Annotated in this window: 46 protein-coding genes, 1 tRNA gene, 13 pseudogenes and 1 riboswitch (2 of these 61 only partly in view); of the genes and pseudogenes, 23 read left to right on the forward strand and 37 right to left on the reverse strand. The window is 46.9% G+C overall.

Annotation, left to right across the window (positions count from 1 at the left end; translation table 11 throughout):
* Positions 1–459: the 3' portion of a TatD family hydrolase gene (locus BQ1619_RS02220; protein WP_114663474.1), read on the forward strand. 354 nt of this gene lie to the left of the window's left edge; 459 of the gene's 813 nt are visible here — the last part of the coding sequence; its start codon lies beyond the left edge, outside the window; its stop codon occupies positions 457–459.
* A 798-nt stretch (positions 460–1,257) separates the two neighbouring features.
* Here BQ1619_RS02220 and BQ1619_RS10400 read toward each other — a convergent pair.
* A complete protein-coding gene (locus tag BQ1619_RS10400; protein ID WP_331851881.1) occupies positions 1,258–1,401 on the reverse strand; it encodes a hypothetical protein in 144 nt (47 codons plus the stop codon).
* The gene (locus tag BQ1619_RS02225; RefSeq protein WP_331851882.1) at positions 1,391–1,834 is read right to left on the reverse strand and encodes a glutamate--tRNA ligase family protein; all 444 of its coding nucleotides are present in this window, start codon (positions 1,832–1,834) and stop codon (positions 1,391–1,393) included. Before BQ1619_RS02225 ends, BQ1619_RS10400 begins: the two co-directional genes overlap by 11 nt.
* 3 nt (positions 1,835–1,837) lie before the next feature.
* Between BQ1619_RS02225 and dnaE the strand changes: the two genes are divergently transcribed.
* A complete protein-coding gene (gene dnaE, locus BQ1619_RS02230) occupies positions 1,838–5,446 on the forward strand; it encodes a DNA polymerase III subunit alpha (protein WP_114662014.1) in 3,609 nt (1,202 codons plus the stop codon).
* Positions 5,447–5,449: 3 nt separating this feature from the next.
* Here dnaE and BQ1619_RS02235 read toward each other — a convergent pair whose 3' ends face one another.
* Genes BQ1619_RS02235 through BQ1619_RS02245 form a run of 3 tightly spaced genes read right to left on the reverse strand, consistent with a single transcriptional unit; the run spans position 5,450 to position 8,147 of the window.
* The gene (locus tag BQ1619_RS02235) at positions 5,450–6,598 is read right to left on the reverse strand and encodes a glycosyltransferase family 9 protein (protein WP_114662016.1); all 1,149 of its coding nucleotides are present in this window, start codon (positions 6,596–6,598) and stop codon (positions 5,450–5,452) included.
* A gap of 11 nt (positions 6,599–6,609) precedes the next feature.
* Positions 6,610–7,389: a glycosyltransferase family 2 protein gene (locus BQ1619_RS02240; protein WP_114662018.1), complete on the reverse strand. Its 780-nt coding sequence runs from the start codon at positions 7,387–7,389 to the stop codon at positions 6,610–6,612.
* A complete protein-coding gene (locus tag BQ1619_RS02245; protein WP_114662020.1) occupies positions 7,386–8,147 on the reverse strand; it encodes a glycosyltransferase family 2 protein in 762 nt (253 codons plus the stop codon). The genes BQ1619_RS02240 and BQ1619_RS02245 overlap by 4 nt, the downstream gene beginning before the upstream one ends.
* 10 nt (positions 8,148–8,157) lie before the next feature.
* Between BQ1619_RS02245 and msbA the strand changes: the two genes are divergently transcribed.
* The gene (msbA, locus tag BQ1619_RS02250) at positions 8,158–9,921 is read left to right on the forward strand and encodes a lipid A export permease/ATP-binding protein MsbA (RefSeq protein ID WP_114662021.1); all 1,764 of its coding nucleotides are present in this window, start codon (positions 8,158–8,160) and stop codon (positions 9,919–9,921) included.
* Between the two features lie 16 nt (positions 9,922–9,937).
* Here the strand turns inward: msbA and rng are convergent, their stop codons facing one another.
* The 8 genes and pseudogenes from rng to BQ1619_RS02290 all read right to left on the reverse strand — a co-directional run bounded on the left by rng (position 9,938) and on the right by BQ1619_RS02290 (position 16,617).
* Entirely contained in the window at positions 9,938–11,401 is a 1,464-nt protein-coding gene (gene rng / locus BQ1619_RS02255) for a ribonuclease G (protein ID WP_114662023.1), read from the reverse strand.
* A pseudogene (locus tag BQ1619_RS02260) lies at positions 11,398–12,037 on the reverse strand (Maf family protein). Before BQ1619_RS02260 ends, rng begins: the two are co-directional and overlap by 4 nt.
* A pseudogene (rlmH, locus tag BQ1619_RS02265) lies at positions 12,024–12,467 on the reverse strand (23S rRNA (pseudouridine(1915)-N(3))-methyltransferase RlmH). Before rlmH ends, BQ1619_RS02260 begins: the two co-directional pseudogenes overlap by 14 nt.
* Before the next feature lie 17 nt (positions 12,468–12,484).
* Positions 12,485–12,868, reverse strand: a pseudogene (rsfS, locus tag BQ1619_RS02270) (ribosome silencing factor); the annotation flags it as partial.
* A 55-nt stretch (positions 12,869–12,923) separates the two neighbouring features.
* Positions 12,924–13,661: a nicotinate-nucleotide adenylyltransferase gene (locus BQ1619_RS02275; RefSeq protein WP_114662027.1), complete on the reverse strand. Its 738-nt coding sequence runs from the start codon at positions 13,659–13,661 to the stop codon at positions 12,924–12,926.
* The gene (gene hemF, locus BQ1619_RS02280; RefSeq protein ID WP_114663475.1) at positions 13,624–14,535 is read right to left on the reverse strand and encodes an oxygen-dependent coproporphyrinogen oxidase; all 912 of its coding nucleotides are present in this window, start codon (positions 14,533–14,535) and stop codon (positions 13,624–13,626) included. Before hemF ends, BQ1619_RS02275 begins: the two co-directional genes overlap by 38 nt.
* Positions 14,536–14,576: 41 nt before the next feature.
* Complete coding sequence (purD, locus tag BQ1619_RS02285; RefSeq protein ID WP_114662029.1) at positions 14,577–15,854, reverse strand: phosphoribosylamine--glycine ligase; 1,278 nt, start codon at positions 15,852–15,854, stop codon at positions 14,577–14,579.
* 46 nt (positions 15,855–15,900) lie between these two features.
* Positions 15,901–16,617, reverse strand: a pseudogene (locus tag BQ1619_RS02290) (YebC/PmpR family DNA-binding transcriptional regulator).
* A 150-nt stretch (positions 16,618–16,767) separates the two neighbouring features.
* Between BQ1619_RS02290 and BQ1619_RS02295 the strand changes: the two are divergent.
* A tRNA-Leu gene (locus BQ1619_RS02295) sits at positions 16,768–16,852 on the forward strand.
* A 69-nt stretch (positions 16,853–16,921) separates the two neighbouring features.
* Here BQ1619_RS02295 and BQ1619_RS02300 read toward each other — a convergent pair.
* From BQ1619_RS02300 to lptF, 8 genes and pseudogenes are all read right to left on the reverse strand, one after another.
* On the reverse strand, positions 16,922–17,299 hold the full coding sequence (locus BQ1619_RS02300) for a CobW C-terminal domain-containing protein (protein ID WP_114662031.1): 378 nt from the start codon (positions 17,297–17,299) through the stop codon (positions 16,922–16,924).
* Positions 17,300–17,341: 42 nt separating this feature from the next.
* Positions 17,342–17,935 (reverse strand): CobW family GTP-binding protein, encoded by a 594-nt coding sequence (locus BQ1619_RS02305; protein WP_114662033.1) that lies wholly within the window; start codon positions 17,933–17,935, stop codon positions 17,342–17,344.
* 126 nt (positions 17,936–18,061) lie between these two features.
* Entirely contained in the window at positions 18,062–18,679 is a 618-nt protein-coding gene (locus tag BQ1619_RS08935; RefSeq protein WP_197711824.1) for an LVIVD repeat-containing protein, read from the reverse strand.
* Positions 18,624–19,169, reverse strand: coding sequence for an LVIVD repeat-containing protein (locus BQ1619_RS08940; protein ID WP_197711825.1), 546 nt, complete (start codon positions 19,167–19,169; stop codon positions 18,624–18,626). The genes BQ1619_RS08935 and BQ1619_RS08940 overlap by 56 nt, the downstream gene beginning before the upstream one ends.
* 109 nt (positions 19,170–19,278) lie before the next feature.
* Positions 19,279–19,440 carry a hypothetical protein gene (locus BQ1619_RS08590; protein ID WP_162784579.1) on the reverse strand — a complete coding sequence of 54 codons (162 nt, stop codon included), beginning with the start codon at positions 19,438–19,440 and terminating at the stop codon, positions 19,279–19,281.
* A gap of 212 nt (positions 19,441–19,652) precedes the next feature.
* Positions 19,653–20,183: pseudogene (locus tag BQ1619_RS02315) on the reverse strand (LysR substrate-binding domain-containing protein); the annotation flags it as partial.
* A gap of 25 nt (positions 20,184–20,208) precedes the next feature.
* Positions 20,209–21,363 carry an LPS export ABC transporter permease LptG gene (gene lptG / locus BQ1619_RS02320; RefSeq protein WP_114662035.1) on the reverse strand — a complete coding sequence of 385 codons (1,155 nt, stop codon included), beginning with the start codon at positions 21,361–21,363 and terminating at the stop codon, positions 20,209–20,211.
* Entirely contained in the window at positions 21,360–22,475 is a 1,116-nt protein-coding gene (gene lptF / locus BQ1619_RS02325) for an LPS export ABC transporter permease LptF (protein ID WP_114662037.1), read from the reverse strand. The genes lptG and lptF overlap by 4 nt, the downstream gene beginning before the upstream one ends.
* 149 nt (positions 22,476–22,624) lie before the next feature.
* On the opposite strand from lptF, the gene BQ1619_RS02330 reads away from it, so the two are divergent.
* The 5 genes from BQ1619_RS02330 (at position 22,625) to BQ1619_RS02350 (ending at position 26,924) form a co-directional block, all read left to right on the forward strand.
* Complete coding sequence (locus BQ1619_RS02330; protein ID WP_114662039.1) at positions 22,625–24,235, forward strand: leucyl aminopeptidase; 1,611 nt, start codon at positions 22,625–22,627, stop codon at positions 24,233–24,235.
* A gap of 36 nt (positions 24,236–24,271) precedes the next feature.
* The gene (locus tag BQ1619_RS02335) at positions 24,272–24,736 is read left to right on the forward strand and encodes a DNA polymerase III subunit chi (protein ID WP_114662040.1); all 465 of its coding nucleotides are present in this window, start codon (positions 24,272–24,274) and stop codon (positions 24,734–24,736) included.
* A gap of 9 nt (positions 24,737–24,745) precedes the next feature.
* Positions 24,746–25,537 (forward strand): prolipoprotein diacylglyceryl transferase, encoded by a 792-nt coding sequence (gene lgt / locus BQ1619_RS02340; protein WP_114662041.1) that lies wholly within the window; start codon positions 24,746–24,748, stop codon positions 25,535–25,537.
* 158 nt (positions 25,538–25,695) lie between these two features.
* Positions 25,696–26,247, forward strand: coding sequence for a LysR substrate-binding domain-containing protein (locus tag BQ1619_RS02345; RefSeq protein WP_114662042.1), 552 nt, complete (start codon positions 25,696–25,698; stop codon positions 26,245–26,247).
* Positions 26,248–26,576: 329 nt separating this feature from the next.
* Positions 26,577–26,924 carry a malonyl-CoA decarboxylase N-terminal domain-containing protein gene (locus BQ1619_RS02350; protein WP_231968439.1) on the forward strand — a complete coding sequence of 116 codons (348 nt, stop codon included), beginning with the start codon at positions 26,577–26,579 and terminating at the stop codon, positions 26,922–26,924.
* Between the two features lie 97 nt (positions 26,925–27,021).
* Here BQ1619_RS02350 and BQ1619_RS02355 read toward each other — a convergent pair whose 3' ends face one another.
* Entirely contained in the window at positions 27,022–27,267 is a 246-nt protein-coding gene (locus BQ1619_RS02355) for a hypothetical protein (RefSeq protein ID WP_114662043.1), read from the reverse strand.
* Between the two features lie 137 nt (positions 27,268–27,404).
* Positions 27,405–27,618, reverse strand: a riboswitch (cobalamin riboswitch).
* 356 nt (positions 27,619–27,974) lie between these two features.
* On the opposite strand from BQ1619_RS02355, the pseudogene BQ1619_RS02365 reads away from it, so the two are divergent.
* Positions 27,975–28,645 (forward strand): annotated as a pseudogene (locus BQ1619_RS02365) (oxalyl-CoA decarboxylase); the annotation flags it as partial.
* Here BQ1619_RS02365 and BQ1619_RS02370 read toward each other — a convergent pair.
* From BQ1619_RS02370 to metG, 4 genes and pseudogenes are all read right to left on the reverse strand, one after another.
* A pseudogene (locus BQ1619_RS02370) lies at positions 28,633–29,046 on the reverse strand (pantoate--beta-alanine ligase); the annotation flags it as partial. The pseudogenes BQ1619_RS02365 and BQ1619_RS02370 overlap by 13 nt on opposite strands.
* Positions 29,043–29,906, reverse strand: coding sequence for a segregation and condensation protein A (locus tag BQ1619_RS02375; RefSeq protein WP_114662044.1), 864 nt, complete (start codon positions 29,904–29,906; stop codon positions 29,043–29,045). The gene BQ1619_RS02375 and the pseudogene BQ1619_RS02370, both read right to left, overlap by 4 nt.
* On the reverse strand, positions 29,899–30,087 hold the full coding sequence (locus BQ1619_RS02380) for a DUF3460 family protein (RefSeq protein WP_114662045.1): 189 nt from the start codon (positions 30,085–30,087) through the stop codon (positions 29,899–29,901). The genes BQ1619_RS02375 and BQ1619_RS02380 overlap by 8 nt, the downstream gene beginning before the upstream one ends.
* Positions 30,088–30,190: 103 nt before the next feature.
* Positions 30,191–31,861: a methionine--tRNA ligase gene (gene metG / locus BQ1619_RS02385; RefSeq protein ID WP_114662046.1), complete on the reverse strand. Its 1,671-nt coding sequence runs from the start codon at positions 31,859–31,861 to the stop codon at positions 30,191–30,193.
* A gap of 114 nt (positions 31,862–31,975) precedes the next feature.
* On the opposite strand from metG, the gene BQ1619_RS02390 reads away from it, so the two are divergent.
* The 3 genes from BQ1619_RS02390 to BQ1619_RS02405 all read left to right on the forward strand — a co-directional run bounded on the left by BQ1619_RS02390 (position 31,976) and on the right by BQ1619_RS02405 (position 36,082).
* Positions 31,976–32,788: a formate dehydrogenase accessory sulfurtransferase FdhD gene (locus BQ1619_RS02390; RefSeq protein ID WP_415066241.1), complete on the forward strand. Its 813-nt coding sequence runs from the start codon at positions 31,976–31,978 to the stop codon at positions 32,786–32,788.
* 40 nt (positions 32,789–32,828) lie between these two features.
* The gene (dcd, locus tag BQ1619_RS02395; protein ID WP_114662047.1) at positions 32,829–33,395 is read left to right on the forward strand and encodes a dCTP deaminase; all 567 of its coding nucleotides are present in this window, start codon (positions 32,829–32,831) and stop codon (positions 33,393–33,395) included.
* A 437-nt stretch (positions 33,396–33,832) separates the two neighbouring features.
* A complete protein-coding gene (locus BQ1619_RS02405) occupies positions 33,833–36,082 on the forward strand; it encodes an arginine/lysine/ornithine decarboxylase (RefSeq protein ID WP_114662049.1) in 2,250 nt (749 codons plus the stop codon).
* 56 nt (positions 36,083–36,138) lie between these two features.
* Here BQ1619_RS02405 and BQ1619_RS02410 read toward each other — a convergent pair whose 3' ends face one another.
* Genes BQ1619_RS02410 through argH form a run of 3 tightly spaced genes read right to left on the reverse strand, consistent with a single transcriptional unit; the run spans position 36,139 to position 39,636 of the window.
* A complete protein-coding gene (locus BQ1619_RS02410; RefSeq protein WP_114662050.1) occupies positions 36,139–37,668 on the reverse strand; it encodes a TRAP transporter large permease in 1,530 nt (509 codons plus the stop codon).
* Positions 37,665–38,216, reverse strand: coding sequence for a TRAP transporter small permease subunit (locus tag BQ1619_RS02415; RefSeq protein ID WP_114662051.1), 552 nt, complete (start codon positions 38,214–38,216; stop codon positions 37,665–37,667). The genes BQ1619_RS02410 and BQ1619_RS02415 overlap by 4 nt, the downstream gene beginning before the upstream one ends.
* A gap of 1 nt (position 38,217) precedes the next feature.
* Positions 38,218–39,636, reverse strand: a complete 1,419-nt coding sequence (argH, locus tag BQ1619_RS02420) for an argininosuccinate lyase (protein WP_114662052.1) — start codon at positions 39,634–39,636, stop codon at positions 38,218–38,220.
* Between the two features lie 43 nt (positions 39,637–39,679).
* Here argH and hemC point away from each other — a divergent pair, with 43 nt between their 5' ends.
* Both hemC and BQ1619_RS02430 read left to right on the forward strand, forming a co-directional pair.
* On the forward strand, positions 39,680–40,657 hold the full coding sequence (hemC, locus tag BQ1619_RS02425; protein ID WP_114662053.1) for a hydroxymethylbilane synthase: 978 nt from the start codon (positions 39,680–39,682) through the stop codon (positions 40,655–40,657).
* A 12-nt stretch (positions 40,658–40,669) separates the two neighbouring features.
* Positions 40,670–41,494, forward strand: a complete 825-nt coding sequence (locus tag BQ1619_RS02430) for a uroporphyrinogen-III synthase (protein WP_114662054.1) — start codon at positions 40,670–40,672, stop codon at positions 41,492–41,494.
* Positions 41,495–41,813: 319 nt separating this feature from the next.
* Here the strand turns inward: BQ1619_RS02430 and BQ1619_RS08945 are convergent, their stop codons facing one another.
* Together BQ1619_RS08945 and BQ1619_RS02440 are read right to left on the reverse strand one after the other, a co-directional pair.
* On the reverse strand, positions 41,814–42,080 hold the full coding sequence (locus BQ1619_RS08945) for a chorismate--pyruvate lyase family protein (RefSeq protein ID WP_197711826.1): 267 nt from the start codon (positions 42,078–42,080) through the stop codon (positions 41,814–41,816).
* Between the two features lie 2 nt (positions 42,081–42,082).
* Positions 42,083–43,537 carry a DEAD/DEAH box helicase gene (locus BQ1619_RS02440; protein ID WP_114663477.1) on the reverse strand — a complete coding sequence of 485 codons (1,455 nt, stop codon included), beginning with the start codon at positions 43,535–43,537 and terminating at the stop codon, positions 42,083–42,085.
* A 253-nt stretch (positions 43,538–43,790) separates the two neighbouring features.
* On the opposite strand from BQ1619_RS02440, the pseudogene leuE reads away from it, so the two are divergent.
* Positions 43,791–44,423 (forward strand): annotated as a pseudogene (gene leuE / locus BQ1619_RS09550) (leucine efflux protein LeuE).
* Positions 44,424–44,465: 42 nt separating this feature from the next.
* On the opposite strand, the pseudogene BQ1619_RS02455 reads toward leuE, so the two are convergent.
* Positions 44,466–45,652 (reverse strand): annotated as a pseudogene (locus BQ1619_RS02455) (aldehyde dehydrogenase family protein).
* Between the two features lie 72 nt (positions 45,653–45,724).
* Complete coding sequence (locus BQ1619_RS08600; RefSeq protein ID WP_162784549.1) at positions 45,725–45,985, reverse strand: hypothetical protein; 261 nt, start codon at positions 45,983–45,985, stop codon at positions 45,725–45,727.
* Positions 45,986–46,034: 49 nt separating this feature from the next.
* On the opposite strand from BQ1619_RS08600, the gene msrA reads away from it, so the two are divergent.
* A complete protein-coding gene (msrA, locus tag BQ1619_RS02460; RefSeq protein WP_114662057.1) occupies positions 46,035–46,607 on the forward strand; it encodes a peptide-methionine (S)-S-oxide reductase MsrA in 573 nt (190 codons plus the stop codon).
* A gap of 7 nt (positions 46,608–46,614) precedes the next feature.
* Here msrA and pdxH read toward each other — a convergent pair whose 3' ends face one another.
* Complete coding sequence (gene pdxH / locus BQ1619_RS02465; RefSeq protein ID WP_114662058.1) at positions 46,615–47,250, reverse strand: pyridoxamine 5'-phosphate oxidase; 636 nt, start codon at positions 47,248–47,250, stop codon at positions 46,615–46,617.
* Positions 47,251–47,272: 22 nt separating this feature from the next.
* Between pdxH and BQ1619_RS02470 the strand changes: the two genes are divergently transcribed.
* The 5 genes and pseudogenes from BQ1619_RS02470 (at position 47,273) to pepN (ending at position 54,113) form a co-directional block, all read left to right on the forward strand.
* Positions 47,273–48,037, forward strand: coding sequence for a tRNA threonylcarbamoyladenosine dehydratase (locus BQ1619_RS02470; protein ID WP_114662059.1), 765 nt, complete (start codon positions 47,273–47,275; stop codon positions 48,035–48,037).
* Between the two features lie 321 nt (positions 48,038–48,358).
* Positions 48,359–49,685: pseudogene (locus tag BQ1619_RS02475) on the forward strand (amino acid permease).
* 9 nt (positions 49,686–49,694) lie between these two features.
* On the forward strand, positions 49,695–50,813 hold the full coding sequence (ald, locus tag BQ1619_RS02480) for an alanine dehydrogenase (protein WP_114662060.1): 1,119 nt from the start codon (positions 49,695–49,697) through the stop codon (positions 50,811–50,813).
* Between the two features lie 72 nt (positions 50,814–50,885).
* A complete protein-coding gene (locus BQ1619_RS02485; RefSeq protein ID WP_114662061.1) occupies positions 50,886–51,461 on the forward strand; it encodes a TMEM165/GDT1 family protein in 576 nt (191 codons plus the stop codon).
* A 42-nt stretch (positions 51,462–51,503) separates the two neighbouring features.
* The gene (gene pepN / locus BQ1619_RS02490; protein ID WP_114662062.1) at positions 51,504–54,113 is read left to right on the forward strand and encodes an aminopeptidase N; all 2,610 of its coding nucleotides are present in this window, start codon (positions 51,504–51,506) and stop codon (positions 54,111–54,113) included.
* Positions 54,114–54,487: 374 nt separating this feature from the next.
* On the opposite strand, the pseudogene BQ1619_RS02500 reads toward pepN, so the two are convergent.
* Positions 54,488–54,696, reverse strand: a pseudogene (locus tag BQ1619_RS02500) (type II toxin-antitoxin system VapB family antitoxin).
* Between the two features lie 120 nt (positions 54,697–54,816).
* Between BQ1619_RS02500 and BQ1619_RS02505 the strand changes: the two are divergent.
* Positions 54,817–55,872: a class 1 fructose-bisphosphatase gene (locus tag BQ1619_RS02505; protein WP_231968441.1), complete on the forward strand. Its 1,056-nt coding sequence runs from the start codon at positions 54,817–54,819 to the stop codon at positions 55,870–55,872.
* A gap of 78 nt (positions 55,873–55,950) precedes the next feature.
* Here BQ1619_RS02505 and BQ1619_RS02510 read toward each other — a convergent pair.
* Both BQ1619_RS02510 and BQ1619_RS10565 read right to left on the reverse strand, forming a co-directional pair.
* Positions 55,951–57,415, reverse strand: a pseudogene (locus BQ1619_RS02510) (glutamate ligase domain-containing protein).
* Positions 57,416–57,671 (reverse strand): annotated as a pseudogene (locus BQ1619_RS10565) (cyanophycin synthetase) (it continues 1,940 nt past the right edge of the window).

The following is a 57,671-nucleotide window of genomic DNA, read 5'->3' on the forward strand; positions in this document are numbered from 1 at the left end:
TTTCAAGCGCAATTGGATCTTGCTCAGCAATACCAACTACCTGTGATATTGCATGTTCGTCGCTCGCAGAATGCCATCCTGAAGGCGCTCAGGCGACGTAATATTGCTGGCGGAATTACTCATGCATTTAATGGGAGTTTTCAGCAAGCAGAGCAATTTATAGATCTTGGCTTTAAGTTGGGATTTGGTGGTGCTGCGACGTATGAGCGAGCCTTGCAAATTCGAAGACTATTAACCGAGTTTTCGCTAGAGAGCATTGTGACGGAGACGGATTCTCCTGATATCCCGCCGGCTTGGTTAAAGCAAGAGGGAATTCTATGTAATGAGCCTGCCTTTATTGCCAGAATAGCGAATGCCCTGGCTGCCATTCGGGGTGTTGGTGAAGAGGAATTTGCATCGACAGTCTGGCAAAACGCTATGAAAGTTCTGCCTCGCTGGGCAACTGCTTGTGCTCTTTAATTATTAAAGTTGGCTGGGCTAGTAGACTCATAATCCTTTGGTCCCAGGTTCAAGTCCTGGTGGGCCCACCAGGACGCTATTAGGTAGCAGTTACCTAAATTTATAAATCAATAACTTAGCGAACCACAATGCCCTCTTAATTGAGGGCATTTATTTAATCTTTACTGTAAGCCTTGCAGTCATTTCCCTTAAATTCATAGCTCACAACAACTTTATTCTCAATCTTAAAGATTGTCGTACAGGCGTTTGTATATCCTATTGCAGGGCTGCCGCCCACCATGTTTGTATATGGTTTTCTGGAATCATCACTGTATTAGCTCTTGCGGGTTGACCAGGTATTACGCCTGATTCAGAGCGGGAATAAGTAAGGTATCTTACGCCTTCATTTTCATATGAGCCCTGAGGAATTCCCCGGGCGGCCACCAAGTCTTTTTCAGGCTTTCCTATCGTTGTCTGTGGGATTTTTTCGTAATTCGCTGTAGTTGCGCATCCAGCTAATAGAAGTCCAAGGATGGGTAGAGATTTTTTTCATTTGTATGGTTTTAGTCATATGGTGAACATAGCCTATTGGGTAGCAAGCGTTGCTTTAAGTAACGCTTATAGTATTTTCTTGTTCTCAAGATTCGTGCTTGCGTTAACAGCTGCCAAAAGCCATTCTGCAATAGTGAGATTTGTTCTATCGGGTAGATCCGTTAGACCGAGATGAGAGGCTGCTTTACGAAGTTCGCCCAGCGTATGTGTTTCATCTTTGGTGTTGATTTGAGTGGCAAGCGTTTGTTTACTTAATTTCTCACCATTCTAATCTAAAACTAAGGGCGGGTGCTTGTAGCTCGGGGTTGAGTATCCTAATATTTGTTGAGGATAAATTTGTCTATCGGTGTTGCTCAAAAGGTCTGATCCACGAACGATATGGGTAATGCCCTGCGAGGTGTCATCGACCACAACCGCAAGTTGATGGGTGAAGAGACCATCGATTGCGAGGAGTTTGAATGTTCTGAGCGGCTAGTCTGCTAGCAATCATTTGTCTTGAGCAGGCGCATGGGTAAAGTACTTTTTGGCCATTTAGCGTCTCAAGAGCTTCCCAATAGTATTTTTGTCGGCTAGATTGATATAGGGGTTCCTCATCCCAAAAAAGACCACAGGCCTGTAATTGGGACCGAATAATTTGATCTACACCAGGCACGCACCTTGGGGTATCTAAATCCTCAATTCTGAGTAGCCATTTCCCTGCATTTTTTCGGGCATTTAGCCAGTTTCCTGGGGCGGCAACTAATGAGCCAGCATGCAGTGGCCCAGTTGGCGAGGGGGCAAATCGCCCGCGATAGCCGTCGGCAAGGGTTGGAGGGTTTTGGGGGGTAGACACAGCTAAAATCATCTCATGGCTTCACCCCGTTTTGTACATCTTCGCATTCATTCCGAGTTTTCGATTACGGATGGAGTCGTGCGCATTGATGATGCGGTGGCAGCTGCCGTTAAGGATGAGATGGGTGCCTTGGCCATTACTGATTTAAGTAATTTATTTGGTTTGGTGCGGTTTTACACTGCCGCACGATCCAGTGGGGTTAAACCCATCGCCGGTGCGGATGTTTGGGTATCTAACTCCCAAGATCCTGACCAGCCCCACCGACTTTTGCTGTTGGTCCAAAACCATTCTGGTTATCTCAATCTTTGTGAGTTGCTTAGTAGAGCCTCGCTTGATAATCAATCGCGTGGTCGAGCTGAAGTGGATTCCGCGTGGTTTAGTGAGCCTGCTGCCAAATCTGAGGATAAGAAAGCGAAGCGAACTTTGGCATATGGACTCATTGCCCTCTCTGGAGGGCGCATGGGGGAGGTTGGGAGTGCACTATTGGCTGGCCAAGAGGATCAGGCCAAGATTATTGCCAAGCGGTATGAAAAGCTGTTTCCGAAATCGTTTTATATTGAAGTGCAGCGTGGTGGGCGCCCTCAAGACGAGAGGCAATTACAGCTTGCGTGCCATCTAGCTAGTGAGCTCGATTTACCCGTAGTGGCAACCCACCCTGTGCAGTTCATGCAAAAGAGCGATTTTACTGCGCATGAGGCACGTGTTTGTATTGCTGCAGGTGAATTACTAGGTAACCCGCGCCGCCAAAAGAAATTTAATGAAGAGCAATACTTTTTAACGCAAGCGGAGATGGAGCAGCGGTTTGCTGATTTGCCTGCAGCATTAGCAAACTCTGTAGAGATCGCAAAACGTTGCAACTTATCCTTAGTGTTGGGTCAACCGCGTTTGCCAGATTTCCCAATTCCTCCAGGCATTACGCTTGATGAATTCTTGCTAGCCCAATCAGAGGCAGGTCTTGAGCGTCATATGGAGCGCAATTTTCCTGATCCAGAAGAGCGCGCAAAAGAAATGCCGCGGTATCGCGAACGCCTTTTATTTGAAGCCAAGACCATTTCTCAAATGGGCTTCCCTGGCTACTTCCTGATCGTTGCTGACTTCATCAACTGGGCTAAAAATAATGGAGTGCCAGTGGGTCCCGGACGCGGGTCTGGCGCTGGCTCTTTAGTAGCGTATTCATTACGCATTACCGATCTGGATCCATTGCGGTACAACTTGCTTTTTGAGCGTTTCTTGAATCCTGAGCGGGTATCTATGCCTGACTTTGATATCGACTTTTGCCAACATGGCCGTGATCGAGTCATTCAGTACGTCAAAGATAAGTATGGCAAAGACGCGGTCAGTCAAATTGCAACCTTTGGCACGATGGCGGCAAGAGCGGCGATTCGCGACGTGGGCCGTGTTTTGGAGCAAGGTTATAACTTCGTTGATGGCATCGCAAAATTAGTGCCGAATAAGCCGGGTCAATACATGACCATTGAAATGGCTAAAAAAGAAGAAAAGCAATTAGCCGAGCGAGAAAAAAATGAGGATGAAGTTCGACAATTACTTTCCTTGGCAGAGCAGCTCGAGGGAATGACGCGTAACGTGGGTATGCATGCTGGTGGCGTACTGATTGCACCAGGTCGACTCACCGATTTTTGCCCGCTTTATACCCAGGAAACAAAGGATCAAGACAGCTGTTCAGTCATTAGTCAGTTCGATAAGGATGATGTCGAAGCAATTGGGCTCGTTAAGTTTGACTTTTTGGGGTTAACTACCCTTACGATTTTGGCTGCCGCAGAGCGTTGGATTAAAGCGCTTCATGCTGATCGCAAAGATTGGAGTATTAGTGATATTCCGCTTGATGATGAAAAGGCGTTTGATGTTTTAAAGCGAGCCAATACGGTTGCCGTTTTCCAGCTGGAAAGCCGGGGCATGCAAGGCATGCTTCGGGAAGCTAAGCCAGACCGTTTTGAGGACATTATTGCGCTGGTGGCACTCTATCGCCCAGGTCCAATGGATCTAATTCCAGATTTCATTGAGCGTAAACACGGTCGACAAAAGGTTGAGTATCCCGATCCACGTATTGAGCCCGTTCTGCGTGAAACCTACGGCATCATGGTCTACCAAGAGCAGGTGATGCAGATGGCCCAAATGATTGGTGGGTATTCATTAGGCGGCGCCGATATGTTGCGTCGTGCTATGGGTAAGAAAAAGCCAGAAGAGATGGCGCAACATCGCAAGATCTTCAGTGATGGTGCTAAAGCAGGCGGAATTTCAGAGGCCAAAGCGAATGAAATCTATGACTTGATGGAGCGTTTCGCTGGATATGGATTCAATAAATCGCATGCGGCAGCATACGCACTCTTGGCCTACCAAACCGCTTGGCTGAAGGCGTATTACCCCGCTGAATTCATGGCGGCCAACTTATCGCTTGCTATGGACGACACCGACAAGGTGAAGATTCTCTATGACGATTGCTTGGCTAACAAAATTCGAGCGTTCTCTCCCGATATCAACACTGGGGTTTATGAGTTCACACCATTGCGTGCGCCAGATGCTCCGCCAGATGCCCCCGTAAGCCATATCCGCTATGGATTGGGAGCGGTGCGGGGTACCGGTGAGGCTGCGATTGAGGCAATTGTCAACGCTCGCCAAGCTGGTGGCCCATTTAAGGATTTATTTGATTTTTGTGCTCGAGTAGATCGTCGTCAGGTAAATCGTCGTGCGATTGAGGCGCTTATGCGTGCTGGTGCATTCGATAGTCTCTATAAAGACGCGTTAGCAGTCGGGGGCAATCTTTACGATATTCGATCAACACTATTAGCATCGTTAGCGAGAGCGATTGAGGCAGCAGAGCAGGCAGAAGCATCGATTCATCAAGTTAGCTTGTTTGAAGTTGCAGGCGAAGATCATGCACATCAACCTGAGCTCGTTCGCGAACCTGTATGGTCTGAGAAAAAACGTCTTCAAGAAGAGAAGGCCGCTCTTGGACTTTGCCTGACCGGCCATATGTTTGATGCCTATCGAGATGAGACAGCACACTTTATTCGACAACCGCTAGTAAAAATAACTGAGGGTAAGGATCAGTTAATAGCAGGTATTGTGACTTCTGCTCGCATGCTTACTGGTCAGCGAGGTCGCATGATGATCGCAACCATTGATGACGGTGCTGCTGCTCTTGAGGTAACGCTGTATAGTGAAGTTTATGAACCTAATCGCTCTTGGTTGAAAGAGGATGAGTTGCTCATAGCTAAAGTGAATGTGACGCCCGATAAATTTTCGGGTGGTATGCGTATCGTGGCTGAAGCAGTAATGGATATCACTGGCGCAAGAATGCGTTTTGCCCGCAATATCCATGTGTGTCTTGATGCAGCGGTAGATATTCGAATGTTGCGAAGTCAAATTGGGCCCTATCTCATGGCTAATAGGCAGCGGGATCCTAAAATAAGCACTAATACTGCCGCTACCAATGATGGCGTTAAGGGATTGATGTTGACTGCCGCCGTTACAACTAGTGGTGGTGCATGCTTAATACAATTTCCAGAGGAGATGCGGATTTATCCCGACAACGCCTGCTTGCATAGTTTGACTCAACTGCTGGCCTCCAAGCAAAAAGACTCCGTTCAGATTCAATATCACTAGGGTTTATTGGGCTAAAAGCTTTTCGATAGCCTGAATGACTTGGTCAACCTCCAGCAGATCCAAGCACTCACTATTACTATCGGGGTGATCTATGCACCCTGCCTTGCGACACGGAACGCATTCGCCAGGGCCTTGGAGAATAGTGATATTGCCTATAGTTTGACTGCGAGCGCGTAATTGATATGGTTGCTTACCGATAAAGCCATTAGGCCATGGGCCAAAGTTGGTAGGGGGCGTAGCGCCAAATAAAGTGATGGTAGGAGTGTTGCATGCGGCGGCCAGGTGAGTAATAGAAGTATCCACCCCAATATAAAGCTTGGCACCTCGAAGTAACGAGCCTGCCTGGGGGATGGAAAGTCTGCCTGCGGTATCAATGACGCGTGAACGCGTATCGTTATCTAGTAAAGACAAGATATCCTCATTTAAGAGTAAGTCTTGTTTTGCGGGTGAAGCGCTCAGGACTACTTTTAGACCGTGACCTACAAGGTATTGAATGAGCTTTTGCCAATGCGCTAGAGGCCAGCGTTTATATGCAGTTAGTGGTCCAGGGTGAATAACAACATACGGCTGTGTGAGCGCATTCGTAATGGCAGGTGTTAACGCCTCTCCAATCGGGGGTGTGACATTAATGGGTTCAGAAAAGAGATTGCTAGGATTTTTAACAAAAATCTCTAACAAGCGAAGTTTTTCCGTAATGACGTGTTGTGAAAAATAATCCACGTTTACAGTGTGCATAGAAATAAATTTTTTCCAGGCGTTTTGACGATTGGATTTTTCTGTAGCACTGCTTTGAATGCCTTGGGGGTGTCCACCCAAGACTCCCACGCGATGAAATGCCGCCACTAACCCATAAATGTATGCTCGATCGCTTGGTTGCGTCACAAACGCCAGGTCATAGCGTTGAAATAGTTTATTAAATAGGGATAAATATTCTCGAATACCAGGGCGATCCGAGGTTTCAATTACTTGGTCGATATCAGGATTGCCCTTGAGCATGTCAAGCTTGCTCTTATATCCCAGGAAATGAAACTCGGCATCTGGCCAAAGCTGGCGCGCTTTGCTTATTAGTGGCGTAGTAACGAGTACATCACCAATCTGACGAGTAGCGATGAATAAAACTTTTTTAGGTTGCAGGGTAGAAACTGGACTCATGTGGAAATTACTTATAGCGCCTTGGGTAATATTTTCTCGCGAACACGTCGCGCATTTTTAGCGGCGTTGCTTTGATCATGTATTTTATGGAAGAGATGAAATACTTCCGTTGCCCAAGAGCCTGATTTTCGTTTGATCTGATTGTGTTGAAGGCGAAAAACAAAGTCGGCATCTTCATGCCCCCAACCGGTCATGCTTTCATCAAATCCATGAATTGCTATTGCATCTGTTTTCCAGCATGCCATATTGCAGCCCTTGATGCGACGCCAAACAAATTTTTTATAGTTCCGCCAGGTGCCATCACCAAATTTCAGAACGATCGGTAGGTATTTATTGATGCCACCTTGAAGGCGTGCGCTAAGTAGTTTGGCTCGAAAATGTGCAAAATCCCAAGTGTCCCAATTTAGTAATTCTTGGGATAGTGATGCGCTTAGTAAGACTCGACTTCCGGTAACTAGATAGCCCTTTTGCGCTAGCTCACGATGACGTTCGACAAAATCAGGCTGTGTAATGCAATCTCCGTCTAAAAAAATTAGATAGTCGCCCTGTGCTGCGGCGATTGCTTGGTTCAGAATTTTAGTTTTACGAAAACCACGATCCTCTTGCCAGAGATGGGTGATCGAAATGGTGTGATTTATCTTGAAGGTATCAATAACTTTCTTGGTGCTTTTTGTTGAGCCATCATCGGCGATGATGATTTCAAAATTCTGATCGGACTGGGTGGCGAGAGATTCGAGGCAAAGCTTCAGTGCTTGCGGCCAGTTGTAGGTAGCCAGCAAAATCGAAATCATTTACGAGCTTCCTGATTTAAGTGCCAAAGCTTGATATAGCGATAATACGTTCCTTGCGCGTTGGAGATTGCCAATGCAAATCCTTGACCTCCATCCAAAAAGCCTGTGCGAATGATGTACGTTCGAATGAATGCCCAAGCACCATGAAAAACTGCTTTAAGCGGGCTGCTAGTTTTTCCTTTGGCAAATGCTTGTTCTGCCGATACTGTGGAGTAGCGATCCAGTTTTTGGAGTACTTGGGAGTAATTCATAAAACTGTAGTGCAACATCGGATTCTTCAATCTGGCAACAGAGCCGCTTGGAATTAGTCGCTCATGTACTAAATCATCAGAAAAGCGTGCGGTACCCCGTTTAAAAAGACGGTCTACATAGTCAGGACTCCACCCAGAATGTCGGATAAAGCGGCCGCAATACCAAGAAAGTCTTGGGATGGCAAAACAATTAACACGAGCGCTATGGTGAATGGCCGTCAGAATCTCTGACCTGAGGGCTGGGGTGAGTCTTTCATCTGCATCTATTGATAAAACCCATTCACTTGAGGCTAGATCTAGGGCACGGTTCTTTTGGGGGCCAAATCCCGGCCAATCCAGGGGCTGGGCAATAACCGCTCCATGGCTGCGGGCAATCTCGAGGGTACGATCAGAGCTATTCGTGTCGACCACGACAATCTGCTGGGCAATGCCTTCTAGCGAGGCTAGACAGTCGCCTAAATTGGCCTCTTCATTGCGAGTGATGAGTATGACGGATAAGGTGGGCATAATTCATTATATGAATGCTCAAGACCGTACCGCCCTAAATCGCTTGATTACCTATCTAAAGCCCCATATTGGGCTGATTATCGGCTCTCTGGTTGCCATGACTTTTGTGGCTGCAGCCGAGACCTCTATTCCTGCGTTAATGAGGCCCTTATTGGACCGCGGCTTTACGGGCCAGCTGAACAGCAAGCTTTGGCAAGTGCCCGTATTTTTGGTTGGTCTCGCGCTGGTACGAAGTTTGGCCCAATTTTTGTCTAACTATTTATTAACGCGAGTCATCAACGCTGTACTTCTCAAATTACGTGAGCAAATGTTTCAAACGCTGCTTCACGCAAGCACTGCTTTTTTTCAAAAGAATTCCGCTTCGAATTTAATTAATGCAGTTGCGTTTGAGGTTAATAATGTTCTCACCATTATGGGCGGGATGTTAATTAGCTTGGTACGTGATTCGTTGACTGTAGTGGGATTGATGGGTTACCTAATCTATCTGAATTGGAAGTTAACGCTCGTTGTTTTAATTATCTTTCCAATCATTGCGTTCATCATGACGAAGATTAATCGACGACTCAGATCCTTAAATCGTGAGCAACAAAGTCTGACAAGTGATTTGGCTTACATTGTTGAAGAATCTGCGGCGGGTTACAAAATTGTGAAGGTGCATGGCGCCCAAGAATATGAGATGAACCGCTTTAGGCAGAAGGCAGAGCGCTTACGCCAGTTCGCCTTAAAGTCAGCCGTTGCTGGAGGCCTTAATCAACCGATAACTCAGCTAATCGCGTCAATGGCGTTGTCGATCGTACTGATAATTGCCTTAATGCAACCGGCTACCGAAGGCACCACGGTTGGTGGCTTTGCCGCTTTTATTACCGCAATGATGCTGGTGATTTCCCCTCTGAAACGCCTTGCCGATATTAATCAACCCTTGCAGCGTGGTTTGACGGCCGCAGAAATGATTTTTGGTTTGATGGATCAACCCCTAGAGGAGGATGAAGACCGCCGCTTAAATATGAAATCTCTGATAAAAGCCAAAGGTGCAATTCGTTTTGAAAATGTAGGATTCTCATACGAACAAGAGGTTGGCCGTAATGATGCCTTAACTGATATCAATCTCTCGATCATGCCAGGCGAAGTAGTTGCCTTCGTTGGCCCATCCGGGAGCGGCAAATCTACTTTGGTGAACCTGCTTCCCAGATTTTTTAAACCTTCAGGTGGGCAGATCTATTTAGACGGAGTTTCCCTTGAAGAAATTGTGCTTGCAGATGTTCGTAGGCAAATTGCCTTCGTAAGCCAGGATGTCATTCTTTTTAATGACACCATTGCCGCAAACGTCGCATATGGCGCAGTGGATCATGATGGAATTGATTGTGGCAGGGTCATGGAGGCCTTAGAGGTAGCAAATCTCAGTAATTTGATCCATGAGCTACCAGAGGGCATCGATACAGTTGTTGGGGATAACGGCAATCGCTTATCTGGAGGTCAGCGTCAACGCCTAGCAATTGCCCGAGCAATCTACAAAAATGCGCCTATTCTGATTTTGGATGAAGCGACGTCAGCCTTAGATTCGGAATCCGAGCGTCAGGTTCAAGATGCTTTGGAGCGTCTCATGGTGGGCAGAACTACTCTAGTTATTGCACATCGCTTATCGACGATTGAACATGCTGATCGGATTGTTGTTTTGGAGAATGGCAAGATTGTTGAAAATGGATCCCATGGGGAGTTAATTAAGCAAGATGGGCTATATGCCAATTTGCACCGCATTCAATTTTCAAACGCGTGATATCAGATAAAAAAATTTAGCTTAAAACGATATCGTATTGCTCTTGGCGAAATCTACCCTCTGCTTGTAGGGTAATGGGTTTCTTTATAAAGTCACCAAGCTGCGCTAAAAATTGATTTTCTTCTTCCAGAAGCAAATCAATGACATCTAGCGCAGCTATGATACGAAATTCTCGTGGATTAAATTGGCGGTGCTCTCGCACAATCTCGCGCAAGATTTCATAGCAAATAGTTTGGGCTGTTTTGACTTCCCCTTTGCCCATGCAGGTAGAGCAAGGCTCGCAGGTGATGTGAGCGAGCGACTCGCGGGTACGCTTACGGGTCATTTCTACAAGACCTAATGACGAAAAATCATTCACCGAGGTTCGGGCATGATCCCGCTCTAAATTGCGCTTCAGTTCATGCAAGACCGATTCTTGATGATCTTTGCTAATCATGTCTATGAAATCAATGATGATGATGCCGCCTAAATTGCGTAAGCGAAGTTGGCGAGCGATTGCCTGAGCAGCCTCTAAATTAGTCTTAAATACAGTGTCATCTAAATTGCGTGCACCAACATAGCTACCAGTATTGACGTCGATAGTTGTCATGGACTCGGTCTGATCAATCATGAGGTAGCCGCCAGACTTGAGATCCACTCGACGACCTAATGCTTTATTTATCTCAGCGTCGACATCAAACAAATCAAAAAGTGCGCGTTCGCCACGGTGCAGGGTAAGTTTGCCCAATTGGTTTGGCATGTATAAATTGGCAAAGTTTTTCAGCTTCTCAAAATTTTCCGCGGAGTCCACGCATATTTGCGTAGTTTCCTCACCTGCTACATCGCGTAAGACTCTTTCAGCCAGGCTTAGATCTTGATATAACAGGCTAGGTGCAGCTTTATGCCACATTCCTTCCCGAATCTTCTCCCAGGTAGTTCTGAGGTAAAGCATGTCGTGCTGTAATTCACTGTCAGACGCATTTTGGGCACTCGTGCGCACAATGATGCCGCCTTTTTCATCATCTGCCATAAGGCTTGCGAGCCTAGCTTTAATGGCCTCACGGTCTTCCGGCTGATCTATTCGCTGAGAAACGCCAATATATTTTTCTGTTGCTGTATCGGTACCAGCAGGTGGCAAATACACTAAATTTCTGCCAGCAATACTGAGTTGAGTTGTGAGGCGCGCACCTTTAGTACCAAGTGGATCTTTTAAGACTTGAGCTAATAGCGTTTGGCCTTCGAATAATAGTTTTTCGATTTGCGGTTGTGGACTACTTTGCGTAATATCGGCAACGTGCATAAACGCGGTTCGCTCTAAACCAATTTCAATAAAAGCGGATTGCATGCCTGGTAATACGCGAACTACTTTTGCCAGGTAAATGTTGCCAACAGTACCACGTTGGCGAGTTCTCTCAATCTGTATCTCTTGTACCGCACCTTGCTGAATTAATGCAACCCGCGTTTCTTGAGGGGTGATATTGATTAATATTTCTTCGTTCATAGGGTAGGAAATTGAGCGCGTTTTAGTAGCTGAGTAGCTTCATACAAAGGCAAGCCCATGATACCACTATAACTCCCTTGAATTTGCGGGATAAAAGCACTGGCACGCCCTTGGATGCCATAGGCCCCCGCCTTGCCGAAAGGTTCGCCACTATCGATATAGGATTGTATTTGCTCATCGGAAAGGGTGGCAAATCGTACCTCGGAAATTTGCATCAAAAAGAGGGGGCTTTCTCGGGCGTGCTAGTGACTGCTACCCCAGTGATTACCTCGTGGGTTTTTCCACTCAGCATTCTTAAAATACGAGCGGCATCATGGGCATCCGTAGACTTTCCTAAAATTTCTCCGCTTGGATGATTGGGCAGGGTGACAGTAGTGTCTGCACACAGTATGGGTGCCCATATCAAATCTCTTTCTGCCAACGTTCAAATGCCACTCTGCTCTTCGCTAAAGTGACTCTTTCAACATAGGCTCGCGCACTTTCATCTGGGAGTGGTTGCTCAAGACTTTCTGTATCCTCGCTATCTAGTGGTAACAGCACTTCAAAGTGCACACCAATTTGTTTTAAAAGTTCCTGGCGGCGCGGACTTTGAGAGGCAAGATAGATAAATGGGCTCAGGGCATTACTCGCGATGATAGGGGTGACCTTGCAGCATTGTCCATGCGCGATAGAGTTGCTCTACCAGCAGCACTCTAGCCATTGCATGCGGCAATGTTAAGCTGGAGAGACGCCACATCATTTGGGCGCTCGTTTTCGGTGAGGTATCTAGGCCATCGGCACCACCAATTAAAAAGGTGATATCGAATCCTTCTTGACGCCAATTGGCTAACTAGGTAGCGAGATTCTGAGTGGTTTGATCTTTGCCGCGTTCATCTAATGCAATGACTCGTGAACCTTTGGGGATGGCTGCCAAAATTTTGGCCGCTTCTTTCGCGGGAGTGCGATCGGGTTTGATCTCTTTAATCTCGATACTGCAATCTGCGGGCATGCGCTCTATATAATCTTGGGTTGCTGTTGCAACCCAATCCGGCATCTTATGACCAACAGAGATAATGGTTAAACGCATGGTGCGAGGATAGATTACTCTTCTTCTGGCTCGCTAGCTTTGACGAGACCTTTATCATCAGCCAACTTGACGCGTACGGGCTTTGTTCCCCACATACCTTCAAGTTGATAGTAAGAGCGCAACATGGGCTGCAAAATGTGCACAACGATATCACCGCAATCCACCAGCACCCACTCACCGGTTTCTAATCCTTCAATAGAAATAACTTCGCCCCCTTTAGCATTGACCTCTTCCTTAACAGACATGGCTAGGGAACGTGTCTGGCGATTGCTAGAACCTGTTGCAATAATGACGCGATCAAAGAGCTCGCTGAGTTTTCTGGTGTCATACATGCGAATATCCTGCGCTTTGACATCTTCTAAAGCATCAATGATGACGCGTTGTAATTTACGTAAATCCATAGTGTTGAGGTAATTTCTGTGAAGGATGGTTAATCTTAGCTGGGTTATTGCTCAATTACTGATATAGACCCAAATTAAGGATGATTTCTAGGGTGTGTGAGGGTATTTGCTCTGATGCAATTGAGCTTCGAGCGGTTGATTGCCAGCGTTTTCTGAGATCGGTTGAGGAGAGATCTACCGAAAAGCTTTCATCGATATAAATCAGCCCCGCAGGATGGCTAGTTAAATCATTGAGATCTTTAGTCTGGTTGGTTTCAAGCAGCATCTGAATTTCAGGGCTCATTTCTGTAGATAAATCGTAATTTGGCCTGCTGGCCACAGCGAAATGCAGATAGCGAAACAAATCTTGCCAAGCAATCCAGCTGGGAAGGTGAATGAGAGAATCTGCACCCGTTAACCAAATTAAACTGACGTCAGATCCGTAACGCTCACGCAGTGATTTTGCAGTATCAATGCTGTAGCTTGGACCCTCCCGTTCAATTTCGATTCGATCAACACCAATTTTGGTTGGAATTTTTAGATAAAGAAATACTCTGGCCAAATCAATCACTGCTGCTTCAGTAAGTTGATAGCGAATCTCAGCGGATGTGATGTTTGAGCCTTTTTGCCATGGCTGCCCACTGGGCACTAAGAGAAGTTCATCTAGCTGCAACTTTTTTGCAAAATAACTCGCAAGACGAAGGTGTCCTATGTGCGGTGGATCAAATGTGCCACCAAGAATGCCGATTTTTTTAGGATATTCAATGAGCGGGTAATTAAGCAAGCCAATCGCGAGGCTTAAGATAGTAATCATAAAGTTTAGCTTCGGGGGTGCCTGGCTCTGGATGCCAGCTATAGCGCCATTGCACTACGGGTGGCATCGACATAAGTATGGATTCAGTTCGTCCCCCAGAATGTAGTCCGAAGATAGTCCCGCGGTCAAAGATGAGGTTGTATTCCACATAGCGTCCACGACGATATTCTTGAAACGATTTTTCAGCGGCGGTGAAAGATTCTTGATGGCGTCGTTTTACGATTGGAAGATAGGCACTAATAAACGCATCACCCACAGCGCGGGTCATCGCAAGACTTTTTTCAAACCCAAGCTCATTAAAGTCATCGAAAAATACACCACCGATGCCACGAGGTTCTTCGCGATGTTTCAAGTAAAAATATTCATCACACCATTTTTTAAAGCGTGGGTAAAGTTCTGATCCGAAAGGATCTAAAGCATTTTTTGCAGTCTGGTGAAAGTGTTTGCAATCCTCATCAACACCATAGTAGGGCGTTAAATCAAAGCCGCCCCCAAACCACCAGACGGGCTCCTTATCAGGCGCTTGCGCAATAAAGCACCGAACATTCATGTGGGTAGTCGGCACTTTAGGATTGTTTGGATGAAATACCAGTGATACCCCCATTGCTTCAAAGCTACGACCAGCTACCTCTGGACGGTGATGAGATGCCGAAGGGGGCATCTGGTCTCCGCGCACATGGGAGAAGCCAACCCCACCTTTTTCAAGGATGTTTCCATTATCCAAAATGCAGGTGCGACCATACCCTTTCAGTTTGCTGTCTTCTGGTTTATGCCACTCATCGGCAAAAAACGATTTGCCATCGAGCGTACCCATGGCAGAAGTAATGCGTTCTTGTAAGTCTAAGAAGTATTCTCTTAGAGCGTTGATATCGATGGATGTGGCAGATGTTGACAAGGGGTGCAAGCTTAAGATGGTTATTTGATCGCGCGATAGCCGATATCTTTGCGATATTGCATGCCATCAAATTGAATTTGACTGATTGCCTCGTAGGCCTTTTGCTGTGCGCCACGAACCGCATCTGCTAAACCCACTACACAGAGTACGCGCCCACCGGATGTAACCACATGACCATCCTGTAACTTGGTGCCAGCATGGAAGGTAATTTGATCTTCGGTATCTTGAGGAATTCCAGTAATAACGTCACCACCGCGAGGTGTGTCAGGGTAATTGTGTGCCGCTAGGACAACCCCTAGCGCTGTTCGGCGATCCCATTCGAGTTCTACTTCATTCAGTCTGCCATCGACAGCATGGTCTAGAGTATTGATGAGGTCGCTTCGCAAGCGCGCCATGATGGGTTGTGTTTCTGGATCACCCATTCGGCAGTTGAACTCTAACGTTTTGATCTTGCCATCAGGGGTAATCATCAAGCCTGCATACAGGAATCCTGTGTAGGGTAGACCATCAGCTGCCATGCCTTTGACGGTTGGCAGGATCACCTCCCGCAATGCTCGAGCATGAATTTCTGGAGTTACTACAGGGGCTGGGGAATACGCACCCATGCCGCCAGTATTTGGACCTTGGTCAGCATCCAATAGGCGTTTGTGATCTTGACTGGTGGCCAAGGCGAGAACATTTTTTCCATCTACGAGCACAATAAAGCTCGCCTCTTCTCCTGTGAGGAACTCTTCGATAACCACCCTTGCGCCAGCATTACCTAATTTGTTGTCAGCCAGCATCATGTCAACAGCAGCATGCGCCTCATCAAGGCTCATTGCTACCACGACACCCTTGCCAGCCGCTAATCCATCTGCCTTAATCACAATTGGAGCACCCTTGGCATCAATGTATGCATGGGCCTCTAGCGCATTCGAGAAGGTTTGGTAGTCCGCTGTCGGAATGCCGTGACGTTTCATGAATGCCTTCGAAAAGTCTTTCGAGGATTCCAGCTGGGCCGCCAATTGAGTGGGGCCAAAAATCCGTAAACCGTTATTTCGAAATACATCCACAATGCCTGCAGCAAGAGGTGCTTCTGGCCCTACCACGGTAAGGTGAATTTTCTCACGTTTAGCAAAGTCAGCAAGTTCTTGCGGTCCAGTGATAGGTAAATTTTCAATGCCAGCAGCACTCTGTTTTGCTGTTGCGGTACCGCCGTTACCAGGTGCTACATAAACCTTTTGAACTTGCGGAGATTGCGCCAGTTTCCAAGCCAGTGCATGCTCGCGCCCGCCAGATCCAACAAGAAGAATTTTCATAATAAAAGTCTAATAAAAAGAATGAATACGGTTTATCGGAATATCTCTAAAGAGCGGCATTCGTAAAAACCTCTTGCACATCGTCCAGATTTTCAAGTGCATCTAACAATTTCTGCATACTATCTGCCGGATCGCCTTCCAGCGCAATTTCGGTTTCAGGGCGCATTGCCACCGTTGCCAGCTCGGCTTTTAAACCCGCTTTTGCAATTGCATCTTGAACTTTTGGGAATTCAGGAACGGGGGTTAATACTTCAAGCGATCCGTCATCATGCGTAATCACATCGTCAGCGCCGACATCTAATGCCACTTCCATGAGTTGATCTTCGTTGGTACCTGGAGCAAACAGAATTTGACCGCAATGCTTAAATAAGAATGCCACTGATCCCTCTGTGCCCATATTGCCACCGTTTTTATTAAACGCATGACGCACTTCAGCAACGGTGCGGGAGGTTATCAGTAAGGCAATCCACAATCACAGCAGCGCCATTAATACCGTATCCCTCATAGCGAATCTCCTCGTAGTTCACTCCCTCAAGGGATCCTGTACTGTGAGCAATGGCTCTTTGTACATTGTCATTGGGCATATTGGCATCTTTTGCTTTGTCGATTGCCAGCCGTAGGGAGGATTGGCAGAGAGGTCGTCGTCGCCTAATTTAGCGGCAACCGTAATTTCTTTAATGAGTTTGGTCCAAATCTTGCCGCGTTTTTCGTCCTGACGACCTTTGCGGTGCTGAATATTGGCCCATTTCGAATGGCCGGCCATACGGGTAATTCCTTTAAATAATTTGGCTGTAAGACGCTATTTTAAGGTGTTCTAGACTGAAGGTAAGGGGCGGAACCCAATTTTGTTACACTCTCATCTCTTAGCAGTATCGAAGTACAGATTTAAGCAGGATTTCCACTGCAAACACCTGCCTCGGTGATGGAATTGGTAGACGTGCCGGACTCAAAATCCGGTGCCGCAAGGCGTGGCGGTTCGAGTCCGCCCCGAGGCACCATCTTTACTCCCTTATTTAATTGCTGATTAATTAGTCTAGGGACGTTCAATGCCCTGTAAGTAGGGTTGGCTATCCAACCTTCGTAATCGCACCAACTGCTTTAAAAATGGACTCAATCGTCTCAGCGGAAATGCCAGTGGTTATGAATACCATTCTCGATGTGTGATCATCGCTCGGCCATGCATCTAGGGTTACTGGTGGGTGAAATATATGTTGAACACCCTGTATCACTACTGGTCTTCCTTCGATATTTAGAATACCTTTGACTCTCAATAGATCTGAGCCTCTAAGAGTTGTGAGAAGTTCAAGTGAGGACGATGCTGCCTCCCATGTGAATGGCTCTTGAAATCGAAGCGAGTGGGTTTGGATATTGCTATTGTGCTTTTGAGAAAAGTCACCGAGATATTTGGGTGTGTGATCGCTATCGTCGTTCAGAAATGTACCCAAAAAGCTAAGTGTCCTTGCGTTGACTTTAGCCGAGGATAGACCTCAGTTAATGACGCTGTATAGATCAATCTCACCATTAATGACTAATAAAATTTTAGCCCTAGGGTTGATTTCCGATATGTGTGACTTTAGTAGATCTAGCTCTGAAGGTTTAATAAGATCAGATTTGCTAATAAGTATTAAATCAGCTATGGCGATTTGTTTGACAACTTCAGCTTGATTTTCTATCTGAAATGAGCCATTGAATCCATCCACCAGACTTACGAGTCCATCAAGTCGGTATTGAGCTTCCAGCATAGTGTCGCTTGCCAGCGTTTGAACAACTGGGGCTGGATCAGCTAACCCAGTAGTTTCAATGATGACTCGATCAAACTCAGGAATTTCTCCTGAGTGGTGGCGGGCAAATAAATCCCTTAAGGTTTCTTGCATATCCGTTCTAACTGAGCAGCAAATACATCCATTAGCCAGTAATGAAATGTTTTCGGAGGACCTGGTCACTAAGTCATTGTCAATCCCAATTTCACCGATTTCATTAATGACTACTGCAACCCGATTCATGTCTGGGTGCAGTAGTAATTTTGAAATCAGCGTTTTTTTACCGTTGCCTAAAAATCCTGTGATGACTGTGATCGGAATTTTCCCGGATAGGGGGTCTCTTTGAAATGACTCGGTAGTTTTATATGTTCATTTCAAGAATGTAAAGGCCGCCACCAAATCGATCAATTGTGTAAACAATACGTCGATCATCAACAAATACATCGTTCAATTGAATTGCTCCAGATGGGCACAACTTAGGGGCGCCGGGAACATAGCAAGCAATCTCCTCAACCTTAAAGGATTCGTCGTATCGTATACACGCACACCCGCATTGAAGAAGGTGCCAATAATAATATGGTCCGATACAAATGAGCATGGCCCGGGCAGATTTTCATGTAAATTGTGCGCCCAAAATCGGCCACCACGTTTTGCAAAAGCCTTATATGATGGCGCCGGAAAGGTGCCGATGGGTGCCGGGTTACCCTCTTGGCGAGCATCTAATACTCTAACTAATTTTGGCCAATCTGCTCCGTTGTCCAGAACACATTCATCGCTAACAATCCAGAGTCCTCGGTCAAATAATGGCAACACGGTATGAATAAATCCGTTGAACGGTGGTGAGTGGTTCCATTTGGACACAACCTTAATATTGCTCTTGTCTGAAATATCCAATACGAATGCGCCACCATCAATATATCCAATGTAGGCACGATCTGGTCTCTGGGGAAATACGTTGGTGTTATGAGCTCTAAATCCAGTCTCAAACTGTTTTGGCAATCTAGTAGGCTCAGGCTCTGGATCTCCAACTTCGAGTTCCGGGATACCACCAGCGACCAGCCTCAAAAGGTTTGAGTGGATTGGAAACATCAATGATTCGATAAAACTGATCATCTAAAGGGTTTTTGGGTTCAAAATCTGCCGCACCTGATGACATGTGTACAAAATTATCATCTACAAACCAAACAGCATGAACACCACGTGAATGCGGGCCGGAACAGTCAAAGTGCGTGATTAGTTTGGGTTGTTCAGGAATGGTGATGTCAAAAAGATGAAAGCCTACACCCTTCATACCCACTCTTTTACCTTGTTGAGCAACAACCAATTTATTGCCAACAACATCAAGCGAGTTGGCTCGTAATTGCATATCTGGTAGTTCAGTTTGAATTATTAATTTTGGGTTTTTTGGGTCTGTGACATCCACTGCCGTGAAGTCTTTCGGCGCTGACTCATGAGCCATCCACAAAATGCGTCTGCCATCATCAGTCTTTTGCATTGCAATTCCTTCACCCATGCCGCCAAAGCCTGCTAACTCATGGTGTTCAAGTAGGGTCATGTTGAGGGATAGGGTTTGATCTGGACGTGATAGGGAGGTTGGGTTATTCAGCGTGTTGATAATTTTTTAAAGTGATTGTGTGGCGTAAAGGATGCGAGGTGTAGGGTTATTAATTGGGTTGAATATTTTGATCTTTAATAATTTTGGCGTACTTGGTGTATTCGCGAGTAACAAATTTTGCAAATTCTGCGGGTGAGCTCCCTACGGGTTCGGCCCATTCCCGTGCGAAGTGTTCACGAATGTCTGCACCTCCTTCTGGGGATGCGGGCACGATCAGTTTGATTGTTTTTGAGGGGTAATCATCCGCAAAAATAGGCTTGTTAAATCATATGAGCGCTAGCGCAATTACGCGCAGGCTCACAGCTTTTAATTTGAATTTCATCTTGATCTCCTGAATATTTTTTTATTTCAATATACATTGAAAAACAACCCAAGAAGGCTGGGGGAATATCGCTCAGAGCACATTTTGAGCGTCTTTAGCCCTTAAATTTCGTAACTTTCTGCTTTATCACTCATCGCTTGCTCTACAATTTTTTTTGTTAAGGTTGGTGAGAACGGCTCAATAAAGGTGTACACAAACGATCTGAGGTAGGCGCCTTGCTTTACGCCGATGTGGCACGTTATTGCCAAATAAATGGCCTACGGAGACCACTCTGAGGTTGCGGTCGCGTTCGGGGTGTATGCATGTCCTGCAACGATACCAATACCTATACTAGCTTCAACATAGGTCTTAATAACGTCCGCATCAATTGCTTCCAAAATAATGTCAGGACTAATGTTGCGCTGACCAAAGGTCGCGTCAATTTTGCTGCGCCCCGCAAATGCTTTGTCATAAGTGATGATTGGATACTTCGCAATTTCTTCAAGCGTTACATTCGATTGGTTTAAAAGAGGGTGGCTTAATGGAACCATCACCACGTGTTGCCATTGGTATCCCGGAAGCGCCAAAACACCAGGCGTGTTAGCAATTCCTTCGGTAGCGATCGCAATATCTGCGCGGTCATGGCTGAGGAGTCAAATTCTATATGAAATTTTGCTATTAAGCTTTGGAAACCCAGCGTAAGGCGGCGACTGCTAAGAGGAGGTACAGTGCCGGAGGAATGAGGGCGGTTAGAAGTGTTGGCCAGGCGCTCAATAAGCCCACGTTTGAAAATAAGGAATTAAAGAGCTGGAAACTCATGCCTAACATAATGCCGCTGAAAACTTTAATACCAACACTGCTTGCACGCACCTTTAAATACGCGAAGGGTAAGGCAAGTGCGAGCATTACAAAAATGGTGAATGGGTAAACCACTTTCTTCCAGAAAGCAATCGAATGACGCTGCACATCCTGTTTATTTTCCTTCAGGTGAGTAATAAAGCGACCTAGACTCACAATAGACATTTTTTCAGGGCTGATTAGCAGGACGCTCAAAATTTGGGGTGTCACTTCAGACTCCAACGTCAAAACAGGGTGAGTAAATGTCTGCGCTGAAAACGCTGGATTTAGTGGATCCGTTTGCTTTGTTTCTTTGAAACGAGTTTCCGTGACATCGTTTAAAACCCAAATACCAGTCTCATCAAAGTAGCCTGCTGGAGCACTCCGAATAGAGAGCAGGTTGTAGTTGTCATTAAATTCATACATCCGAATATCACGAATCTCATTATCTTTATCGACCTTGCCAACGTTGACATAGCGAACGCCCGGACGAACTGGCCCACTGCCATCCTCATCTCTGAGGCGATCTTTAACCCACACCCCAGTCTTAAATTGCGAGGTATAGGTTGCGCCAAGTGCCTTCATGCGAATTTGCTCAGACTTGTTCTCTGCATAAGGGCCCGCCCATTCACTCATGAAAAGTGTCAGCGCCACCAAGGGTAATGAAATCTTCGTTAGCGCAATCAGGCTGCGCTTAATATCCAAACCAGCGATACGTAGAATCGTAAATTCAGATTGGCTGGCTAACATGGCAAATACATAAATACTGCCAATTAATGCTGCAATCGGAATAATTTCGGAAACACGACTAGGGGCTTTTAATAAGACATGGAGGAATGCCAGTGGCAGGGTGTAACTCCCCTGTACAGATCCCAGTTCGCTCAGGATGTCGAAGAATAAGAATAGGGCGACTAAAGCAAACAGAATGAAGCTAAACGCAACATAGATTTGTTTGGCCAGATACCGCTCATAGATAAATGGAAAAAGCAGTTTCATCTTTTGACAAAGGCGGCGGGCAACTGACGTCGCCACCATTTCACAGAGGGATTAATACGGTTGCGAATTAATACGGTAGCGATCAGTAGGGCTAGCAAGTGAATAGGCCAAAGTCCAATCAGGAAATTGACTTTACCTTGGGCAACAAAGTTTTGCGTCAGGTTGAGTAAGTTGCTATAGATTAAGTAGATTAATACCGCATAAAACATGGCGGTGTAATTGCCCAACCTAGGATTAACATACGCCAGGGGAATAGCGATCAACACAAGGCCTAGCGCCATTAAAGGCAAGCCAATACGCCACAGAAACTCGGCACGATTAGCGTTTAGTACAGCCGGATTGGTGTCACCAATTAACTCATGAACGGTTTTTTCGCGGTCTCGGGGTGCTGGAGCAAGCGCCTCTTTACTACGAATCTTCATGCTGTAGTCCTCAAACTCCAAAATCCTGAAATCGGGCTGCGTAGGATATCTCTCATACCGCCGACCATTTTTTAAAACAATCGATTTTTCACCGCCTGCTAAATTGTCAATAAAGCCAGTAGAGGCTACGGCAATGCTGAGCCGCCCATTTTTATTGTCGGCAACGAAGATATTCTTCACTTCGCTTTTATCAACATCCAATTCTTCGATAAAAAAAACACGCTCAGCTCGTGCTGACTCCTTAAACTGACCTGCGCCGACCATGGAGACGTCATCGCGTTGCTGAAAGCGTTGGCTGATTAATGTTGTTTCGCGATTGGCCCATGGCCATACAAAAAGCGCTAATAAGGCGATAACAATGATGAGCGGTGTGGCAAATTGCAAAATAGGTCGGATGAGATTGCTAATACTCAGGCCACTAGTAAACCAGACAATCATTTCCGAGTCTTTATACCAACGTACTAGGACAATCAGCGTTGCCATAAAAAGGGATACCGTCAGCAGCACTGCAAGGTAGCCTAAGGTTGCTAATGCGATGAGGACAATTGCGTCTTCAGGGTTTACCGCGCCATTAGCAGCAAATCCCAAGATTCGAATCACCAGCGTGGTCACCATGATGGTGACTAGCACTAAAAAAACTCCGCCTGTGGTAAGGCTGAGTTCTCGACGCAGGGCTTCTTTGAAGATCATGGGAGTTTTGGGTTATCAATCAAGGGCGGTCGGGTTGGGCTTAATTTCTGATGAAAAAATAGGGTAATCTCATGTGGGAGGATAATGGATAAACCATCCAAATTGACCTAAAACCCACTTTAATACCGCTACAGATACTGCAATAGACCATGACCATCCAATTTAGTACCAAGATTTTCCCTCTGGCTGACTTACGCGATAGCAAGCACCTCAAGGCCGCCCTAAAAACCCTCTTGGCGCAGAGTACTGACTGCCTCGTTTTGGGGTACTCCAAAGCAGACTTCGATGGCTTTCAGGGAATCAAGGGTTCGAAATCAAAGTCTAGCGTCTTATCTGAGCTCGATTTGGCGCTGGGTGGATCCGTTGCTCATGCCGTTGAGTTAGGCGAGTTAGAAAATAAGCCAACAAGCATTTGCGTATTTCGTGCGGATCGGTCATGGTCTGCCAAGGGTATTAAGACAAAGCGCGTTTTATTACTTGGTATCGGCGACGAGCAATCTACTATTGATAGTAGTTTGTCTTCTTATGCAAAAGTAGCTCGTGCAGGTATAAAAGCATTGAGTGGAAATGCGATTGAAAGCGCTCTTTGGTTTGTGCCAAGTATCACGCTCTCAACTGCAACCGACACTATTGAACATGAAGTTCGTTTAACGATTCAGTGCGTGGGTGACCAAACCTATCGATTTGGCGTTCGTCAGCCGGCGATGAAGTTCAAGGCAAAAGATGAAGCGGATTCATTCAAGCACCTAATTTTTGCAGGTAATAACGCTTGTGCTCAAGAATTAAAACGTGCCGTAGAGCAAGGCAGCGCAATGGTGGAAGGGATGAATCTTGCTAAGGATTTAGGTAATTTGCCGCCAAATGTATGTACTCCGACCTATTTGGGTAAGACTGCACAGGGTTTAGCCAAAAAGACGAGCTTGAAGGTAGAGGTATTGGGACTTAAGAAAATAGAAGCATTAGGTATGGGCTCATTTTTGTCAGTCACTAAAGGCTCCGAAACGCCCCCACAATTTATTGTGATTCGCCATCAAGGTGGAAAAGCAGGGGAGGCTCCGACAGTTTTCGTAGGTAAAGGCATTACGTTTGATACAGGTGGCATCTCACTAAAGCCGGGTGAGGCTATGGATGAAATGAAGTACGACATGTGTGGCGCAGCCTCTGTGATTGGCACCATGTATGCAACTGCATTAATGAAGCTCAAGAAAAATGTCATTGGTGTTATCCCAACTTGCGAGAATATGCCTTCTGGTAAAGCAACGCGTCCGGGTGACATTGTTAAGAGTATGTCTGGTCAAACCATTGAAATTCTGAACACAGATGCTGAAGGGCGATTAATCCTGTGTGATGCACTAACGTATGTAGAGCGCTTCAAGCCTAAAGCCGTGATTGACATCGCAACCTTAACAGGTGCTTGCATCATTGCACTAGGCCATGTTCATAGTGGCTTGTTCTCAGACGATGAGGGTTTAGTAAATGCGTTAACCAAAGCGGGCCAAGATTCCCTAGATACCGTATGGCGTCTGCCACTTGATGCCGCTTATCACGAGCAGCTCAAGTCGAACTTTGCGGATGTAGCTAATATTGGCGGGCGTCCTGCTGGTAGTGTGACAGCGGCCTGTTTCCTATCGCGCTTTACGGAAAAATATAAATGGGCACACTTAGATATTGCTGGCACCGCCTGGAAAAGTGGGGCTGCTAAAGGATCTACTGGTCGCCCAGTGCCTTTATTAGTCAACTACTTGATTGAGCAAAAGTAAGTCTGTTTTGCCGAAATCTAAAGTTCATTAACCCATATGGCGCGCATCGATTTTCATAGCAATGTCAGCGATAAGCTTGAATATGTTTGCCGTTTGTCTCGCAAAATCTGGAGCGCCACAAAGGAAGGTGATTCTGTTCGCAATATTGTCATTGTTGGCGATAAAGCGAATCTCAAAAAATTAGATGAGCTGCTATGGTTGTTTTCCGGTACAGACTTTTTGCCGCATTGTTTTATTGAGGATGAGGCTGCAGCGGAAACGCCCATCGTGCTGACGGAGAGTTTTTCATCACCTGCCTTCAATTTAGTCCCCCATACTGATGTTTTGATTCATATCGGCAATGCAATGCCGGCGGATATTCCTGCGTTAGTGGGGCGATTCCCCCGCATTGTGGAGGTAGTTACCGTCAATGAAGCGGAGCGCCTCGCAGGGCGCGAGCGCTACAAAGCCTATCGAGAACTGGGTCATGAGTTACATAACTTTGACCAATCCAAGAGTTAACGATCTTTCATGTTGATCCACCCACAGTTTGATCCAGCAGCATTACGTATTGGATCATTTGCAGTTCATTGGTATGGCTTGATGTATCTCTTGGCATTCATGCAATTCTTAATGTTTGGTCGATTGCGGGTACGGGCGCCGCGATATCAGGCTTTAGGTTGGACCTATAAAGATCTTGAAAATTTGTTATTTGCTGGAGTACTGGGAGTGGTACTAGGTGGACGCTTAGGCTATGTCCTCTTTTATATGCCTATCTTTTATTTTTCTAATCCGCTAAATATTTTCAAAATCTGGGAAGGCGGCATGTCTTTTCATGGGGGCCTCTTAGGCGTTTTGTTGGCTTTATGGTGGTTTGCCAAAAAGAAAAAAACATCCTTTTTTGTGGTGAGCGATTTGGTTGCGCCCTTAATTCCATTTGGTTTGGCTTTTGGGCGTTTAGGGAATTTTATTAATGGCGAGTTGTGGGGAAGGCCTTCGGATTTACCATGGGCGATGATTTTTCCATTGGTGGATTCGATTCCGCGTCACCCTTCGCAGATCTACCAGTTGCTTGGTGAAGGTGTATTGCTGGGTATTGTGCTTTGGATCTATTCCAGCAAGCCGCGTCGTATTGGACAGGTATCTGGACTGTTTTTATTAGGTTATGGAGTGTGTCGTTTCATGGCAGAGTTTGCGCGTGAGCCAGATGCATTCTTGGGTTTATTGGGTTTTGGACTATCGATGGGGCAGTGGCTTTGCATTCCGATGATTTTTTTCGGCATTTATTTGCTTCGTCATCAATCAGATGATGCGCATGCTTAGAGGGCGCCCGGAATGCTGAACGAAGAAGTCACTCTCAAAAAGCTTGAAATTTTGTGCTCGTTTGTTCGAACGGGTAGTCTTGTTAAGACTGCTGAGGAGTTGCAGTTAAGCTCAGTGAGTATCCACAAAGCCCTACATTCTTTGTAGGCGGGGATTGGGTGCCCTCCTTTCATAAAGGAGGGTCGTCACCCAAACCTTTGCCAGCTGCGGTTTACTTGGCAGAGGCAAGTAATGACTTGCTGAGCGATGTCGATCACATTCTAAAAAAGACAAGAGCAAAAGCAGGTGTAGAGAGCGGCCAAATTCGTTTAGGGTCAGTGTATTCGCTGACTGCCAACATTATTCCACGTATGATTATGGGCAGGAAAATTCGTAGGCCCGAATTGGATATTGATCTGTACCTTGGTTCAGATGAAGATCTGTTGAAAAAACTCTACGAGGGCAATATTGATGCTGTTGTGATCGCTGCGCCCTTGTCGAATATGGTGGATGATCTAGAGGTAATCCATTTATTCGAAGATGATTTATGTCTTGTCTCATCCAAAGGTAATAAACCCAAGGTCACAGAAGTCGATCTATCAGAATATGAGGGCGAAAAGTTTTTAACCTTGCAAGATGGTTTTGCTACGACCTCAGGTTTTTATGATGCATTCAAGTTGGCTGGATTTACGCCAAATATCGTCATGAAGGTAGGTGATATTTTTCGTTGATGAATATGGTCTCGGGCGATATGGGTAGAACCCTGTTGCCCGGAAGGGTTCGGGCATTGATGGGAAATGCGATTGAATTTACCCCCCCTACAAGCGAAATACCATGTCACTCAGCGGTACCTTAAAGCTAATGAATCGAACCCCAATATATTGGCTCTAGCGGCTGAAGCCCGCATATTGCATCGCACCATCCTCTCAAAATCCTAGGCAAAACCCCTCTATCATTAACTTTAAGTTAATGTAAATTCACTTCCGTTAATTGATTCCTCGAATGCGCAGGAATACATTGATTCGTTGCCATTACTACCCAGTTGATTCAATAAAAGTACATGCTCGAAAAGTTAGCAAAAGCCCGTTATTTTTCCCGCGTTACTGGCGCAGTAAATCGGCTTATTTCAGAGCGTGGCGAATCAAATGCTGTCAGCATGGCTGATGAGGTTTTTAATAACTATCGCAAGCTCAGCAAAGATCAACACGCCAAGTTCTTTACCTTTTTATTCGAAAAGCTCAATCCTGATCCAGCAGCAGCCATGACCGCTGCACAAAATTTTTCTGCAGATGCCAGCGCACGCAATTACATCAAATTACAGCGCGTCACTGAGCCCCCTAGACAAGAACTCTTTCGTCGTTTAAATCGCGCCACAAATGGAACGGCTACTTTGCTTCGGGTGCATTAAGAGGTTCGGGGAGTGACCAAGTCTGAGTTGGCACTGTGAACTTTTGAAACGCTCACGCCCACAAGGTAAAGATCGTTCCGGATGCTTGCGCATCGGTTCAAGGAACTATTGGCCTTGGCGAACCAGGCAGGGAAAGGCTTTGCAACAAGGTATCGACTTTGTCTTCCAGTTCATGAATCTGTGCCTGAAGGCGCGCTACTTCATCGGCATTCACATTAGAAGATGGATTTTGTTGCGTTTGATTGTGCGCTTTGAGCCAAACACATAAGATGTATTGCTTAATAAAATCACCGCTGCGCAAATCTGAATCATTTGCTTTTGGTTGAATTGCTGTTTCATTCACTTCTTTCTGTTATCGATTGCCTAACTCGCTTCCCCGTAAGTTGGGTCGAACAGAATTTCGAGTGCAAGAGATTGGCGTCAATTAGCGCAAGATCGATTGATCAGTGGCATCATCGGCGCGCGAAGATCCCCGTCCGCGAAATTCCACCTGTCTTGGCCGGTATCCGGGCTAGCAAATTTCAGAATCTGGCCTTCCCATGCGATTGACGCGCACAGTGGCGTATTTCAAATTCCTGACCTCTAAGGTTGTTATTAGAAGTATTTACCTACCGTTGCGGGAACGGCACACGTTTAGTGTTTCCCGTTTAACTATGTTGCATTGCAGCAAAGCACCACGACCCCGCCATTCTAGCTTATGCACTAGCTCAAAAGCCGTTTAATCCTGTTTTTAGGGCAAAAAGCCTACAATAGAGGGTCTAGGACGAAAGATTCATGACTGCATTAGATAAGCACCCCGAGAAAAACCTGATTCGACTTTAGTTGAGTTAAAACTGTGTCCTGAAAAGCTTGGATTTGGCCGCAATGGCTGATCTAGAGCGTCATTTAGAGATATCGGATCTTAAAAGTCTGAAATCCTCTTGCACCAAGGTGATCACCAGATGGAGCAGTATTTTGTTCTCGATGGCATCCTAAAAAGGATCGTATCCAGTGCGGATACTAAAGAGATGATTTTGCGCTTTGCGATCGAAAAAGATATTGAAACAAGCTTTCCCAATGATTTTGATTTCAGGTTCAAGCGAACGTGAAATCGTGGACCTGCAACAAGGCGACTATGAAGAGATGGATCAGCTCAACGCTGCGAAGCCTTACTGTAAAGCAGCGTACCGTATTAATCACATCGAAGATATTGGCATCGGTTTTGCACGCGCAATCCGTGCTGCAGTATCTGGTCGTCCAGGTGGTGTCTATCTAGACTTACCTGCACAGTTGCTTTCGCAAACGATGCCTGTTGAAGAAGCGAAGAAGTCGATCTTCAAGGTAATCGATCCTGTTCCACGCCAAATTCCAGCAGCTGATGCAGTTGCGCGGGCATTGGATGTTCTGAAGGGTGCTAAGCGGCCATTGATTCTCTTGGGCAAAGATGCTGCTTATACACAAGCAGACAAAGAGATCCGTGATTTGATCGAAAAATCGGGCATCCCGTATTTGCCAATGTCTATGGCAAAAGGTTTGCTGCCAGACAACCATCCGCAATCGACATCTGCAGCGCGTTCATTTGTGTTGGCTGAAGCTGATGTGGTGATTTGAACTGGTTGCTTGCGCATGGTAAGGGTAAGACATTGGGCAAAGATCCGAAGAAATTTATTCAGATCGACATTCAAGCAAATGAGGTGGATAGCAACGTGCAAATTGCTGCACCATTGATCGGTGATGTTGGTGAAAACAGTTTTAGGACAACGGCGCAAACACCCTTAAAGAATCCAGGGCGAAACTCACCTTCCAAGATATCGCCCAATTGTTGAGGGGGGTCAATACGATATTCCTGGGGTTGGGGATAAAGATCGCGTTCGGTCGGTGCAAACAATATGTAGACACCTTCTTTTTCAAGCTTTTCAATATCCGCCTGCATCGTACGGGGGTAGCTATCAAAATCCTCACTCGGTCCAAACTGAAGGCGATTGACGAGGATGCTAGCAACAACCGGGCACCATGTTGTCGCGCCAGACGCATCAGCGAAAGATGACCTTCGTGTAGATTGCCCATGGTTGGAACAAAAGGACGCACGGTTTTGTCCGCGCAAGTGATCGCGCAGCTCTTGAATGTCGCTAATGATTTTCATGCAACAGGTGTGTATGCAAGGCGCACATAAATGGGTGCGTATGGCTCTGCTTGTGTAATTTCGACTAAAGCTTCGCGAGAGAGTTCGAGCATCGCAATGAAGTTCACGATGACCACCGGAATACCTTTGCCAGACTTGATCGCATCTTCAAACAATTCACCAAATTCTACAAATTTTGCATTGTGGAGGCGACGCAAGATGCGGGTCATAAAGTCACGCACCGATAATTCTTCGCGCGTAATGGTGTGATGTTGATTGAGTTTGGTACGGTGAAGCACATCCCGCCAGGCCATTTGTAGATCTTCTAGGTTTACTTCAGGCCAAGTAATGGCAACAGTAGTGTCTACGAAGCCATGTGCAACCTGGAAATCTCGGCCTTGCTGAGGGATTTGATCAAGTTCTTGTGCAGCTAACTTCATGCGCTCGTACTCCAAGAGGCGGCGTACTAGTTCTGCACGGGGGTCTTCAACTTCTTCCTCGCTATCTGCTTTCTTCATCGGAAGCAGCATGCGTGATTTGATTTCTATCAACATGGCAGCCATCAATAAGTATTCGGCGGCCAGTTCGAGATTGTGATGGCGAATCTGATCGATATAGCCCAAGTACTGTTGAGTAACTTGAGCCATTGGAATATCCAGAACATTGAAGTTCTGTTTACGAATTAAATACAGCAGAAGATCTAACGGACCTTCAAATGCTTCCAGAAAAACTTCTAGCGCATCTGGTGGAATGTAGAGATCTGTTGGGAGCTTAAAAAGAGGTTCGCCGTACAGTTTGGCGAACGCTTCCGACATCCCATCAGTAACGGATGGGGTGCTGTCGAGTAAATCGGGTATTGGCTGAGTGCCTGGCTCAGTCATTCGAGTAAACGTAAGCGCGTTGTTTTAGTTTGGCAGCCTTGGCGCGACGTTGATCTTCTACGGTCAGGGGCTCTTTATCCCAAAGCAGGGCGCGACCAGCTTGCTGATCAGCTTCCAAGTGCGGTTTCTCGGATTTGAGCTCATTTAAGAACCGAGTGAATTCAGATTGATATCTGGCCATAGTAATTCCTGAAATACTCAATAAATTCAATAACTTATAGCATTAGTGACAAAAGTTATTTGGGGACTACGACCACTATTATAGGTGCTTTTTAGGCCTATTTTTACAAGTTTGCAGCCAATAAAGCCTCAATTTGGGGGGCTTCCACCCGGGTCATTAGGTGCTTGTAGGTCTTAATGGGGTTTTTGCTGGATAGAGGGGTGCTGATATCGCTCCAAGATTGCGGGGCCAGGGATAAGAAATCCTCCACGCCAGCAGCGACGTTCGGAATGACGAGCTTGAGATAGATGCTGAGCATCCTAAAGGCTTCTAAGGTGATGCTACAGACTTTTTGTAAATCAGCTTCACGCGCTGGATCTTTAGCGATTTCCCAGGGCTTGTTTTCATCGACAAAACTATTGACCTTATCGGCCAACTCCATGATCAGACGTAATGCTTTTGCGTATTCGCGTGATTCATAGAGGACGGCCACTTTTTCGCTATTACCAGCAATTTCCTTGAGAAGCGAATGATTCATGGCGTCATCGGAAACCAATCCATTGAATCGCTTCACCAAGAAACCCGCACTACGACTGGCGATATTGATGTACTTACCTAAAAGATCGCTATTAATACGTGCAACAAAGTCTTGAAGATTCAAATCCAAATCTTCCATACTGTCATTGAGCTTGGTTGCAAAGTAATAGCGGAGCCACTCTGGATTGAAGCCACACTCAATGACACTGTTAGCAGAAATTAACGTGCCACGGGACTTGCTCATCTTCTCGCCATCAACCGTTAAAAAGCCGTGAGCGAACACGTTTGTTGGAGTGCGATATCCTGCAAATTGCAACGTGGCTGGCCAAAATAAGGTGTGGAAATACAAGATATCTTTGCCGATGAAATGGTACTGCTCGGTAGTAGTATCTGGCTTGACCCATTCCTCAAAATTGATGCCTTTAGACTGGCAGTAATTGAGGAAACTGGCGTAATATCCGATTGGCGCATCCAACCAGACATAGAAGTATTTACCAGGCGCATCAGGGATTTCAAAGCCGAAGTAGGGGGCATCGCGCGAGATATCCCAGTCGCCAAGCTTGCTCTCGCCAGGAACGCCAACCCATTCCTTCATTTTGTTACGCGCCTCAGGTTGCAGCGGTGTTTTAACTTGGGTCCATGCGCGTAAAAATGCCTCGCAACGGGGATCCGATAACTTAAAGAAATAGTGATCTGAAATCTTTTTGATGGGCGTTGCGCCGCTAACAACAGAAAATGGATTTTTTAGATCGGTTGGAGAATACGTGGCGCCACACTTTTCACAGTTGTCACCGTATTGATCTTTAGCGCCGCACTTAGGGCACTCTCCTTTAATAAAGCGATCTGGCAAAAACATTTCTTTGACAGGATCGTACGCTTGTTCAATTGCGCGCTTTTCGATCAAGCCTGCATCACGCAGTTTGATGTAAATACTTTGCGCTAGTGTTTCATTCTCAGGGCTATCAGTGGTGTAGTAGTTATCAAACGAGATTAAGAAGTTATCAAAATCTCTTTTGTGCTCTTTCCAGACATTAGCAATGAGTTCTTTGGGTGTAAGACCTTCTTTTTTAGCGCGCAACATGATGGGGGTGCCATGGGTATCATCAGCGCCGACATAATGAACCTCGTGACCACGCATCCGCTGAAAGCGCACCCAAATATCGGTCTGGATATATTCCACTAAATGACCAATATGGATCTGGCCATTGGCGTAGGGCAGGGCGGAAGTAACGAGGAGGCGACGCTGAGGGTTGCTCATGTAAAGCGGTCTTTAATCAGAAATATCAGGGTTTAATTCGTATCTAAACTGCCATTATGCGGGTTCGAGCGGTAATTTTAGTCTGCGGTTAAAGTAAAAGCCCAAATCGTGTCGATAAGTCTCGATAAAATTGAGTTAACCCTTTCCTCCTTTAGAAGGCGCCTCATATCAAAGCTAACGCATATCCCTGGCGAACGCCCTTTAACTATTTATCTTGATAAGCGTGAAGTCGTCACATTGATGACTTTGGGGAGTGCTCCTGAGGCTCTGGTCTTAGGTTATCTCCGGAACCAGCGTCTAGTGGAGTCGCGGGAGGATATTGAAAGCATTCAGGTTGACTGGGAGACAGATTCTGCTGCCGTAAAGACACGTCGAAAGACGGTAGATATTGATGCTTTAACGAGCAAGCGGGTGGTCACCACGGGGTGTGGTCAGGGCACGATGTTTGGTGGCCCGATGGAGGAGATGTCCGAGATTCGTTTGCCAGATGGCCCCAAGCTAAGCCAAGAGGCCATCATTACTTTAGTGGATGCCATTCGTGCGCATGACACGATCTATAAGAAATCTGGCTCAGTTCATGCATGCGCCGTGTTTGAGCGCGAGGGTGAGCATGGTGTGAAGTTGCTCCACTTGATTGAGGATGTTGGGCGCCACAATGCTGTGGACTCGATCTCGGGCCTCATGTGGCTTGCAAATCGGCCTGGCAAAGAGCTGATCTTCACCACCACGGGGCGACTTACTTCCGAGATGGTGATTAAGGGTGCGCAGATGGGTATTCCATTCCTACTCACCCGCTCGGGCGTGACCCTGATGGGCTTAGAGTTAGCGCGTAAAACGAACCTCACCATCCTCTCCAGCTGCTCGGGCAAACATTTCGAGATCTACAACGCTCCTGAGCGGGTGGTTTTTACCCCCAACCCCACATAAATTCATGGGCAGTTGGGGTCTAAGGTTTTACAATTCGCCCATGACTATTAAATCTGACCACTGGATCCGCCGCATGGGCGAGCAAGGCATGATCAGCCCATTCAAACCTGGGCAAATTCGCCAAGATGCTGCCGGCAACAAAATCGTGAGCTATGGCACTTCAAGCTACGGCTATGACATTCGTTGCGCAGACGAATTCAAAATCTTCACTAATATCAACAGCACGATTGTGGACCCTAAGAATTTTGATGAGCAATCGTTTGTGGATTTCAAGGGCGATGTTTGTATCATTCCGCCAAACTCATTTGCGCTGGCAAGAACGATGGAATATTTCAAGATTCCACGGAATGTATTAACAGTCTGCGTTGGTAAGAGCACGTATGCGCGTTGCGGCATCATTGTGAACGTGACCCCATTTGAACCAGAATGGGAAGGTTATGTAACCCTAGAGTTTTCTAACACAACACCATTGCCTGCAAAAATTTACGCAGGTGAGGGTTGTGCTCAAGTTCTCTTCTTTGAGAGCGATGAGGTGTGTGGCACCTCTTACAAAGATCGCGGTGGCAAGTATCAAGGCCAACGAGGCGTCACTCTACCCAAGACCTAAGACGTGCGGTAGTGCGTAAGTTTCCGTTTAGTCACCGCCCAGTGCGGATTAATTTAGACGAGTACCGCGCTACCCTCTCGCGCACGGAGAGGGCGCGCCCAGAAAACAGTTTCTACCATTGGTTGCTTGGCACTAGTTGGGTAAAATTCTTGTTGTTGGTGGTACAATGCACAGTGTCGATGAGCTGTGTCCCTTAAGGAGTACCTAGAAATACTGCCGTTGAACAACAGTGGCATCTCCTGATCACCTTTACGGGCTACCACGAGAGTCTCGTAAACCAGGTTTATGCCCGACATGTTTACTTACCAAGAGATGTACAGCAAAATGCATTTTTTGTTAAAATTGTCACAGTCCCGCTAGATGGCGGCCGTATTATTGTTAGCCAATTTTGATAAGTGGATTCCGAGTCCATCGGATAAGCAAGCAGGGGAGTTTTTATGAAATTTCGTTTTCCGATCGTCATTATTGATGAAGACTTCCGCTCCGAGAATATTTCGGGTTCCGGTATTCGTGACCTTGCAGAGGCTATTGAAAACGAAGGCATGGAAGTTATCGGCCTAACGAGCTATGGCGACTTAACGTCATTTGCGCAACAGGCTTCCCGTGCATCCACTTTTATTGTCTCGATAGATGATGAGGAGTTTGTGTCGGACTCTGAAGATCATGATCTGCCAGCATTAAATAACTTGCGTGCATTTATTACAGAAGTGCGTAAACGCAATGAGGATATTCCAATCTTCTTATATGGCGAGACCCGCACCTCACGTCATATGCCGAATGACATATTGCGCGAATTGCATGGCTTCATTCATATGAATGAAGACACTCCAGAATTTGTTGCACGTCACATTATTCGTGAAGCGAAGGTCTATCTGGATTCTTTGGCACCACCATTCTTCCGTGCGTTAACCAATTACGCATCAGAGGGTTCGTATTCATGGCATTGCCCCGGGCACTCGGGGGGCGTAGCATTCTTAAAGAGCCCAGTGGGTCGTATGTTCCACCAATTTTTTGGGGAGAACATGTTGCGGGCCGACGTTTGTAATGCCGTGGAAGAATTAGGCCAGCTGCTAGATCATACTGGCCCAGTATTGCAGAGTGAGCGCAATGCAGCGCGAATATTCAATGCTGATCATTTATTCTTTGTTACCAATGGCACATCGACCTCTAATAAGATTGTCTGGCACTCGACTGTGGCTCCTGGCGATGTCGTTTTGGTTGACCGGAACTGCCACAAATCGGTAATCCATTCCATTACGATGATGGGCGCCATCCCCATTTTCTTGATGCCAACCCGCAATCACCTCGGTATCATTGGTCCGATTCCAAAAGAAGAATTTGAGTGGAAGAACATTAAAAAGAAGATTGATGCCAACCCATTTATTAAGAATAAGGATGTGGTTCCGCGCGTTATGACTCTGACGCAAAGCACCTATGACGGAATTGTCTACAACGTCGAGATGATCAAAGAAATGCTCGATGGCAGGGTGGACTCACTACACTTTGATGAGGCTTGGCTACCCCATGCCGCATTCCATCCGTTTTATAAAGATATGCATGCGATTGGGTCTGACCGCAAGCGCACCAAGAAGAGTTTGATGTTTGCGACCCAGTCGACCCACAAATTATTGGCGGGCCTATCTCAAGCATCTCAAGTATTGGTGCAAGATGCGGAAGAAACAAAATTGGATCGCGATTGCTTCAATGAAGCTTACTTGATGCATACCTCAACCAGCCCGCAGTACTCAATCATTGCCTCTTGCGACGTATCGGCCGCCATGATGGAATCCCCTGGCGGAACGACATTGGTTGAAGAATCCATTGCAGAAGCAATGGATTTTCGCCGTGCCATGCGCGAAGTGGGTGATAAGTTTGGCGCGGATTGGTGGTTTAAGGTTTGGGGTCCAGATCATTTAGCGGAAGAGGGCATCGGTGAGCGCTCGGATTGGGTATTGGAGCCTAATGCAAGTTGGCACGACTTTGGCAAGCTCGCCAAAGATTTCAACATGCTGGATCCGATCAAGGCGACGATTGTTACTCCAGGCCTGGATATTGAAGGTAACTTTGGTTCGATGGGGATACCTGCCAGCATCGTGACGAAATACTTGGCTGAGCACGGCGTGATTGTGGAGAAATGCGGTCTGTATTCGTTCTTTATCATGTTCACGATTGGTATTACCAAGGGTCGTTGGAATACGCTGGTGACCGAGTTACAACAATTCAAAGATCACTTTGATAAAAATGCTCCTCTATGGAAAGTTCTGCCAGAGTTTGTTGCAAAACATCCTCGATATGAGCGCGTTGGCCTCAAAGATATTTGCCAACAGATTCATGAATTCTATAAGAGTCGCGATGTGGCACGCATGACAACCGAAATGTATACCTCCGATATGGAGCCAGCGATGATGCCATCAGATGCTTGGGCGACGATGGCACACAAGGAAGTTGAGCGCGTACCGTTAGATCAGTTGGATGGCCGTGTAACCGCAATGTTGGTTACGCCATATCCTCCAGGTATTCCGCTGTTGATTCCAGGCGAGCGTTTTAATAAGCGAATCGTGGATTATCTCTACTTTGCAAGAGACTTTAATGAAAAGTTCCCTGGCTTTGAGACCGATATTCATGGATTGGTAAAAGGCGAGGTGGATGGACGTAGTGAATACTATGTCGACTGCGTCAAGCAGTAACCCGCTATTGGTCTAAGCTGTTACTGCTGCATCAAAGCCCCGAGTTTCGGGGCTTTTTAATTAGCAGGCTTATCCAATTGGAAGGTCACTGGCGCATCTTCATCAACCTTGCTTGCAGGTGATTCCGATTTACATTCTTCACTGATGAAATTGAAATCCTGACTCTGCACAACGGCTGCAGGCTTATCTAGGAAGGTGGTCACGAGTGCTGGGAATGCCATAACCACGGCAACCATAACCAGTTGTAGAACAACCCAAGGCAAGGCGCCCCAATAGATATCGCTACTTTTCACCTCTTTTGGCGCAACCCCTCTTAAGTAAAACAGGGCAAAACCAAATGGTGGATGCATAAATGAAGTTTGCATGTTGACGCAAAGCATTACCCCAAACCAAACCAGTGCTGCGCTTGCTGCAGCTTGTGGATTGCCGTTCATCGACTCTAGTAACACCGGTGAGAGCAATTTGACCGCTACAGGAGCGAGCATTGGCACAACAATGAAAGCAACTTCAAAAAAGTCTAAAAAGAATGCCAAGAAAAAGACAAATAAATTCACCACAATTAAGAAGCCTACCCAGCCGCCTGGCAGACTTGAGAACAGTTCCTCTACCCAACGACCACCATCAACGCCTTGAAAGACAACGGAAAAGCATGTGGAGCCAATTAAGATAAATACCACCATTGCCGTAATACGCATAGTGTTTTGGTAAGCCTCCTGAATCAACCCTTTGAGGTTTGGAATGCTAGCCTTTCTCAGCCAGGCGAGTAATAAGGCACCCATCGCACCCATCGCACCTGATTCGGTGGGGGTGGCGATACCGGTCATGATGGTGCCAAGCACTAAGAAGATCAGCACTGCTGACGGAACAATTCCCAGTAAGCACTGTTGCCATAAAGCCCAGCCTCTCAGTATTAAGTCGCCCTCAGGAACGGGCGGTAAATCGTTTGGCCGAATACGGGACAGGAAAAAGGTGTACAGCGCAAAGAGAGCAATCTGCAGAATGGATGGACCCCAAGCGCCCAGATACATGCTGCCTACATCCGCACTACCGCTTTGAGTTTTGAGTTGGTCTGCGAGAACAATTAATACTAACGATGGCGGCACCAATTGCGTAATGGTGCCTGAGGCCGCTAATACGCCGGTAGCGTAGCGCATGTTATAGCCGTAGCGCATCATGACGGGGAGCGAGATCATCGCCATAGCAATAACCTGGGCTGCTACCGTTCCCGTGATGGCACCCAAAATAAAGCCCACAATAATCACGGAGTAACCCAGGCCGCCGCGTACTCGCCCGAAGAGTTGACCCATGGAGTCCAGCATCTCTTCGGCTAGACCGCAACGCTCCAGAATGGCGCCCATAAAGGTAAAGAATGGAATAGCTAACAACAAATCGTTGGCGAGTACGCTCCCAAAAATGCGTTGCGGGATGGCTTGCAAAAATGCCATGCCAAAAAAGCCTTCACTGATCGCAATCGCGGAGAAAAACAATCCTGCTGCCATTAAGGAGAACGCGACTGGGAAGCCAATCAACATAAAGATGACTAAGCCGCCAAACATGAAAGGGGGCATCCACTCCAATGGAATCATTGCATTGGCTTTTCGTAATGGAGATCTTCAGTGGGCAGGGTAGTTTCTCCGTTGAGTGCCCCGATTCGTTTGATGATTTCTGATAGACCCTGAAGGCTCAACATAAAGAAGCCAAACGGTACCACAAACTTAATTGGATAGCGAGCTAAGCCCCCTGAATTGAGGGAGCCCTCTGCCATCAACCATGAGAGATAAAAGAGGCTGGTCCAGGATAAATAGGTAAACAGACTGCAAGCGGGCATCAAAAAGCAAGCTAGACCAAAGAGATCAACCCAAATGCGACCTCGATCCGATAAGTCTGAGTAGATTAAATCCACGCGCACGTGTTCATTGCGCTTGAGGGTATAGGAAGCGCCCAGCATGACTGCAGCGCTAAATAGATACCATTGAAGTTCTAGTGGCCAGTTATTGCTCATGTCTAGACCGTAACGCAGAATGGCATTAACAGCAGAGACTACGCAAGAGAGCAAAATCATGATGCTGGCAGCACTGCCCAGCAGTTGATTTACTCGGTCAATGCTCTCGGAGAGCTTGAACCAAAAACCCATCTTAGAGGGCAGCGCGGCCCCGCTTAATGGCAGCGAGAACTTGTGAAGGGGCGGTACCGCCAGCATGTTGACGGGATTTCACAGAGCCATCGACTGTGAGTAATGCAAATACATCGTCACCGATCAGCTCAGGGCGATTGTCAAGTCCGCAGGCAAAGCGCAATTCGGAGAGGCCGAGATCTGTGAGCATGCAGTTTCTGCCAACACAGGCTTTCACTGCATGGGCAACCGCTTCATGGGCGTTACGAAAGGCGAGACCTTTTTTGACTAAATAGTCTGCAAGATCGGTCGCAGTTGCAAACCCCTCTTCCGCCGCTGTTTTCATGACCTCGGCTTTCACTTCAATGTGAGGAACCATGTCAGCAAAAATGCGTAGGGTATCTTGTACGGTATCGACCGCATCGAACAAGGGCTCTTTATCCTCTTGATTATCTTTGTTGTAAGCCAAGGGCTGACCCTTCATTAAGGCCAGTAATGAAATTAAGTCGCCATAGACACGGCCAGTTTTGCCACGCGCTAGCTCAGGAACATCGGGGTTTTTTTTTTGCGGCATGATCGAGCTGCCCGTGCAAAAGCGATCTTGCAAATCAATAAAACCAAAGCGTGGGCTTAGCCAAAGAATTAGCTCTTCGGAGAGGCGTGAAACATGCATCATCAAAATTGATGCAAACGCGCAAAATTCAATCGCAAAGTCACGATCAGAAACGGCATCTAAGGAGTTGTTGCAGATCCCATCAAATCCCAACGTCTTAGCAACTTGCTCGCGATCAATTGGATAGGTAGTGCCCGCAAGAGCGGCAGCGCCAAGGGGTAAACGATTAAAGCGCGTGCGCAAGTCCGCTAAACGACTAGCATCGCGACTAAACATTTCGTAATAGGCCATCAAGTGGTGGCCAAAGGTAATGGGTTGAGCAACCTGTAGGTGAGTATGACCCGGCATGATGGTCTGTGCATGTTTCTCGGCAAGATCCAAAAGTGCTGTGCGTAAAGTTTTTAATGTTGTTGCAATTTCATCAACACTGCCGCGCAACCAGAGACGTAAATCCGTCGCCACTTGATCGTTCCGCGAGCGTCCTGTATGCAAACGTTTGCCTGCGTCACCCACCAACTCCGTGAGACGTGCCTCGATATTCAGATGCACATCTTCCAATGCGAGTTGCCAGTGAAATTCACCAGCTTCGATTTCGCCCTTAATTTGAGCCATACCCTTTTCAATATCTGCTAAATCCTGGGCGCCGATGATTTTTTGGGCAGCTAGCATCTGGGCGTGAGCTAATGAGCCTTCAATATCGACTAGGGCAAAGCGTTGATCAAAACCAATCGAGGCGGTATAGCGCTGGACGAGTTCGTCAACGGGTTCAGCAAAACGGGCTGACCAAGCTTGGGCCTTATTGGCAAGGGAATTTTTAGATGAGCTCATAAACACAGTATATTGGTGTAGGTCCTTGATTATTTTAAATGTTATGTCCCAAACCCTGAATTCTTCATCCCCATCCCCTGGTCTAGAAGCCCCTAAACGGCTTGTTATTGCCTCTAGAGAAAGTCGGCTAGCAATGTGGCAGGCCGAACATGTCCGGGATTGCCTGAAAAAGCTCTACCCAGGGTGTGATGTACAAATTTTGGGGATGACGACTCGGGGTGATCAAATTTTGGATCTCGCTCTCTCCAAGGTGGGTGGAAAAGGCCTTTTTGTTAAAGAATTGGAGACTGCGCTGGAAGACGGTCGCGCGGATTTGGCGGTGCATTCTCTAAAAGATGTACCTACGGTGATGCCAGAGGGTTTTGAATTGGCTTGTGTCATGGCCAGAGAGGATGCCCGTGATGCATTTGTTTCGAGTGATTATGCGAGTCTCGATGATTTGCCTAAAGGCGCAGTGGTGGGAACCTCGAGTTTGCGACGTGAGTCCGTTTTACGCGCTAGATTTCCTCATCTCGTGATTCAGCCATTACGTGGAAATTTGGATACGCGGATGAGTAAGCTGGATCGTGGCGAATACCAAGCCATCATTTTGGCTGCTGTTGGATTGAAGCGGCTGGGCTTGGAACCCCGTATTCGTGCTTATTTGCCATACGATCCGTACACGCCTGCTGCAGGACAGGGCGCGCTTGGTATCGAGACGCTGAGTCAGCATCCCAATATTAAGCAATGGTTATCTCCGCTAAATGACTTATCCACTTTATATGCAGTATCTGCTGAGCGCATGGTGTCACGTCAGTTAGGTGGCTCCTGTGAGGTGCCGCTAGCAGCCCATGCCACTTGGAATAAAGAGCATTTGCAAATTCAATCTTTTGTCGCTGGCACGGATGGCAAAGCCATCTGTTTAGCAAAATGGAGCGCTAAAGTCTGCTCTATTGCAGATGCGGAAGCATTGGGTTTAGAAGTCGCAAAGGACCTCCTCGCACAGGGTGCTGCAGAGTTAATTCCCAAGATTGCTAAATAACTATTACCAAAAATGAGCATCAAAACCATTGTCATTACTCGGCCCAGCGGTCAGGCACGACAGTTCATTGAAGTACTGACAAAAGCGATTGAGCAAGCGGGTATTGCAAAACGAAGTTTTGCACAAATTTTGTCTTTACCCTTGTTAACGATTATCCCTAAGGATGACGAGCAATTGGCCGATCACATTGCCACAGTTCTGAATCACGCTGACTTGGCAATTTTTGTTAGCCCCAACGCTATTGAATCGGTCATGCGTTTGTTAGAGCGGAATTGGCAAGATTTTTCTAAGAACATTATTCCTATTGGCGTTATGGGTTGTAGTAGCGCCATGGCATTGAAGAACCATGGGATCGGTTTGGAAGGCTCTCCCACCCCAATCTATATGCCGAGTAGTAATGAACAATGGGATTCAGGGGGTCTGTGGACGGTGTTACAACGCTTGGATTGGGATTGGACCACCAAGAAAGTCATCTTTTTTAAAGGTGACGGCGGCCGTGATTGGCTAGCAGATACGATCAAGAAAGCGGGCGCTGCTGTAGAGGCTATTTTGATCTATACGCGAATGCCATTAGATGTAGCGAATCCTGCCTGGCTCGCTGTACGAGAAATGGATATTTCTAGATCACTCTGGGTGCTCACATCATCCGAAGCAGTGCGTTATCTCGGTCAAGTTACCAAGGATGAATTGCCGCAAGGTTTACAACATGCCAGTGCGCTATGTCCGCATCACAATATTGCTGATGCTGCGCGGGCAATAGGTTTTGGTGAAGTATTTACTTCGGAGCCAGGAGATGAAGCGCTCATTAAGGCTGCACTTGCTTGGCTGACAATTTGACGTTGAGTATCTAAGCTACCGAGTACGTTAGTAGAGCAGGCAAGAAAATCTCATTGACTAGGATGGGGTGCCCCTTTAGGCGATAGAGGGTTCGACGAGCCCATAACGGTGATGGTAGGCATTCACACTGTTTAGAACACTTTTTCCATAATGCACTGCTTTTATCCAAGCGCGATATGTATGTCGCGCGGTGGTTTTGCTTTTGAATGCATGCGTGATTTCGCAAAGAGTACAGCACCCAAGGGTTTTGTGCCAAGGCGCAGGATGGAATGATTGCTGCCACTTGAGCTGAGTGTCGGTATTACGCTGTGCGCCATAACTAAGGCACACCATCGGCGCAAAGCAATACTTCCCGAATGCGACACCGTCGAATCTGAAAACGAAAATAGCGACTTTCATCTCTATTTAACGTTTGAGGGCAGTCGCGCAAAACCTGTACTTGCAGTTTTTGACCAATCGCTTTCTCAATTTTTTGCGTGAGTGATCCAGTATCAATCAGCCATGGTTGCCACTCACGTGGTGCCCGATGAATTCCACCGGAACCGACTCGATTCCATGCAGAACGGAGACGATTACGGTGAATCATTTTTAGTTGCCACTAAAGTTGCGACGTTGGCCGCCAGGCCTCGGTTTTGCGAATCGCGGACCTGCTGGGCGCTTTGGGTGTGAATCCGCAGAACGGGCAGGGCGAGAATCTGCAGAGCGAGCTGGACGAGAATCGCCAGAACGATTGCCACCCGAATTGCCGCCACCAAAGCGAGATTCAGAGCGTGCACCGGAGCCGTAGCGGCCACTACCGCCACCACCAGAACGGCTTCCAGAGTGGCCACCAGGGCGTCCACCACCAAAGTTTGGTTTGACTTGTGGTTCAAGGCCGGCAATCACCGAAACGACAATATTTTGTTGCGTGAAGCGCTCAATATTGCGAATCTTGGCGCGATCGCGGTGTCCCACTAGGGTAATTGCAACGCCATTGCGACCAGCACGACCGGTACGACCAATGCGGTGTGTGTAGTCTTCTGGTTTCATGGGCAAGCCAAAATTAATCACGTGACTAATGCGGGGCACATCAATACCGCGAGCAGCGACATCGGTGGCCACCAAAATCTTGGTGTGACCTTTGCGTAAAGACTCTAGACGACGCATGCGTACTGCTTGAGGCATAGCGCCATGTAATGCGGTAGCTTCATAGCCGTTTGCACGCAAGGTATCTGCAATCTTTTCACTTTCCACTTGGGTGCTGGCAAAGACAACCGCTTGATCCAACGAGGCGTCCGCCAAAATGTGCTCCAGCAATTTGTGCTTATGAGACATGCTATCAGCCCAGTGAAGCTTTTGCTCGATATTGGCATGCTTTTCACCGGCGTGAGTAAGCTCAATACGCTTTGCATCGGTAGTTAATTCGTTGGCCAAGGCCATAATGCTGGGTGCGAAGGTCGCAGAGAACATCAAGGTTTGCTGGCGATTTGCGCAACGCTTATCAATCGTTTCTAGGTCTTCCGAAAATCCCATATCGAGCATGCGATCAGCTTCATCAATGACTAATTGTTGAACGTCGTCAAGGCGAATGGCTTTGCTATCACAGAGGTCTAATAAGCGACCTGGTGTGGCGACAACCAGCAATGCACCTTTAAGTGCTTGAATTTGTTTGCCGTAGGGCATGCCACCCATCACAGTGGCAATGCGAATCCCTTTGACACCGCGAACAAAGTTGACGGCATCAGCTGCAACCTGTTGGGCTAACTCGCGCGTAGGGCAGAGCACCAATACTTTGGGTTGTGCGCGACCTGGTACAGGCGAGTTGTTTGGGTTGCTCTCGATCAATTGGTTAATCAACGGCAATAAAAACGCTGCGGTCTTACCGCTACCGGTTTGACTGCTGACCAATAGGTCTCCGCCAGCAGTGGCTGCAGGAATAACCTGAGCTTGCACTGGTGTTGCTTGGGTAAATCCCAATTCAGCAATGTTTTTAAGTAGTGGTGCCGCGATGGCGAAGTTCTGGAATTCCGATCCAGTATGTTTTGTTTCTTTAGAAAAAGTCATGCTATTACCCACCCCATTTATGGGGCGTCTCCGTATGTTGCACCAAAGGTTTTATTGGATGCGATGGTCAAAGGCATCGACCATCAGACAAGCGGCAGCGCGTTTATGTTGTTTGTTTAGAAGTTGTATGACTTCAAAACGATGCGCTGAAATAGAGCTGGGGGCGATGAATAAAATTGCTTAAAAAGCTTCTCATTATGACAGTTTGAGAGTGCGATTACAAGGGTTTTCCCGAATTAATTAAGATATCGAGATGGATTGGACTGCTTTTAGCCTGTTATCCCCCGCAAATGCTGGAATCGTCGACTTCTCAAGTTACTTGCTTTGGACGCTATTCATCATATTGTTGCCTGGACCAAATTCACTTTATGTCCTGAGCGTTTCTACGCAACAGGGTTGGCGCTCGGGAGTGTGGGGTGCAATCGGAATATTTATGGGTGATACGGTGTTAATGCTTGCAGTAGCTCTAGGCGCTGCATTGCTATTAATCTCATCGCTTTTGCTCTTTCAATTGGTTCGAATTGCTGGAGTATTTTATTTAGCCTGGATGGGTATTGGCTTATTGCGCAGTGGTCTGCATCGTTGGTCACAACAATCTTCTTCATGACACAACAGCGTATCGGATGTTTCTGCGCGTCTCATGCAATTGCACCCACTGATTGCAGCGCTTTCACTTTCGCTAACCAACCCCAAGGCAATCCTTTTCTTTATTGCTTTCTTCTCGCAATTTATCCGCCCTGATTTTCCAAATCCGGGGCTAACGTTTATTTACCTTGCGGTCGTATTGCAAATGATGAGCATGGCTTATCTAGGCGCATTAATTTTCATTGGCCAAAGTTGCTCGAGATACTTTGTTAGTCACCCGAGGCTCTCAGGGAGTCTTTAGGTTCTGACGGGCTTGCTGTTTATGGGTTTTTCTATCCGCTTGCTAATGACGCAGATGTAATGCGTTATCAGAGATAGCGCAAAAGCCATTCCACTTTTTTCCGTAGGGCGGCCGAACCATCTTGGTACCCTTGAATAGATTGAGGCCTAAGAAACCCTGAACCTCGAGAACAGACTTTTGATGGCTGAAGGTATCAAACCCCTCTTTGCCGTGATATTTTCCGATACCGCTGGCGCCTACTCCCCCAAACGGTAGATCATTAATTGTGATGTGCAGCAGAGTGTCGTTAATGGTGACGCCGCCAGAGTGAGTTTCGTTCAGCACCTTTCTAAGGTTGACTTTATTCTTGCCAAACCAATAGAGGGCGAGAGGGTGAGAACGCTCATTAACAAACTGGATCGCAGCCGCAGTATCTTTGACGGTCAAGATTGGCAGAATGGGGCCAAAAATTTCTTCTTGTAGAATTAATGAGTCAGGTTGAACATTGGTAATTACTATTGGCTCGAAACGGCGTGCACCTGCCCTGGGATTGTTGAGTAATGGGATTCGCTTTGCACCACGATCGAGTGTATCGATCACTAAATGATTCCAATAGTGAAGCTGCCGTTCATCGGTTGGACCCGTTAGCTCTTCTGGATTGCTGAATTGAGTTTGTGCAGCGTGTTGGAGTTCTTTAATGAATGCCTCTTCTTGGCTAGATTCAATCAACACATAGTCTTGGGCAATACAGGCTTGTCCACCATACAGGCTTGTCCACCATACAGGCTTGTCCACCATACAGGCTTGTCCACCATACAGGCTTGTCCACCATACAGGCTTGTCCACCATACAGGCTTGTCCACCATTGAGTAGCTTTCCATAAATAATGGCTTGGGCTGCATCTTTTAGTTTTGCCGACGAGTCAATGATGACTGGCGTTGTGCCACCAAACTCTAATGTGATGGGGGTGAGATTTTCTGCTGCTGCGCACATCATTTTTTGCCAATCGCGCCCGATCCGGCGAAGAATAGGTGGTCAAAGGGTAGAGCAGAGAATTGTTCCGCAACATCGGGACCACCCGGACTGACACAGAATTCTGAAGGATGAAAATACTCCTGAATTAACGAAGCTAAAAATCCTGAAGTGCGTGAACTGCGTTCAGAGGGTTTGAGCCACACCCGATTGCCGGCTGCAAACGCAGCAATAGCGGGAACCAGTGCCAATTGGACTGGATAATTCCACGGGCTCAAAATTCCTACAACCCCTAACGGTTGACTTTGAACCCAGGCTTGCGAACTTCCAAGATGAATGGGAACGTCTCGCTATGAAGGTTTCATCCACTCTTTCAGATGCTTGCGGGTGTACTGACATGCTTGATAAATCATCTGGCATTCTGCAAGACGGGTCTCGATTGGATGACGCACGCCAAAATCTGCGGCGAGTGTTTTGCAAAACTTTTCTTCATTGGCCTCCACCATTTTTTCGATGCGGGCAATGCGTTCCAACCTTACTTCTAATGTGGGATTTGGTTCGGCAGCGTAGGCAGCCTTGATTTCATCGAATTGAATGGTGAAGCGATTCATAACGGAGTGCTTTTCAAAAATGATTGCAATAAAGCATTAGGATAAAGCTGTGATAGATACTTTTGATAAAAATTCCTCTTCCTTAGAGCGTGCAACCCTTGGTGGCGGGTGTTTTTGGTGTCTTGAAGCTGTTTATCAACAGATCCATGGGGTCAGTAGCGTGGTCTCTGGCTATGCAGGCGGTGAGTCTCCAAATCCAAGTTATGAAACTGTTTGCACTGGAACCACAGGGCACGCTGAGATCGTGGATATCGAATTTGATCCACAGATCATTTCGTTTCGGGACTTACTGGAAATTTTCTTTGTAATTCACGATCCAACAACATTGAACTACCAGGGACATGATCACGGCACGCAATACCGCTCAGTGAGCTTTACTCACGGTGATGAGCAGAGCAAGATTGCCCATGAAGTGGTATGCGAACTCGAAGACTCAAAAATTTACTCAAATCCAGTAGTGACGCAAATTAAAGCGGCGCCTGCAATTTATCCTGCTGAGGACTATCACCAAAATTATTTTCAGCAGCATCCCAATCAAGGGTATTGTGCGGCTTTGGTTGCACCAAAGTTAGCGAAATTTAGAGCCAAATTCAAATCGCTGATCGCCCCCAAATACGCCTAGGAGCGCATTACGGTGCGAGTCTACTAATGCCCCAATGTGTACTATTCAGTTTGTAGTGAATGCGATCGTGCAGGCGTGATGGTCTGCCTTGCCAAAATTCGATTTTGGTAGGGCGAAGGCGGTAGCCACCCCAATGCGCTGGACGCGGTGGGGTATCGCCAAATTCTGCCTGAAAGCGTTTTTCGGCCTCCTTTAAAAACTCACGGTTTGGAATGGGGGCGCTTTGGGGAGAGGCCCAAGCGCCAATGCGAGATGCTGGTGGACGAGAGTGGAAGTATTGATCGCTCTCTTCGGGGCTAACACGTTCAACCACCCCCTGGATGCGTACCTGGCGTTCTAATTCATGCCAATGAAAGAGCATGGCCGCTTGCGGGCGAACAGCGAGGTCTTTTCCTTTTTGACTCTCGTAATTGGTAAAAAAGGTAAAGCCGTTTTCGTCGGCGCCTTTTAGTAAGACAATACGTGCTGATGGATTGCCAGCCTTATCTGCGGTTGCCAGAGTCATGGAATTCGGTTCTGGACACTCCGCTTTGACTGCTTGATCAAACCAAAGCTGAAACAGTAGCAAAGGTTGCTGTGGAACTTCGGATTCTGAGAGTTGCCCGAAGGTGTAGTTTTTGCGAAGTTGAGCAATGGAGTCCATTTATTCAGTATAAAGAGAAGCTATGGCAGAACACAAGATTGAAGACGGAGACAATGGCGGGCTAGAGGAGCGTCGTTTTAGGGGCGTTTCTAGGCTCTACGGCTCCGAGTTGCGTGCGCGTTTTCGGAATGCGACTGTCGTGGTCGCGGGCTTGGGTGGCGTTGGTTCATGGGCGGCAGAGGCGTTGGCTCGCACTGGAATTGGTCATTTGGTGTTAGCGGACTTTGACCACATTGCTGAGAGTAATACCAATCGTCAGTTGCATGCTATTGAAGGCCAGTTTGGAAAAGCGAAAGTCGAAGCCATGACGCAACGCATACTACAGATTAATCCTGAAATTCAATTCACTGCACATGATGAATTTTTGGGGCCGGATAATTTAGATCGCATCATCCCGAGTAATGCCTATGTGCTTGATGCTACGGATTCTGTTCAAACCAAAATTGCACTGTCTGTTTGGGCAAGACAACACAATCGTGCTTTAGTGATGTGTGGAGCGGCAGGCGGTAAGACTGATCCTACTGCAGTGCGCTGTGCCGATCTGTCACGTACGGAGCAAGATGCTTTATTGGCAAAAGTCCGCCAAGGCCTCAGGCAAGATCATGGATTTTCGAGAAATCTAAAACACAAAATTGGGATTCGAGCGATTTATTCGCATGAGCCACGAGCGGGCGCATCGACTGGGGGTCTAGCCTGCTCGGGCTATGGCTCAACGGTGATGGTGACAGCAGCGTGTGGCCTTGCTGCGGCAGCTGAGATTTTGAATTGGATTGGCGAAGATCGGTAAGACATTTCAGTAGGAATAAATTCCATAAATTGCACCAGAAATTCTTAAGGGGATTCCCTGTAAGAAATTACTGATTCTGTTGCAGTCATTGCGGATAAATTCTCAGAATATTTCCTAACTTGTAAGGAGTTGCAGAATTTAACTTCTCCATTTCTATTCTTTTAATCACTTTAGTTATTTAATGCCCCTAGTGCATTGGAAGAGTCCTCCCTAGACTTTGCCTCGTTGGTAAATCGCCAATGACAAACTGAAAGGAGGTCTCTTTTGTAGACTGAACACACTGGCTTGAAGCGCCACCTTAAAGCAAGGCATATCCGATTAATGGCCTTGGGTTCAACGATTGGCGTTGGATTATTTCTGGGGTCTGCTAGCGCCATACAACTAGCTGGACCTTCCATCCTCTTGGGATATTTATTGGCAGGAATCGCGGCATTCATTGTCTTGCGTACCTTGGGTGAAATGGCGGTGCATGAACCGGTAGCCGGATCATTTGCTGCTTACGCCAATACCTATATTGGTCCTTGGGCTGGATACATTGTGGGTGGGGGTATTGGACCTATTGGATTGTGGTTGGCATTGCCGAGGTCACTGCCGTTGGAATTTATATGGGAATTTGGTTTCCCGAAACGCCTCAATGGATTTGGGCGCTGTCATCTATTGTGATGAGGGGACTCATTAATCTGATTGCGGTCAAGGTATTTGGTGAGCTTGAGTTTTGGTTTGCACTCATCAAGGTCATCGCCATTATTGCCATGATCACGCTGGGTGGCTTGGTCATCTTGTTTGTGTTCACAAACAACTGGCAGCCGATTGGTTTAAGTAATCTATGGCAGCATGGCGGATTCTTTCCGAATGGTATGGGTGGCATGCTGCTCTCGCTACAAATGGTTTTGTTTGCATACGTTGGTATCGAGATGATTGGTTTATCTGCAGGTGAGGCGGAGAATCCCAAGAAAACCATCCCGATGGCAATTGATTCATTGGCATGGCGCATTTTGATTTTCTACATGGGCACGATTCTGGTGATCTTGGCCATTTTTCCTTGGAATCAAGTAGGTCAGCAGGGTAGCCCATTTGTGGTGATGTTTGAGCGCATCGGTTTACGCGAAGCTGCGGGGTTAATTAATTTTGTGGTGATTACTGCAGCCCTATCATCGTGTAACGCGAGCATTTTCAGCGGCGGGCGTCTTCTGTATGCCCTGTCCTCAAATGGTTATGCTCCGGCACCATTTGCCAAGTTATCGAAATATGGCGTACCCCATCGAGCTGTGATGGCAACCGTCGCTGTTTGTATGCGGGAGTCGTACTCAATTACTTTGTGCCTGATAAAGCTTTTCAATACATCATGGCAGCAGTGACATTTGTTGGGCTAATGGTTTGGATTGCCATTCTGTTGACCCAAATGCAATTTCGTCGCTCTTTAACCAAGGCGCAAGTTGCGGAACTGGGTTATAGCGCACCCTGGTGGCCTTATTCCTCGTGGTTTGCTCTGGCATTAATTTTGTTGGTGGTGGTGCTCATGGGTTTTCATGAGGATGCGCGGATGGCCTTGATCTTAGGTCCGTGTTTATTGGGGGTGTATCTGGCGATGTTTTATATCGTGGGTTTACACCGTAAAACAAAAACAAGTCGTGAATTTAAATCCTAGGAGATAGTGATGATTATTGGCGCTCCACAAGAAGTGAAAAATAATGAGTTTCGGGTTGGTCTGACTCCCGGCAATGTCAGGGGTTTATGTCAGCAAGGACACTCCATCTTGATTCAGCGTGGAGCTGGTGCGCAAATTGGATTGAGTGATGAGTCTTATCGTATGGCTGACGCCACTCTCATTAATAGTGCTGCTGAAGTATTTCAGAAAGCGGAAATGATTGTGAAAGTGAAAGAGCCTAAGCCACAAGAATGCGCCATGCTACAAGAGGACCAACTGTTATTCACCTACTTGCATCTCGCGCCAGATCCCAAACAAACGGCAGTTCTTCTTGCTTCAGGCGCAACCTGTATTGCCTATGAGACAGTCACCGCCATGAACGGTGCCCTCCCATTGCTAGCGCCAATGAGTGAAGTGGCGGAGCGGATGTCCATTCAGGCGGCTGCAGCACATCTGGAAAAAACCAATGGCGGTTTGGGAGTCTTAATGGCAGGTGTACCGGGGGTATCTCCCGCCAAGATCCTCATTTTGGGCGTGGGAGTGGTGGGTCGTAACGCCTTGCAGATAGCGGTGGGTATGGGTGCAGATGTCTGCATTTTTGATCGGGATATTGATCGTTTGCGACAGATTGATCTCTTTTATGGCAATCGTGTTCGGATCTTTTATTCGGACAGTTTATTGGTCGAGTCTGAAATTGGCGAAGCGGGTGTAATGATTGGAGCGGTACTGTTGCCGGGGGCGGCCGCACCAAAGCTGGTTACAAAAGAGATGGTTAAGAAGATGAAAGCCGGTGCGGCGATTGTAGACGTCGCGATTGATCAGGGTGGTTGCTTCAAGACATCCAAACCCACGACGCACGCTGATCCAACCTTTTTAGTTGACGGCGTCTTGCACTATTGCGTCGCTAATATGCCGGGAGCGGTGGCGAGAACGTCTACTTTTGCGCTAACGAATGCAACCTATCCGTATATCGAGGCATTGGCCAATCGTGGTTTCGTGCAAGCGCTATCAACGGATCACCATCTGCGAAATGGCCTTAGTATCCATAAAGGCGTTTTAACATTAGAGCCAGTAGCCCAAGCGCAGGGGCTGGAATATGCATTGGCGGAGGATTTGCTGGCAGCGTAATGCGATTTATGGAGGCTTGTCACAGTGAGGATATAAACTCACCCCATTGTTAATGTCTTTCTGAATGGCCTCATGGATTTTTCTGCCTTAACCCTTTCCGCTGGTGTCGTTGCATTGGCGGAAATGGGTGACAAAACCCAATTGCTATCGTTGATGTTGGCCGCTCGGTATCCGCGGCAATCGTTGGCGATTATCCTTGGAATTTTTATTGCCACCATCGCTAATCATGCAGGTGCTGCGCTCTTAGGTCATTGGCTGATGACCTTGGCCTCGCCGGATGTCATGCGTTGGATTCTAGGTGTGAGTTTTTTAGGGCTTGGACTATGGCTATTGGTACCAGATCACATTGATGATGCGAAGGGATCTAAGGTGGCGGATCGAGCCCTGCAAGTATTTATTCTGACCGTAGTGTTATTTTTCTTGGCCGAAATGGGAGATAAGACACAAATTGCCACCATTGCTCTGTGTGCTCGTTATGAAGATGTCGTTTCGGTAACCATCGGCACCACCTTGGGGATGATGTTGGCTAATGCCCCAGCAGTTTGGATTGGGCAAAAATTCACACAACGTATGCCGATTAAATGGGTGCATGCTGTCGTCGCCGTCTCTTTTATTCTGATTGGGCTTGCTACTCTCATTTGGGGTTAGATCTCTTCAGCATAGGCTAGTCTGAGGTCTTAAAATGGGCAGATGAAAACTGATCTGCCACGGAGCTTTCGTCGGCTCGAATACCGCCCTCCTGTTTATACCGTCGATCAAGTCGAGCTCGATATCGCCTTGGATTCGGCCCGTACGATTGTAAAAAGTCGCATGGAGGTCTTACCAGGAAAAAGTTTCGAGTCTGGCGCGCCGTTGATATTGGTTGGGCAAGAACTGGAGTTTGTGAGTTTGCGCATCAATGGTGAAGCGCATCGTCATTTTGAGCTCACTCCAGAGACGTTGACGATTCACTCGTTACCAAAAGAAGGCCAAGAAAGGTGCATCGTCGAAATTATCTCGATATGCGTTCCAGAAAAAAATACGAGCTTGATGGGCTTGTATGTGTCAAATGGCAATTTCTTTACGCAATGTGAAGCAGAGGGCTTTCGCAAGATCACCTATTTTTTAGATCGTCCCGATGTTATGGCGCGTTATCGCGTGACGTTGCGTGCACGTGAGGCGGAGTATTCCATGTTACTTTCCAATGGTAATTTAATTGGTGAAGAAAAGTTACCGAATGGCTGGCATAGTGCCACCTGGGAAGATCCCTTTCCGAAGCCGTCCTATCTCTTTGCGCTGGTTGCCGGTAAGTTGGAATGTATTGAAGAAACCATTACCACTAGCAGTGGGGCAAAGAAGCTATTGCAGATTTGGGTAGAGCCACATGATCTGAAGAAGACACGGCATGCTATGGACTCCCTAATCGCATCAATTCATTGGGATGAGAAGCGTTTTGGGCTTGAACTTGATCTTGATCGTTTCATGATTGTGGCGGTGGGCGACTTTAATATGGGTGCCATGGAAAACAAGGGATTAAATATCTTTAATACCAAGTTTGTTCTTGCTCAACCAGAAACTGCGACCGATGCTGATTTTGCCAATATCGAAAGTGTTGTGGCGCATGAGTATTTCCATAATTGGACTGGCAACCGTGTCACCTGCCAAGATTGGTTCCAACTTTCTTTAAAAGAGGGTCTGACGGTCTTTCGAGATCAGGAATTCTCCGCTGATCAAATGGGTAGCGAGTCTGGTAGGGTGGTAAAGCGCATCGAAGATGTTCGTTTATTGCGTCAGTTGCAGTTTCCGGAGGACGCCGGTCCGATGGCGCATCCCATACGTCCTGATGAGTATCAAGAAATCAATAACTTCTATACCGTGACGGTTTACGAGAAGGGTTCTGAAGTGGTGCGGATGTACCAAACCCTTTTGGGTAGAGAAGGCTTTCGCAAGGGTATGGATCTGTATTTCAAGCGGCACGATGGTCAAGCGGTTACTTGCGATGACTTCCTGGCAGCAATGGCGGATGCCAATGGTAGAGATCTAACCCAATTTAAAAACTGGTACAGCCAAGCGGGTACTCCAAGAATCAAAGTAGAGGAGCGCTACGATCCAGCGAGTCAGCAATACCATTTGACCCTCACTCAGAGTTGTTTGCCAACACCGGGGCAGTCTGAAAAAAAGCCGTTTCATATTCCGTTAAAAATGCGCTTGATCACCTCAGAAAACGATCAAGCTGAGCAACTATTGGAGTTGACGCAGCCTGCTCAGTCGTGGACGTTTAGCAATATCAGCGAGCGTCCAGTTCTTTCGATGAATCGAAACTTCTCCGCGCCTATAAATCTAGACTTTGAACAAAGCGAAGCCGATCTATTGACACTGTTCTCAAGCGATGATGATACATTTAATCGCTGGGAGGCTGGCCAGAAACTTGCCATGCAAATGATTCTAAATAACCGTTTGCCGGATGCGCAGTTGATCAATGCATACCGAGAGCTCTTGCTGGATTCAACGCTTGACCCAGCATTTAAAGAGCTTGCCTTAACGCTCCCTGCCGAGTCTTACCTCTACGAACAATGCACTAGTGTGGATCCGCAGCAAATTTTTACAGCGCGCAGAGCGTTTCGACGAGCTATCGCCAAGCAATTAGCATTAGAGTGGGCTGCGATGTACCAGCAAAACCAAACTCCTGGCCTATTTAAGTCTGACGCAAAAGATTCAGGCAAGAGGGCATTAAAAAATCTTGCGCTCAATATGTTGTTAGAAGCGGATCCAGTTGTTTGGACTCCGATGGCGGTGAATCAATATCGCGTTGCGGACAATATGACGGACCGCTATGCTGCCTTTGCTGCATTGGTAATGCATGGTGCAAAAGGAGCGCAGGATTGCTTGAATGATTTCTTCAATCGTTTTGCGAACGATGCATTAGTGATTGATAAATGGTTTGTGCTACAGTCAAGTCGTCCGCCTGTCGATGGTCTTGAGTCTACTCTTGCGGATGTCAAGCGCTTGCGCGAACATCCTGCTTTTAAACTCAATAATCCAAATCGGGCTCGCAGTGTTATACATGCATTCTGTACCAATAATCCAGCGAGCTTTCATCAGGCTGACGGTAGCGGCTATGCTTTTTGGGTGGAGAGTGTCTTGGCGCTTGACCCCATTAATCCACAGGTGGCTGCCCGACTAGCCAGAGCCCTTGATCGCTGGCGTTTATTCGCTCAGCCATATCAAAGTCATATGAAAGCTGCTCTCGAGAATGTTACCGCTTGTCAAACCCTTTCCCCAGATGTGTGTGAGGTGGTTAGCAAGGCTCTGGCAGGCTAATTTTTCGATGCAGCTAGTGTAAATTCTGGCTGTAAGCAATACCTAGCCGTGATGCGAGCGACTCAAGATTTTTGTCAAAAGTCCGGATGAGAGCATTTTCTGAGAGAAGTGTTGCTGCGAGCAGAGAAACGTCAATCGCGCTACATCCTGATTCATAGAGTTTATGGGCTTCAATAAAATTTAACGTTTCTTCTGGCGTAGCAATTTTGGCCTGCTGTAATTTTTTTAAATCATTTAAGGTTTTAGATCGCGGTGATGGTGGCGATCCACATGCTAGCTCGACTAATTCTGATCATTTAGTAGGAGAGATATGAATGATGGATTTGCTTTCCTGAAGTGCGCAACCCAAACAGACGTATCTGCGAGCACCATGGTCACACAGGCGCTACTCCATTAGATTTGCGACGTGGAATATTTTCATTTGGGGCGCTTTACCACCAAGCGCAGCTAAACGCTTAGCGATTTGCACACGAATAAATACGCTTATTGCCTCGCGAAATAGATCGGCTTTATCCATGCTTGGATCAGCAAGCTCTAACCCGCTTTGGTAAAGATCATCGTCAATTGTTACGGTAGCTCTCATGATTTTCCTCATCAAAAATGATGCATATATATGTCAAATTTTACATCAAAATTAAGAAACCTCCTTATTGATTCACCAGTAAACCTGGCGCCCAGTGGAAAAGAGCGCTTTTATAGGGAAATGTTTGATTACAAGGCAAAATACACCCTAATCCCCTGGCGCTTTGGAGAAATCGTTTTGTCCTCTAGTACCCATATTAATTTCAAGCAATATTTAGCAACGGCCACCCCAAAAGGGGCACCGATCCCTGCTGGACTGCAGGAGTTGCTCAGTGCAGTAGTTAGTACCTGTTCCACTCTTAGTCACGAAGTAGCACAGGGCGCCTTAATTGGTTTGTTGGGTTCGGCTGGAACGGGGAATGTGCAGGGGGAAGTTCAGCAAAAGTTGGACATTATTGCGAATGATTTACTCATCGATGGTGTGCAGGATTGCAAATCTTTAGCGGGCTTAGCCTCTGAGGAAATGGAATTGCCCCTTCCTGTAAAAGGCACGGGTGATTACCTTTTATTGTTTGATCCGCTTGATGGCTCATCCAATATTGATGTGAACGTTTCGATTGGCACCATCTTTTCGGTGCTTCAAAAGCAAGATCCACAAGCGCCATTGCAAACTTCAGATTTTCTGTTATCAGGCCGTCATCAAGTAGCAGCAGGGTATGTCGTCTATGGCCCGCAAACAACGATGGCATTGACTCTGGGTGATGGCGTGGTAATGTTTACTTTAAACAAAGTGACCGGCGAGTTTTTGTTGATTAAGGATGCTGTGATGATTTCGTATTCCACAAAAGAGTTTGCTATCAACATGTCCAATATGCGCCATTGGGCAGATCCAGTGTGCCGTTATGTTGAAGAATGCTTAGCGGGAGTGGGCGGCGCTCGTGAAAAAGACTTCAATATGCGTTGGATTGCATCGATGGTGGCAGACGTTCATCGCGTGCTCTCGCGGGGCGGTGTATTTATGTATCCATGGGATCAACGAGAGCCCCATAAGCCCGGTAAATTGCGCTTAATGTATGAAGCAAACCCGATGAGTTTTTTGGTAGAGCAGGCAGGTGGTGCTTCAACCAACGGCAAGGAGTTGATTCTCGATTTGCAGCCTACCAATTTGCATGAACGTGTTTCCGTCATGTTGGGTTCGAAAGAAGAGGTGGAGCGTTTGCGTCATTACCATGCTTAATGCTGGCTAATTCCTAAAAAATAAAGCCCGATCGAATGATCGGGCTTTTTTATTCAATCTTTTGATAAATCGACGCTACTACGGCTGAACTTTTTCTTTTGGGTAAGCCAAAGACTCTTCTACTTGGTCAATCAGAATTAGCTTGGCCTTGGTAGCATCAACGAGACCTCCTTGCAGGAGTTTTAATACTTCACCATCTTCGCGCCCACGTTGGCAAGCATCTTGATACAGAATGACGTTATCAAAAGCATTGCCAAGAATGCGGGTTAAATCTCGGATATCTTCATCGCGACGGTCGCCAGCGCCACTAATCACCACATGGCGTCTTTTAGGTTTCATCGCCTCAATGGCGTTAGTGAGGGCGCGCATGGCATCTGGGTTATGACCATAGTCAGCAATAACCGTGGCACCTTTGTGCTGAAATTGATTGAAGCGACCAGGAACCGAATTCGCGGTACTCTCAAAACTGTGTAAACCGCGCGCAATTTTTTCAGCATCCAGCCTAATGCCCATGCTGCTCCAATCGCGGCCATGGCATTTTCTATCTGAAAGCCCAACACACCATTTTGAGTTAGCGGAATTTCACTGACTGGGAAGCGATACATTACGCGTGAACCTTTGGAGGCAACAATATAGGCGCCATCAAAGTAAATTACTTTCTTATTCTTAGCGCGGTGTGCAGTGATGACCGGGTATTGTTGATTCTGAGCAAAGAAAATAACTCGGCCAGAACATTTATCACCCATCTTTGCCACCATGGGATCGGCAGCATTCAATACTGCGGCACCAGTAGGTGCTACGTTTTGCACAATGACTCGTTTCAATACAGCCAAATCTTCTACGCTGGTAATGTAATTGAGGCCTAAGTGATCGCCTTCACCAATAGGTACTGACACACCAGCGGCGGCCAAAAGATTTTTGGTGAGCTCTTTATCTTGTGCAATGGCTTCCGCAATCGCGCTGGTATCACTCGTCTCAGCCGCTTGAATTCGTTTTTGTTTGCTACCCCATCCAAATTGCACCATGCTGCCTTCGGTCATTCGGCGGAAGGGGATATTGCGTTGTACCGCTGCATCGACTATGGATCCAGTGCTTGGACCAAGACGCACATCCTCATAAAGCGCTTCAAGTTCTGATAGGGCAGCAGCCAAGTCAAAAGGGGCATCATTCAGTGTTGCCTGAATTAGTGCAAAGCCAAAATCAAACGCCATGCGTCCCACAACTTCTTCAATGTACTCACGACAACTTGATATACACCTTCATCAATCGTTTGTACCGTGCGACTAAAGGTCACGGGGCAGCCTGCTTAAGCCTGCAGGCCGAGTGCAGCATATTCAAGAGCATGCGCTAGTGACAACACTTCGTTATGACTGCCGCGTCGCATGCTGCCGAGTTGTGGAAAGCGTTCCCGAATCTTAGTTTCAAATTGCGGTATCGCATCGATAGAGCGTTCCGCAACATCGCACGTTACAATCGCCTCTAGAGCGGTATGGCGGCTCCACAAGTTGGGCCCACGCAGCATTCGAACACGGGTGATTTCCAATTAAGCCCCTAATAAATGAATAGCATCAGGAATGAATGTTTCCGCGCCCGCTTCAATCACATTGAATGGAATGTCAAGCGCCCAAGCAGCGCCAAATGCAGCGGCAAGACTGCGATGGGGCCCCCATGGTGATTTTGAGTAGTTTTGAATAGATGTGGGCGTGGGAATCGCTTTAATTAAAGCGTCACCCCGATAGAGAGTGGTGTTTTTGGGGGTTGCAATAATGAAACGACCATTTTTTTGTTTGTGCTCGGTA

This window comes from Polynucleobacter necessarius (assembly GCF_900095195.1).
Classification (GTDB): Bacteria; Pseudomonadota; Gammaproteobacteria; order Burkholderiales; family Burkholderiaceae; genus Polynucleobacter; species Polynucleobacter necessarius_G.

Coding starts and splice junctions, on each gene's coding strand:
- lptG (WP_114662035.1), bottom strand. CDS start 21,363: ATGAAACTGCTTTTTCCATTTATCTATGAGCGGTATCTGGCCAAACAA.
- rng (WP_114662023.1), bottom strand. CDS start 11,401: ATGAACGAAGAAATATTAATCAATATCACCCCTCAAGAAACGCGGGTT.
- BQ1619_RS08940 (WP_197711825.1), bottom strand. CDS start 19,169: ATGACCCTACTTGAACACCATGAGTTAGCAGGCTTTGGCGGCATGGGT.
- BQ1619_RS02380 (WP_114662045.1), bottom strand. CDS start 30,087: ATGGCCAGATATCAATCTGAATTCACTCGGTTCTTAAATGAGCTCAAA.
- ald (WP_114662060.1), top strand. CDS start 49,695: ATGATTATTGGCGCTCCACAAGAAGTGAAAAATAATGAGTTTCGGGTT.
- BQ1619_RS08600 (WP_162784549.1), bottom strand. CDS start 45,985: ATGAATCGCTTCACCATTCAATTCGATGAAATCAAGGCTGCCTACGCT.
- pepN (WP_114662062.1), top strand. CDS start 51,504: ATGAAAACTGATCTGCCACGGAGCTTTCGTCGGCTCGAATACCGCCCT.
- msbA (WP_114662021.1), top strand. CDS start 8,158: ATGAATGCTCAAGACCGTACCGCCCTAAATCGCTTGATTACCTATCTA.
- BQ1619_RS02330 (WP_114662039.1), top strand. CDS start 22,625: ATGACCATCCAATTTAGTACCAAGATTTTCCCTCTGGCTGACTTACGC.
- BQ1619_RS02440 (WP_114663477.1), bottom strand. CDS start 43,537: ATGACTTTTTCTAAAGAAACAAAACATACTGGATCGGAATTCCAGAAC.
- dcd (WP_114662047.1), top strand. CDS start 32,829: ATGACTATTAAATCTGACCACTGGATCCGCCGCATGGGCGAGCAAGGC.
- BQ1619_RS02275 (WP_114662027.1), bottom strand. CDS start 13,661: ATGATTACTATCTTAAGCCTCGCGATTGGCTTGCTTAATTACCCGCTC.
- metG (WP_114662046.1), bottom strand. CDS start 31,861: ATGAGCAACCCTCAGCGTCGCCTCCTCGTTACTTCCGCCCTGCCCTAC.
- BQ1619_RS02350 (WP_231968439.1), top strand. CDS start 26,577: ATGCTCGAAAAGTTAGCAAAAGCCCGTTATTTTTCCCGCGTTACTGGC.
- BQ1619_RS02235 (WP_114662016.1), bottom strand. CDS start 6,598: ATGAGTCCAGTTTCTACCCTGCAACCTAAAAAAGTTTTATTCATCGCT.
- BQ1619_RS02405 (WP_114662049.1), top strand. CDS start 33,833: ATGAAATTTCGTTTTCCGATCGTCATTATTGATGAAGACTTCCGCTCC.
- argH (WP_114662052.1), bottom strand. CDS start 39,636: ATGAGCTCATCTAAAAATTCCCTTGCCAATAAGGCCCAAGCTTGGTCA.
- BQ1619_RS02240 (WP_114662018.1), bottom strand. CDS start 7,389: ATGATTTCGATTTTGCTGGCTACCTACAACTGGCCGCAAGCACTGAAG.
- BQ1619_RS02375 (WP_114662044.1), bottom strand. CDS start 29,906: ATGACTGAGCCAGGCACTCAGCCAATACCCGATTTACTCGACAGCACC.
- dnaE (WP_114662014.1), top strand. CDS start 1,838: ATGGCTTCACCCCGTTTTGTACATCTTCGCATTCATTCCGAGTTTTCG.
- BQ1619_RS02245 (WP_114662020.1), bottom strand. CDS start 8,147: ATGCCCACCTTATCCGTCATACTCATCACTCGCAATGAAGAGGCCAAT.
- BQ1619_RS02335 (WP_114662040.1), top strand. CDS start 24,272: ATGGCGCGCATCGATTTTCATAGCAATGTCAGCGATAAGCTTGAATAT.
- lgt (WP_114662041.1), top strand. CDS start 24,746: ATGTTGATCCACCCACAGTTTGATCCAGCAGCATTACGTATTGGATCA.
- hemC (WP_114662053.1), top strand. CDS start 39,680: ATGTCCCAAACCCTGAATTCTTCATCCCCATCCCCTGGTCTAGAAGCC.
- BQ1619_RS02505 (WP_231968441.1), top strand. CDS start 54,817: ATGTTTGATTACAAGGCAAAATACACCCTAATCCCCTGGCGCTTTGGA.
- BQ1619_RS08945 (WP_197711826.1), bottom strand. CDS start 42,080: ATGATTCACCGTAATCGTCTCCGTTCTGCATGGAATCGAGTCGGTTCC.
- BQ1619_RS02470 (WP_114662059.1), top strand. CDS start 47,273: ATGGCAGAACACAAGATTGAAGACGGAGACAATGGCGGGCTAGAGGAG.
- BQ1619_RS02430 (WP_114662054.1), top strand. CDS start 40,670: ATGAGCATCAAAACCATTGTCATTACTCGGCCCAGCGGTCAGGCACGA.
- BQ1619_RS02225 (WP_331851882.1), bottom strand. CDS start 1,834: ATGATTTTAGCTGTGTCTACCCCCCAAAACCCTCCAACCCTTGCCGAC.
- purD (WP_114662029.1), bottom strand. CDS start 15,854: ATGAAAATTCTTCTTGTTGGATCTGGCGGGCGCGAGCATGCACTGGCT.
- pdxH (WP_114662058.1), bottom strand. CDS start 47,250: ATGGACTCCATTGCTCAACTTCGCAAAAACTACACCTTCGGGCAACTC.
- BQ1619_RS02410 (WP_114662050.1), bottom strand. CDS start 37,668: ATGATTCCATTGGAGTGGATGCCCCCTTTCATGTTTGGCGGCTTAGTC.
- lptF (WP_114662037.1), bottom strand. CDS start 22,475: ATGATCTTCAAAGAAGCCCTGCGTCGAGAACTCAGCCTTACCACAGGC.
- BQ1619_RS02415 (WP_114662051.1), bottom strand. CDS start 38,216: ATGGGTTTTTGGTTCAAGCTCTCCGAGAGCATTGACCGAGTAAATCAA.
- BQ1619_RS02485 (WP_114662061.1), top strand. CDS start 50,886: ATGGATTTTTCTGCCTTAACCCTTTCCGCTGGTGTCGTTGCATTGGCG.